Source organism: Phenylobacterium sp., from assembly GCF_019636135.1.
In the GTDB taxonomy this organism is placed as follows: Bacteria; Pseudomonadota; Alphaproteobacteria; order Caulobacterales; family Caulobacteraceae; genus Phenylobacterium.
On record NZ_JAHBYD010000003.1, the window covers coordinates 113,146 to 168,464 of the forward strand.

Annotated in this window: 55 protein-coding genes and 1 tRNA gene (2 of these 56 only partly in view); 29 read left to right on the plus strand and 27 right to left on the minus strand. The window is 72.0% G+C overall.

The genetic code is table 11. From position 1 onward, the window contains the following. From KF737_RS03020 to KF737_RS03085, 14 genes are all read left to right on the plus strand, one after another. Positions 1–1,123, plus strand: the 3' portion of a protein-coding gene (locus tag KF737_RS03020) for a Do family serine endopeptidase (RefSeq protein ID WP_296450224.1). Its footprint begins 464 nt before the window's first position; the window shows 1,123 of its 1,587 coding nt (coding positions 465–1,587); the start codon falls outside the window, past its left edge; it ends in the stop codon at positions 1,121–1,123. A 29-nt stretch (positions 1,124–1,152) separates the two neighbouring features. Then, on the plus strand, positions 1,153–1,824 hold the full coding sequence (locus KF737_RS03025) for a response regulator transcription factor (RefSeq protein ID WP_296450225.1): 672 nt from the start codon (positions 1,153–1,155) through the stop codon (positions 1,822–1,824). 148 nt (positions 1,825–1,972) lie between these two features. After that, on the plus strand, positions 1,973–3,379 hold the full coding sequence (locus KF737_RS03030; RefSeq protein ID WP_296450227.1) for a HAMP domain-containing sensor histidine kinase: 1,407 nt from the start codon (positions 1,973–1,975) through the stop codon (positions 3,377–3,379). Positions 3,380–3,421: 42 nt separating this feature from the next. Next, positions 3,422–3,652 carry a ribbon-helix-helix protein, CopG family gene (locus KF737_RS03035; protein WP_296450229.1) on the plus strand — a complete coding sequence of 77 codons (231 nt, stop codon included), beginning with the start codon at positions 3,422–3,424 and terminating at the stop codon, positions 3,650–3,652. Continuing rightward, positions 3,649–3,972 carry a type II toxin-antitoxin system RelE/ParE family toxin gene (locus KF737_RS03040; RefSeq protein WP_296450232.1) on the plus strand — a complete coding sequence of 108 codons (324 nt, stop codon included), beginning with the start codon at positions 3,649–3,651 and terminating at the stop codon, positions 3,970–3,972. Before KF737_RS03035 ends, KF737_RS03040 begins: the two co-directional genes overlap by 4 nt. Further along, on the plus strand, positions 3,969–6,860 hold the full coding sequence (locus KF737_RS03045; protein ID WP_296450234.1) for a bifunctional [glutamine synthetase] adenylyltransferase/[glutamine synthetase]-adenylyl-L-tyrosine phosphorylase: 2,892 nt from the start codon (positions 3,969–3,971) through the stop codon (positions 6,858–6,860). The genes KF737_RS03040 and KF737_RS03045 overlap by 4 nt, the downstream gene beginning before the upstream one ends. 115 nt (positions 6,861–6,975) lie before the next feature. Further along, positions 6,976–8,913: an ABC transporter ATP-binding protein gene (locus KF737_RS03050; protein WP_296450236.1), complete on the plus strand. Its 1,938-nt coding sequence runs from the start codon at positions 6,976–6,978 to the stop codon at positions 8,911–8,913. Continuing rightward, complete coding sequence (locus tag KF737_RS03055; RefSeq protein WP_296450238.1) at positions 8,910–10,697, plus strand: ABC transporter ATP-binding protein; 1,788 nt, start codon at positions 8,910–8,912, stop codon at positions 10,695–10,697. Before KF737_RS03050 ends, KF737_RS03055 begins: the two co-directional genes overlap by 4 nt. A 102-nt stretch (positions 10,698–10,799) precedes the next feature. Further along, positions 10,800–11,240: an EF-hand domain-containing protein gene (locus KF737_RS03060; RefSeq protein WP_296450240.1), complete on the plus strand. Its 441-nt coding sequence runs from the start codon at positions 10,800–10,802 to the stop codon at positions 11,238–11,240. After that, positions 11,237–11,824, plus strand: a complete 588-nt coding sequence (locus KF737_RS03065; RefSeq protein ID WP_296450517.1) for an RNA polymerase sigma factor — start codon at positions 11,237–11,239, stop codon at positions 11,822–11,824. Before KF737_RS03060 ends, KF737_RS03065 begins: the two co-directional genes overlap by 4 nt. A gap of 7 nt (positions 11,825–11,831) precedes the next feature. Then, on the plus strand, positions 11,832–12,251 hold the full coding sequence (locus tag KF737_RS03070) for a hypothetical protein (RefSeq protein WP_296450242.1): 420 nt from the start codon (positions 11,832–11,834) through the stop codon (positions 12,249–12,251). Continuing rightward, positions 12,248–12,760, plus strand: coding sequence for a periplasmic heavy metal sensor (locus KF737_RS03075; RefSeq protein ID WP_296450244.1), 513 nt, complete (start codon positions 12,248–12,250; stop codon positions 12,758–12,760). The genes KF737_RS03070 and KF737_RS03075 overlap by 4 nt, the downstream gene beginning before the upstream one ends. Before the next feature lie 221 nt (positions 12,761–12,981). Beyond that, a complete protein-coding gene (locus KF737_RS22435; protein ID WP_367273206.1) occupies positions 12,982–13,212 on the plus strand; it encodes a hypothetical protein in 231 nt (76 codons plus the stop codon). Next, positions 13,209–13,877, plus strand: a complete 669-nt coding sequence (locus KF737_RS03085; RefSeq protein ID WP_296450248.1) for a hypothetical protein — start codon at positions 13,209–13,211, stop codon at positions 13,875–13,877. The genes KF737_RS22435 and KF737_RS03085 overlap by 4 nt, the downstream gene beginning before the upstream one ends. Positions 13,878–13,885: 8 nt before the next feature. Here KF737_RS03085 and KF737_RS03090 read toward each other — a convergent pair whose 3' ends face one another. Continuing rightward, positions 13,886–15,739: an ATP-binding protein gene (locus tag KF737_RS03090; protein ID WP_296450250.1), complete on the minus strand. Its 1,854-nt coding sequence runs from the start codon at positions 15,737–15,739 to the stop codon at positions 13,886–13,888. 108 nt (positions 15,740–15,847) lie between these two features. Continuing rightward, complete coding sequence (pepN, locus tag KF737_RS03095; RefSeq protein WP_296450252.1) at positions 15,848–18,463, minus strand: aminopeptidase N; 2,616 nt, start codon at positions 18,461–18,463, stop codon at positions 15,848–15,850. A gap of 141 nt (positions 18,464–18,604) precedes the next feature. Between pepN and KF737_RS03100 the strand changes: the two genes are divergently transcribed. After that, positions 18,605–19,732: an acyl-CoA dehydrogenase family protein gene (locus tag KF737_RS03100; protein WP_296450254.1), complete on the plus strand. Its 1,128-nt coding sequence runs from the start codon at positions 18,605–18,607 to the stop codon at positions 19,730–19,732. A 205-nt stretch (positions 19,733–19,937) separates the two neighbouring features. After that, on the plus strand, positions 19,938–21,173 hold the full coding sequence (locus tag KF737_RS03105) for an acyl-CoA dehydrogenase family protein (RefSeq protein ID WP_296450256.1): 1,236 nt from the start codon (positions 19,938–19,940) through the stop codon (positions 21,171–21,173). Between the two features lie 90 nt (positions 21,174–21,263). Here the strand turns inward: KF737_RS03105 and KF737_RS03110 are convergent, their stop codons facing one another. The 6 genes from KF737_RS03110 to efp form a co-directional block, all read right to left on the minus strand. Next, entirely contained in the window at positions 21,264–22,487 is a 1,224-nt protein-coding gene (locus KF737_RS03110; RefSeq protein WP_296450259.1) for a glycosyltransferase, read from the minus strand. A 325-nt stretch (positions 22,488–22,812) separates the two neighbouring features. Further along, complete coding sequence (locus tag KF737_RS03115) at positions 22,813–24,411, minus strand: amidase (protein WP_296450261.1); 1,599 nt, start codon at positions 24,409–24,411, stop codon at positions 22,813–22,815. Between the two features lie 193 nt (positions 24,412–24,604). After that, entirely contained in the window at positions 24,605–26,563 is a 1,959-nt protein-coding gene (locus KF737_RS03120; RefSeq protein WP_296450262.1) for a serine hydrolase, read from the minus strand. Positions 26,564–26,645: 82 nt separating this feature from the next. Continuing rightward, positions 26,646–27,623 carry a hypothetical protein gene (locus tag KF737_RS03125; protein WP_296450264.1) on the minus strand — a complete coding sequence of 326 codons (978 nt, stop codon included), beginning with the start codon at positions 27,621–27,623 and terminating at the stop codon, positions 26,646–26,648. Then, entirely contained in the window at positions 27,620–30,898 is a 3,279-nt protein-coding gene (locus KF737_RS03130; protein WP_296450266.1) for a S41 family peptidase, read from the minus strand. The genes KF737_RS03125 and KF737_RS03130 overlap by 4 nt, the downstream gene beginning before the upstream one ends. Positions 30,899–31,203: 305 nt before the next feature. Continuing rightward, positions 31,204–31,770 (minus strand): elongation factor P, encoded by a 567-nt coding sequence (gene efp / locus KF737_RS03135; RefSeq protein WP_296450267.1) that lies wholly within the window; start codon positions 31,768–31,770, stop codon positions 31,204–31,206. Between the two features lie 126 nt (positions 31,771–31,896). Between efp and epmA the strand changes: the two genes are divergently transcribed. Further along, complete coding sequence (epmA, locus tag KF737_RS03140) at positions 31,897–32,910, plus strand: EF-P lysine aminoacylase EpmA (protein WP_296450269.1); 1,014 nt, start codon at positions 31,897–31,899, stop codon at positions 32,908–32,910. Between the two features lie 54 nt (positions 32,911–32,964). On the opposite strand, the gene KF737_RS03145 is transcribed toward epmA, so the two are convergent. Beyond that, complete coding sequence (locus KF737_RS03145) at positions 32,965–33,390, minus strand: surface-adhesin E family protein (protein WP_296450271.1); 426 nt, start codon at positions 33,388–33,390, stop codon at positions 32,965–32,967. A 214-nt stretch (positions 33,391–33,604) separates the two neighbouring features. Here KF737_RS03145 and KF737_RS03150 point away from each other — a divergent pair, with 214 nt between their 5' ends. Beyond that, complete coding sequence (locus tag KF737_RS03150; protein WP_296450273.1) at positions 33,605–34,630, plus strand: aspartyl/asparaginyl beta-hydroxylase domain-containing protein; 1,026 nt, start codon at positions 33,605–33,607, stop codon at positions 34,628–34,630. Here the strand turns inward: KF737_RS03150 and KF737_RS03155 are convergent, their stop codons facing one another. Next, on the minus strand, positions 34,631–35,059 hold the full coding sequence (locus KF737_RS03155) for a GIY-YIG nuclease family protein (RefSeq protein WP_296450275.1): 429 nt from the start codon (positions 35,057–35,059) through the stop codon (positions 34,631–34,633). A gap of 202 nt (positions 35,060–35,261) precedes the next feature. Here KF737_RS03155 and KF737_RS03160 point away from each other — a divergent pair, with 202 nt between their 5' ends. Then, positions 35,262–35,477 (plus strand): hypothetical protein, encoded by a 216-nt coding sequence (locus KF737_RS03160; RefSeq protein ID WP_296450277.1) that lies wholly within the window; start codon positions 35,262–35,264, stop codon positions 35,475–35,477. On the opposite strand, the gene KF737_RS03165 is transcribed toward KF737_RS03160, so the two are convergent. Then, complete coding sequence (locus tag KF737_RS03165; RefSeq protein WP_296450279.1) at positions 35,474–36,643, minus strand: serine hydrolase; 1,170 nt, start codon at positions 36,641–36,643, stop codon at positions 35,474–35,476. The genes KF737_RS03160 and KF737_RS03165 overlap by 4 nt on opposite strands. A 45-nt stretch (positions 36,644–36,688) precedes the next feature. Further along, positions 36,689–37,957 (minus strand): tetratricopeptide repeat protein, encoded by a 1,269-nt coding sequence (locus KF737_RS03170; protein ID WP_296450281.1) that lies wholly within the window; start codon positions 37,955–37,957, stop codon positions 36,689–36,691. A gap of 87 nt (positions 37,958–38,044) precedes the next feature. Here KF737_RS03170 and KF737_RS03175 point away from each other — a divergent pair, with 87 nt between their 5' ends. Then, a complete protein-coding gene (locus KF737_RS03175) occupies positions 38,045–39,163 on the plus strand; it encodes an NAD(P)/FAD-dependent oxidoreductase (RefSeq protein ID WP_296450283.1) in 1,119 nt (372 codons plus the stop codon). A 239-nt stretch (positions 39,164–39,402) separates the two neighbouring features. Here KF737_RS03175 and asnB read toward each other — a convergent pair whose 3' ends face one another. Beyond that, positions 39,403–41,202, minus strand: coding sequence for an asparagine synthase (glutamine-hydrolyzing) (gene asnB, locus KF737_RS03180; protein ID WP_296450285.1), 1,800 nt, complete (start codon positions 41,200–41,202; stop codon positions 39,403–39,405). Beyond that, positions 41,203–42,234 (minus strand): glycosyltransferase, encoded by a 1,032-nt coding sequence (locus KF737_RS03185; protein ID WP_296450287.1) that lies wholly within the window; start codon positions 42,232–42,234, stop codon positions 41,203–41,205. Between the two features lie 102 nt (positions 42,235–42,336). On the opposite strand from KF737_RS03185, the gene KF737_RS03190 reads away from it, so the two are divergent. Continuing rightward, positions 42,337–42,413, plus strand: a tRNA-Met gene (locus tag KF737_RS03190). On the opposite strand, the gene KF737_RS22440 is transcribed toward KF737_RS03190, so the two are convergent. From KF737_RS22440 to KF737_RS03245, 10 genes are all read right to left on the minus strand, one after another. After that, on the minus strand, positions 42,370–44,154 hold the full coding sequence (locus tag KF737_RS22440; protein WP_367273207.1) for a recombinase family protein: 1,785 nt from the start codon (positions 44,152–44,154) through the stop codon (positions 42,370–42,372). The genes KF737_RS03190 and KF737_RS22440 overlap by 44 nt on opposite strands. Next, entirely contained in the window at positions 44,096–44,260 is a 165-nt protein-coding gene (locus KF737_RS03205; RefSeq protein WP_296450293.1) for a hypothetical protein, read from the minus strand. Before KF737_RS03205 ends, KF737_RS22440 begins: the two co-directional genes overlap by 59 nt. Continuing rightward, on the minus strand, positions 44,257–44,943 hold the full coding sequence (locus KF737_RS03210) for a hypothetical protein (RefSeq protein WP_296450314.1): 687 nt from the start codon (positions 44,941–44,943) through the stop codon (positions 44,257–44,259). The genes KF737_RS03205 and KF737_RS03210 overlap by 4 nt, the downstream gene beginning before the upstream one ends. Beyond that, positions 44,940–45,449 (minus strand): hypothetical protein, encoded by a 510-nt coding sequence (locus KF737_RS03215; RefSeq protein WP_296450315.1) that lies wholly within the window; start codon positions 45,447–45,449, stop codon positions 44,940–44,942. Before KF737_RS03215 ends, KF737_RS03210 begins: the two co-directional genes overlap by 4 nt. A 98-nt stretch (positions 45,450–45,547) precedes the next feature. Continuing rightward, on the minus strand, positions 45,548–46,366 hold the full coding sequence (locus tag KF737_RS03220) for a hypothetical protein (protein WP_296450317.1): 819 nt from the start codon (positions 46,364–46,366) through the stop codon (positions 45,548–45,550). A 16-nt stretch (positions 46,367–46,382) separates the two neighbouring features. Continuing rightward, positions 46,383–46,733, minus strand: a complete 351-nt coding sequence (locus KF737_RS03225) for a hypothetical protein (protein ID WP_296450319.1) — start codon at positions 46,731–46,733, stop codon at positions 46,383–46,385. A 53-nt stretch (positions 46,734–46,786) separates the two neighbouring features. After that, positions 46,787–49,465, minus strand: a complete 2,679-nt coding sequence (locus tag KF737_RS03230; RefSeq protein ID WP_296450321.1) for a ParB/RepB/Spo0J family partition protein — start codon at positions 49,463–49,465, stop codon at positions 46,787–46,789. Then, a complete protein-coding gene (locus KF737_RS03235) occupies positions 49,462–49,635 on the minus strand; it encodes a hypothetical protein (RefSeq protein WP_296450323.1) in 174 nt (57 codons plus the stop codon). The genes KF737_RS03230 and KF737_RS03235 overlap by 4 nt, the downstream gene beginning before the upstream one ends. Then, positions 49,635–50,054, minus strand: coding sequence for a hypothetical protein (locus KF737_RS03240; RefSeq protein WP_296450325.1), 420 nt, complete (start codon positions 50,052–50,054; stop codon positions 49,635–49,637). Before KF737_RS03240 ends, KF737_RS03235 begins: the two co-directional genes overlap by 1 nt. Before the next feature lie 3 nt (positions 50,055–50,057). Continuing rightward, positions 50,058–50,543: a hypothetical protein gene (locus KF737_RS03245; RefSeq protein WP_296450327.1), complete on the minus strand. Its 486-nt coding sequence runs from the start codon at positions 50,541–50,543 to the stop codon at positions 50,058–50,060. A 259-nt stretch (positions 50,544–50,802) separates the two neighbouring features. On the opposite strand from KF737_RS03245, the gene KF737_RS03250 reads away from it, so the two are divergent. Further along, positions 50,803–51,378: a hypothetical protein gene (locus KF737_RS03250; RefSeq protein WP_296450329.1), complete on the plus strand. Its 576-nt coding sequence runs from the start codon at positions 50,803–50,805 to the stop codon at positions 51,376–51,378. A 134-nt stretch (positions 51,379–51,512) separates the two neighbouring features. On the opposite strand, the gene KF737_RS03255 is transcribed toward KF737_RS03250, so the two are convergent. Beyond that, positions 51,513–52,154: a helix-turn-helix transcriptional regulator gene (locus KF737_RS03255; protein ID WP_296450331.1), complete on the minus strand. Its 642-nt coding sequence runs from the start codon at positions 52,152–52,154 to the stop codon at positions 51,513–51,515. A gap of 122 nt (positions 52,155–52,276) precedes the next feature. Here KF737_RS03255 and KF737_RS03260 point away from each other — a divergent pair, with 122 nt between their 5' ends. Beyond that, on the plus strand, positions 52,277–52,612 hold the full coding sequence (locus KF737_RS03260) for a hypothetical protein (RefSeq protein ID WP_296450333.1): 336 nt from the start codon (positions 52,277–52,279) through the stop codon (positions 52,610–52,612). Here KF737_RS03260 and KF737_RS03265 read toward each other — a convergent pair. Further along, positions 52,590–52,835, minus strand: coding sequence for a hypothetical protein (locus tag KF737_RS03265; RefSeq protein WP_296450335.1), 246 nt, complete (start codon positions 52,833–52,835; stop codon positions 52,590–52,592). The two genes, KF737_RS03260 and KF737_RS03265, sit on opposite strands and share 23 nt — an antisense overlap. Before the next feature lie 255 nt (positions 52,836–53,090). Next, entirely contained in the window at positions 53,091–53,315 is a 225-nt protein-coding gene (locus KF737_RS03270) for a hypothetical protein (protein WP_296450337.1), read from the minus strand. Between the two features lie 92 nt (positions 53,316–53,407). Between KF737_RS03270 and KF737_RS03275 the strand changes: the two genes are divergently transcribed. The 6 genes in view from KF737_RS03275 to KF737_RS03300 are tightly spaced (at most 26 nt apart) and all read left to right on the plus strand, a layout consistent with a single transcriptional unit that may run on beyond the window. Continuing rightward, positions 53,408–53,830 (plus strand): hypothetical protein, encoded by a 423-nt coding sequence (locus tag KF737_RS03275; protein ID WP_296450339.1) that lies wholly within the window; start codon positions 53,408–53,410, stop codon positions 53,828–53,830. Between the two features lie 26 nt (positions 53,831–53,856). Beyond that, positions 53,857–54,432 (plus strand): hypothetical protein, encoded by a 576-nt coding sequence (locus tag KF737_RS03280; RefSeq protein WP_296450341.1) that lies wholly within the window; start codon positions 53,857–53,859, stop codon positions 54,430–54,432. Then, entirely contained in the window at positions 54,425–54,670 is a 246-nt protein-coding gene (locus KF737_RS03285; protein WP_296450342.1) for a hypothetical protein, read from the plus strand. Before KF737_RS03280 ends, KF737_RS03285 begins: the two co-directional genes overlap by 8 nt. Further along, the gene (locus KF737_RS03290) at positions 54,657–54,854 is read left to right on the plus strand and encodes a hypothetical protein (protein ID WP_296450344.1); all 198 of its coding nucleotides are present in this window, start codon (positions 54,657–54,659) and stop codon (positions 54,852–54,854) included. Before KF737_RS03285 ends, KF737_RS03290 begins: the two co-directional genes overlap by 14 nt. Next, positions 54,847–55,110 carry a hypothetical protein gene (locus KF737_RS03295; protein ID WP_296450345.1) on the plus strand — a complete coding sequence of 88 codons (264 nt, stop codon included), beginning with the start codon at positions 54,847–54,849 and terminating at the stop codon, positions 55,108–55,110. The genes KF737_RS03290 and KF737_RS03295 overlap by 8 nt, the downstream gene beginning before the upstream one ends. Continuing rightward, positions 55,103–55,319: the start of a DNA cytosine methyltransferase gene (locus KF737_RS03300; protein WP_296450347.1), read on the plus strand. The gene runs 2,393 nt beyond the window's last position; only the first 217 of its 2,610 coding nucleotides appear in the window; the start codon lies at positions 55,103–55,105; its stop codon lies beyond the right edge, outside the window. The genes KF737_RS03295 and KF737_RS03300 overlap by 8 nt, the downstream gene beginning before the upstream one ends.

The window sequence follows — 55,319 nt, forward strand, 5'->3', positions numbered from 1 at the left end:
CGAGAGCATCAAGGTCGTGCTCAAGGACGAGACCGAGCTCGACGCCGAGGTGGTGGGCCGCGACGAGGCGACCGACCTGGCGGTGATCAAGGTCAAGAACCGCCGCGGGCCGTTCCCCTATGTGAACTTCGAGAACGCCGGCAAGCCGCGCGTGGGCGACTGGGTCATCACGGTCGGCAACCCGTTCGGCCTGGGCGGTACGGCGACGGCCGGCATCGTCTCGGCCTATGGCCGCGACATCGGCGAGACCTTCGTCGACTACATCCAGATCGACGCCCCCATCAACCGGGGCAACTCGGGCGGTCCGACGTTCGACGTCTACGGCCGGGTGATCGGCGTGAACACGGCGATCTTCTCGCCCTCGGGCGGCTCGGTCGGCATCGGCTTCGCGATCCCTTCGGAAGTGGCCGAGGCGGTGACCAAGCAGCTCATCAACGGCGGCAAGATCGAGCGCGGCTACATCGGCGCCACGATCCAGAACTTCACCGCCGAGATGGCGGAGGCCCAGGGCCTGGGCGACCAGAAGGGCGCCATCGTCTCGGACCTCAGCCCCGGCGGCCCCTCGCAGCGCGCGGGCATGCAGGTGGGCGACGTGGTCGTGGCGGTGAACGGCGTGGTCGTGAAGTCGAGCTCCGACCTCACGCGCCAGGTGGCGCGGGTCCGCGCCGGCGACATGCTGCACCTCGACGTCATCCGCGACGGCAAGAAGCGCACGGTGGACATCCGGTCCGGCACGCGCCCGTCCGAGCGCGAGCTGGCGGCCAACGACAACTCGGGCCGCGGCGGCGCGACGCCGGGCGGGCCCGGCGCGACCCCGGCCCCCAAGGCGCCCGTGCTCGGCATGTCGCTGAGCCCGCTGGACGAGGGCGCGCGCAACCGCCTGAACCTGCCGGCCGAGGTGCGCGGCGCGCTGATCGACAATGTCGACCAGTCGTCGGACGCCGGCGCCAAGGGCCTGCGCCGCGGCGACGTGATCACGCTCGCCAACGGCCGTCCGATCAACGGCGCCGCCGAGTTCGCCGCCGTGGTCGACGCCGCGAGGAAGGCCGGGCGCAGCAGCGTCGTGGTGGGCGTCTATCGCGCCGGCCGCACCGCCTTCCTGCCGATCAAGATTTCGGGGTAGGCTTCCGGCTCTCAGCGGGCGGGAATCACATGCGGATACTGATCGTCGAGGACGACCTGGAGGCGGCCGAAGCCATGGCGCGCGGCCTGACCGAGGCCGGCCATGACTGTGTCCGCGCCGCCGACGGCGAAGAGGGCCTGACCGCCGCCCGCGGCGCCGAGTTCGACGTCATGGTCGTCGACCGGATGATGCCGAAGATGAACGGCGTGCAGCTCGTCGAGAGCCTGCGCCGCGAGGGCGACCGCACGCCGGTGCTGTTCCTCTCGGCGCTGGGCGAGGTCAGCGACCGCGTCGACGGCCTGCAGGCCGGCGGCGACGACTACCTCGTGAAGCCGTACGCCTTCCCCGAGCTGATCGCCCGGATCGAGGCGCTCAACCGGCGGCGCGACACCGGTTCGGTCCAGACCCTGCTGAAGGTGGGCGAACTGGAGATGGACCTGATCGCCCGCACGGTCCATCGCCAGGGCAAGGAGATCGACCTGCAGCCGCGCGAGTTCCAGCTCCTGGAATTCATGATGCGCCACGCCGGCCAGTCGGTGACCCGCACCATGCTGCTGGAGAAGGTCTGGCACTACCACTTCGACCCGCAGACCAACGTCATCGACGTCCACATCAGCCGCCTGCGCTCGAAGATCGACAAGGGCTTCGACCGGCCGATGCTGCAGACCGTGCGCGGCGCGGGCTACCGCCTGGATGCGTAACCGCGCCGAAGGCGCTGAAGACTTGAACCCCGGAAGACACGGAAAACACGGAAGACGTTCGTCCGGGAGAAGCCTGGCGGGCACGGGCCCTGTCCGTGTCTTCCGTGGTTCGAATATTGCGGCGCCCGTGCGCCGCAGCGGTGGGTAGATGGCGGTCCGCCTGCCCCGCATCTTCCGGACCACGCCGTTCCGGCTGACGCTGCTGTTCCTGGCGCTGTTCGCCAGCGCGGCCTCGGCGTTCCTGGCCTACATCTACGTGGCGACGGCGGGCGAGACGACCCGGCGCACAGACCGCGAGATCCAGCGCGAGATGCGCAGCCTGGTCGACGTCTACAACCGCGCCGGCCTGAACGCGGTGAACCAGTCGCTGATCGAGCGGGCGGCCAGCGAGAAGCCGTTCCTCTACCTGCTGCTGACCAAGGACGGGCGGCGCATCTCGGGCTCCATCGAGGAGAGCCCGGTCGAGAACTTCACCGGCGCGCCGGCCAAGGCCACCTTCCAGGTGACCGACGTCGACGCCGAGGGCCACGAGATCAAGCACCCGGCGCGCGGGCTGCAGGAGCGGCTCGGGGGCGGCGAGATCCTGTTCGTGGGCGCCGACGCCGGCGAGGACGAGGCCTACGTCAACCGCATCGTGCGCGCCTTGCAGGCGGCGGGGCTGCTGGTGGTGCTGCTGGGCCTGGCGGGCGGGGTGCTGGTCAGCCGCAACGTCTCGCGCACCATGATGAACCTGATCGAGGTGGTGGAGCGGGTGCGGAACGGCGAGCAGGGCGTGCGCGCCCGGGTCCGCGGCGCCCGCGACGAGTTCGACGAGCTGGCGCAGGGCGTGAACGACATGCTGGACCGGCTGGAGCGCTCCATGCAGGGCCACAAGCACGCCGGCGACGCCATCGCCCACGACCTGCGCTCGCCGCTCACGCGCCTGCGCGCGCGGCTGGAGGCGGCCTATATCGACGTGGAGGCCGGGAAGGGCGACCCCGAGGAGGCGCTGGCGCAGGCGCTCGCCGACACCGACGGGGTGCTGAAGACCTTCGGCGCCGTGCTCTCGATCGCGCGGTTGCAGGCGGCCGGCGAGGCGCCGAACCCGGTGCTGTTCGACCCGGCCGAACTCGCCGCCGACATGAGCGAGCTCTACGAGCCCGTCTGCGAGGACAAGGAGATCGACTTCTCCGCCGAGCTGACCAAGGAGCTGACCGTGCGCGGGAACAAGGAGTTCCTGGCCCAGGCGCTGGCCAACATCCTCGACAACGCCGTGAAGTACACGCCGAGCGGCGGGGCGATCATGCTGCGCGTGCGGCGGCGCTCGTCCGGCGAGGTGGAGTATTCCGTCACCGACACCGGCCCCGGCGTGCCCGACGAGGACCGCGAGCGCGTGATCCAGCGCTTCGTGCGCTTGGAGAACAGCCGCAACGAGCCGGGCGCGGGCCTGGGCCTCTCGCTGGTCGCCGCGGTCGCCGAGGCCCACGGCGGCCGGCTGGAGCTGTCCGAGGGGCCGGGCAAGGTCGGCGAGATGGGCCCCGGCCTGCGCGTGGCCTTCGTGCTGCCGAGGGCCTGAGGCATTCTTGCCATTTTTTGCCATCCAAGTAGAGTCGCGCCCATGAGCAGCATGAACATCTCTCTGCCGGACAGCATGAAGACCTTCGTCGACGAGCAGGTCGAGGCGCGCGGATTTGCGACGAGCAGCGAGTTCATCCGCGAGCTGATCCGTCGCGAGCAGGAACATCAGAAGTTTCGTGCGCTCATACTGGAAGGCATGGAGTCGCCCTCATCAGGGCCTCCCGACTTCGAAAGCCTGCGCGAGCGCATTCGTCGTCACGGGACGAAATGACGGCCAAGCCGATCAACGAACTCAGGCGGGCCAAGCAAGACATCCAGGACGCCGTCGATCACTATCTCGCTGGGGGTGCGACGGCAGCCGCCCACGGCTTTCTGGACGCACTTCTGGTGGTCTACGAGATGATTTCGGCGCATCCAGCCTCCGGCTCACCCAGCTACGCGGAGCGCTTCGGAGGTCCGCCAGGCCTTCGGGGTGTCCCGTTGCAGGCCTTCCCCTACGTGGTCTTCTATTTGGAAGGGCCGGATCGGGTCGACGTCGTGCGCGTGCTGCATGGACGGCGGGACCTGCCCCAACTTCTGCAAGACGCATGATGATCCTCGCCTCAGTCCTCACCCCCTGCGGTCCCGTGCTCGACGCCAAGGCGGCGGAGCGGGCGCGGGAGATCATCGCGGGCGTCACCTGGACGCCCGAGCTGGAGACGGCGTGGCCGGCGCTGGCGCCGGTGTTCGGGGCGTCGCCGTACCTGGCGAGCCTGGCGCGGCGGAACCCGGCGCGGCTGGCGTCGCTGCTGGCGGACGATCCGGACAAGCGGCTGGCCGACATCCTGGCGCGGACGGCGGCGGTGGCGGACCTGTCGCCGCGCGAGGCCGAGGCGCCGCTCAGGCTCCTGAAGCAGGAGCTGCACCTGCTGACGGCGCTGGCCGACCTGGGCGGCGCCTGGGACCTCGACCAGGTGACGGGGGCGCTGACGGGGTTCGCCGACGCCTCGGTGGCCGCGGCGCTGTGCTCGGTGGCGCGGGGCGAACTGGACGCCGGGCGGCTGACGCGGCTGGGCGAGGGCGGACAGGGCCCGCTGCCGGGCTGGTTCTGCATCGCCATGGGCAAGCAGGGCGCGTTCGAGCTGAACTACTCCAGCGACATCGACGTCTCGGTCTTCTTCGAGCCCGAGCCGCTCGAGGCGGCGCTGGCCGAGGGGCAGGAGGTGCTGGCGTTCGCGGTGCGGGTCACGCAGCGGCTGTCGGAGCTGATGCAGGCCAAGACCGCGGACGGCTACGTCTTCCGGATGGACCTGCGGCTGCGGCCCGATCCGTCCTCGACGCCGCCCGCCGTGCCGGTGCCGGCGGCGCTGGAATACTACGAGACCGTCGGCCAGAACTGGGAGCGGGCGGCCTTCATCAAGGGCCGCGCGTGCGCCGGCGACATCCCGGCGGCCGAGGCCTTCCTGAAGGAATTGCAGCCCTACATCTGGCGCAAGAACCTCGACTTCGCCGCCATCGCCGACATCCACTCGATCAAGCGCCAGATCCACGCGCACAAGGTGGACGAGCGCGTCTCGGCCAAGGGCGTCGACCTGAAGCTCGGCCGTGGCGGCATCCGCGAGATCGAGTTCTACGTCCAGACCCAGCAGTTGATCCTCGGCGGACGGCATCCCGAGCTGCGCGGCAACCGGACCCTCGACGCGCTCCAGGCCCTGGCCGCCCACGGCCACGTGACCGCTGCGGCGGCCGCTGAGCTCACCGACGCCTACCGCCTGCTGCGCGCGGTCGAGCATCGCATCCAGATGCTGGAGGACGAGCAGACCCACCGGCTGCCGGAGTCCGACGCCGATCGCAGGCGCGTGGCGGCGCTGACCGGCGAGGAGCCGTTGCGCAGCTTCGACGCCATGATCACCCGGACGCTGAAGACGGTGAACGCCCGCTACGGCGAGCTGTTCGCCGAGGAGGAGCAGCTCTCGTCCAGGTTCGGCAGCCTGGTGTTCACCGGGGTGGACGACGACCCTGAGACGCTGGCCACGCTCAAGCGGATGGGCTTCTCCAGCCCGGAGCGGGTCTCGCAGACCATCCGCGCCTGGCACCACGGCCATGTGGCGGCGACGCGCACCGAGCGGGGGCGCGAGCTGTTCACGCGGCTGGCGCCGCGGCTGCTGGAAGCGGCCAATGCGACCGGGGCGCCCGAGGCGGCGTTCAACCGCTTCTGCGACTTCTTCGGCGGGCTCTCGACGGGCGTGCAGTTGCAGTCGCTGTTCCTGGCGCAGCCGAAGCTGTTCGAGCTGGTGGTGCAGGTGCTGGCCTTCGCGCCGCGGCTGGCGGCGACGCTGGGCCGGCGTCCGGCGGCGATCGACGCGATGCTGGACCCGGACTTCTTCGCGCCGATCGAGATCGAGGCGGAGCGCGCCGACATGGCGCGCGCCGTCGCCCGCGCCGACGGCTTCGAAGGCGCGATGGACATGGTGCGCCGCATCCACCGCGAGCAGGTGTTCCGCGTCGGCGTGCAGGTGATGAGCGGGGCCGCCACCGCCGAGGTGGCCGGCCGCGCCTTCGCCGACCTGGCCGACGTCTCGCTGGGCGTGCTGGCGCCCGCCGCGCTGGGGGAGGCCGTGCGGATCGGAGGGGCGTTCCCGGGCGAGGTGGCGGTGGTGGCGCTGGGCAAGGCCGGCTCGCGCGAGATGAGCGCCACCTCCGACCTCGACCTTATGACGCTGTACCGCGCCGAGGACCCGGCGGCGATGTCCGAGATCAAGGGCTGGGACGCCTCGACCTTCTACGGGCGCTTCACCCAGCGGCTGATCGCGGCGCTGTCGTCGCCGACCGCCGAGGGACAGCTCTACGAAGTGGACATGCAACTGCGCCCGTCCGGCACCAAGGGGCCGGTGGCGGTGAGCTTCCCGGCCTTCCACCACTACTACGAAGGCGAGGCCGAGACCTGGGAACTGCTGGCGCTGACCCGGGGGCGGGTGGCGTGGGCGACCTCCGAGGCGTTCGCGGCCGACTGCCAGGCCGCGATCGAGGCGGCGTTGCGCCGCCCGCGCGACGCGCGGAAGACCGCGAGGGACGTGCGCGAGATGCGCACGCTGCTGGAGCAGGAGCGGCCGCCCAAGGGCGCATGGGACCTGAAGCTCGGGCCCGGCGGCATGGTCGACATCGAGTTCGCCGCGCAGTTCCTGCAACTGGTGCATGCCGGCGCGGGCGGGCCGCTCTCGCCCAACACCGCCACGGCGCTGGCGGCGTTCGCTGAGGCCGGGCTGGCGGACGGGGCGTCGCTGGCCGCGCTCGCCGAGGCGTGGCGGCTGCAGCAGGACCTGACGCAGCTCCTGAAGGTGGCGCTGGGCGACGATCCCAGGCCGGACGAGGAGCCGAAGGCGTTCCAGGCGCTGCTGGCGCGGGCGGGCGAGGCCAAGACCTTCAAGGCCCTGCAGGCCCGGCTGGCGGACGCGCAGAAGTCCGCGCGGACGGCCTACCTCGCGCTGGTGAGGGCCTAGCACAGCCTTCGCCCTGCGGATTCCCATTCGAGGGCGCGGCACGCTCTCCCTGGGGCTGCCCGCGAAGCTACTTGCGAATGACTCGCAACTGTGCGCCATCTAGCCAAGCTGGCCCATGAGCGTTTTCCTGCGGTTCATCGGCCACCTGGAGGCGGGGGCGGCCATGACGACCGAGGTGCAAGGCTCCAGGCTGGATGCTTCGACACGGAAGCCGGCGGCCACAGCTCCGGCTTCCGCGGCGCCGCCCGAGGCCGCGGAGGCGCAGGGCGCGGCGCCGGACTACCTGGCCAGTTTCCGCCTCATGACGCCCTACCTCGCCGGGTCGCGCGCCAGCCTGGCGACGGCGGTCGTCCTCGCGAGCGTCGCGGTCGCCTGCGAGCTGTTCCCCGTGTGGGCGGTCTACCGGATCGTCGAGGCGACGATCGCGGGTGCGCTCGACTGGCCGTTCGTCGTCGCGCACGCCGGCGGCGCGGCTGCGGCCGTGCTGGCCGGCTTCAGCCTCATGGGCGCGGCCCTCGGGCTCTCGCACCTGGTGGCCTTCGACGTCATCCATCGCCTGCGGCTGGCGGTGGCCCGGCGCATGTCGCAGCTCCCGCTGGGCTACTTCAGCGAGCGTCGCAGCGGCGAGGCCAAGACCCTCGTCATCGACGAGCCGGAACGGCTGGAGCTGATCATCGCCCACGGCCTGCCGGAAGGCGTCTCGGCGATCGCCACCTGGATCGCCGTCTCGGTCTGGCTCTTCGCGCTCGACTGGCGCATGGCGCTCGCCGCCGTCGTGATGACGCCCATCGCCTTCGCGCTGCTGATCCTCTCCATGGTGCGCGGCGCGAAGCACGCCGCCGCCTATCAGGCCGCGGGCGTGCGGATGAACGCCTCCATCGTCGAGTACCTCGCGGGCATGCCGGTGGTGAAGGTCTTCAACCGCGCCGGCGAGAGCTTTGCCGAAACCAGCGAGGCCGTGCGCGACTACGCCGCGATCGAGACCCGCTGGGCGAAGGAATCGCTGCCGCTCGCCAGCACCTTCTACGCGCTGGTGCTGGCCAACATCGTGGTGATCCTGCCGGTGGGCCTGATCCTGCTGCGGACCGGGACGCTCAGCCTGCCGACGCTGCTGCTGTTCGTGATCCTGGGCGCCACCTACAGCCAGCCGCTGCTGCGCCTGTTCAGCCAGTTCCACACCCTGGCGCACGTCAGCATGGGCTCCATGAAGGTCGCCGAGCTCCTCGCGGCCGAGCCGCAGGCCGACACCGGCCGCCGCGTCGCCCTGGAGGGCCGCGACATCGTCTTCGACAAGGTCGCCTTCGCCTACGGGGAGCACGACGTCCTGCACGACGTGAGCTTCACGGCCCGGGCCGGCGAGGTCACCGCCCTGGTGGGCCCGTCGGGGTCGGGCAAGACGACGATCGCGGGCCTGGTCGCGCGCTTCCGCGACGTGCGCCAGGGCCGGGTCACGATCGGCGGCATGGATGTGCGCGAGATCGGCCTGGACCAGTTGATGGACACCGTGGCGTTCGTCTTCCAGGACACCTTCCTGTTCTCCGACACGATCGCCGCGAACATCCGTTTCGGCGCGCCTGCCGCCACCGACGCGGAGGTGGAGGCCGCCGCGCGGGCCGCCCGCGCCCACGAGTTCATCAGCGCGCTTCCCGACGGCTACGCGACCCACCTGGGCGAACAGGGCCGCTCGCTGTCCGGCGGCGAACGGCAGCGCCTGGCCATCGCGCGCGCCATCCTGAAGGACGCCCCGATCGTGGTGCTGGACGAGGCGACGGCCTTCGCCGACCCCGACAACGAGGCGGCGATCCAGGACGCGATCGGCGCCCTGACGGCAGGCCGCACCCTCGTCGTCGTGGCGCATCGGCTGCACACCGTCGCCGCCGCCGACCAGATCCTGGTCGTGGACGGCGGCCGGATCGTCGAGCGTGGCCGCCACGATGACCTGGTGGCGACGGGCGGCCTCTACGCGCGCCTCTGGCGCGACTACAACCAGGCGCGTGCGGTCTCGCTGCGCGCCGCGGCCCGGCCCGCGCGCCGGAAGGCGGCGGCGCGATGAGTTCGGCGGCGTCCGGGACCGGCCCCGGCGAGGTCCGCTCCGATCTCGCGAGCCTGATGCGCGTCTGGGCGCTCGCCGGACCGCTGCGGGGGCGGGTGCTGCGCGGGATCGCCTTCCGGTTCGCCCAGTCGCTCAGCCTGGGCGTCGCCTTCACCGCGGTCGTATGGATCGTCACCGGCCTCGCCGACGGCCGCGCCGTGACCTGGGCCTGGATCGGACAGGTCACCGCCGTCATGGCGCTGTCGCTGATCGGCCAGTTGGCGTTCGGCTATCTGTCGGCGCGCGACAGCTGGCTTTCCAGCTACGAACTGGCCGGAGGCCTGCGGCGCTCCATCCTCGACCGGCTGCGGCGTCTGCCCATGGGCTTCCACCTCGCCCGTCACAAGGGCGACACCGTCACCGTCCTGACCTCCGACATGCAGATGCTGGAGACGTTCCTGTCCGACGCCCTGCCGCGCATCGCCCAGGCGTTCGGGCTGCCGCTGGTGGTGCTGGTCTTCCTCGTCATCCGCGACCCGGTGATCGCGCTCGCGACGGTGGCGTCGATCCTGCTGGCGCTCCCGATCTTCCTGTGGTCCAGCCGCCGCCTCGCCGTGCTCGGCATCCGCCGCCAGGACCGGCAGGCCGAGGCCGGCGCGCGCATGATCGAGTACGCCCAGGGCATCGCCGTCATCCGCGCCTTCAATCGCGTCGCCAAGGGCGAGGAGAGCTTCCGCGCCGCGCTGATGGATTTCCGCGACATCTCGGTGCGCATGGTCGTCCAGCTCACCGCCCCGCTCGTCGGCTTCGGGCTCGTCCTGATGCTGGGCGTGCCGCTGGTCATGCTGGTCGCGGGCGTGCGCTACCTGGGCGGCGAGATCGGGCAGGGCACGTTCATCACCGCGATGGTGCTCGTGTTCTCGGCCTATTCGCCGCTGCTCGCGCTCCTCGCGGTGATGGAGCTGACGCGGATGGCCGATGCATCGCTCACCCGCATCGACCGGATCATGACGGCCGAGCGGCTGCCCGAGCCGGCGACGCCGGTCGCCCCGCGGGGCTTTGCCGTCCGCTTCGAAGACGTCGGCTTCGCCTACGTCCCCGGCAAGCCGGTGCTGAGCGGCGTCAGCTTCGAAGCGCCCGAGCGGAGCATGACCGCCATCGTGGGCCCGTCCGGATCGGGCAAGACGACCCTCCTCAACCTCATCCCGCGCTTCTGGGACATCGACGCGGGGCGGATCGGCATCGGCGGCGCGGATGTCCGGGAGATCGGCGAGGAGGGCCTGAACCGCCTCGTCACCGTCGTCTTCCAGGACGTCTACCTGTTCGCCGGCACGATCCTCGACAACATCGCGTTCGGCCGGCCCGGCGCCACGGAGGCCGATGTCGAGGCCGCCGCCCGCGCGGCGCGCGCCCACGACTTCATCGCGGCCCTGCCGGATGGCTACCGCACGCGCGTCGGCGAGGGCGGAGCCACGCTGTCGGGCGGCGAGCGCCAGCGCATCTCGATCGCCCGCGCCATCCTGAAGGACGCGCCCATCGTGCTGCTCGACGAGGCGACCGCCGCGATCGACCCCACCAACGAGCTGGCGATCCAGGAGGCGCTGGCCCGGCTGGTGGCCGACAAGACCCTGATCGTGGTGGCCCACAAGCTCTCGACCATCCGCGCCGCCGACCAGATCCTGGTCGTCGACCAGGGCCGGATCGTCGAGCGCGGGGCGCACGAGGCGCTGCTCGCCCAGGGCGGGCTCTACAGCGGCCTATGGGGCCAGCGCGCCCGCGCGGCGGGATGGCGCCTCGGCGCCTGATCGTCCTCCGGCCGGGAGGATGCGGCTTTCCATCCAGCGACGGAAACTCGCGGCCGGGGCGTGGAAGGGATCAGGGCGGGGCGCCCAGCTACCCGAGGACTCATGACGCGTATTCTTCTCGCCGCGGCCGCCGCCGCTCTCCTGGCCACCGCCGCCCAGGCCCAGGCGCCGGCCGGCCGGCCGAACCTGGACGCCGACAAGGACGGCAAGGTCACCCTTGCCGAATTCAAGGCCGCGCAGGCCCAGCGGCTGGACCGCATGTTCGCCCGGCTGGACACCAACAAGGACGGCAAGATCACCCAGGCCGAGATGGACGCGGCGCGCAAGCCGGCCGGGGCGGCGGGGCGCGGCGATTCCGGCGGCGGCGCCGGCATGTTCGCGCGCCTGGACGCCGACAAGGACGGCGCGATCAGCAGGGCCGAGATGGCGGCGATGTCCGAGCAGCGGTTCAAACGGGCCGACGCGAACAACGACGGCTGGCTCTCGAAGGACGAGCTCAGCACAATGCGGCAGGGCATGCGTGGCGGCGCCGGCTCGAAATAGCGCCGCCCGCGCCGGCGAGGTCAGGCCAGAGGGCGGTGGACAAGGGCGATCCCGACGACGAACTCGTGTCGCGCGTGGCCCGGGGCGACCCGGCGGCCGCGCGGGCGCTGGTCGCGCGGAAGCTGCCGCGCCTGCTGTCCCTGGCCGGCCGGATGCTGGGCGACGGCGGCGACGCCGAGGACGTGGCGCAGGAGGCCTTCGTGCGGGTCTGGAAGCAGGCCCCCAGGTGGCGGCCCGGCGCGGCGCGGTTCGACACCTGGCTGCACCGCGTGGCGCTGAACCTCTGCTACGACCGCCTGCGCCGCCGCCGCGAACTGGCCTATGCCGAGCCGCCCGAGCGGGTGGACGAAGGGCCGGGGCCGGACCGCGGCCTCCAGGCGGCGGACACCGGACGCCGCGTGTCGGCGGCGCTCCGGGCCCTGCCGGAACGGCAGCGCGAGGCGGTGGTGCTGTGCCACTATCAGGAGCTCGGCAACATCGAGGCCGCGGCCGTGATGGGCGTGAGCGTCGAGGCGCTGGAGAGCCTGCTGGGCCGGGGCCGCCGCGCGCTTCGCGCCGCACTGATCGACCTGAAGGAGACGTGAGGACGGCATGACTCCCGACCGATTCGAGACCCTCGCCGAGGCCTGGGGCGGCGACGTCGCCCGCTGGCCCGACGCCGAACGCGAGGCCGCCGCCGCGCTGATGGCGGAACAACCGGCATGGGCCGCCCAGGCCCTGGCCCGCGCCGCCGAGCTGGACGCGGCGCTGGACGCGTGCGCGGCGCCCCGCGTTCGGGGCGTGCTGGCCGAGCGGATCGCGGCGGGCGCGCCCAGGCCGCGGGCGGCGCGCTGGGTCGGCTGGCTGGTCCCGGCCGGGATGGGCGCAGGCCTGGCCGCGGCCTGTGCGGCAGGGGTGCTGGTGGGGGCGCAGGCTTCCGCGCCGGCCGGGGCGGCGGCCTCCGACACCGACGCGCTGGTCACCGCCGTCAGCAGCGACGACTTCAGCCTCTATGTGGACGAGGACGCATGATCACCCGCACCGCATGGCTGGCGGGGGCGCTGTTCGTGTCGCTGGCGCTGAACGTCTTCGTCGGCGGCGCCTTCCTGGGCGCGCACCTGGTGGAGAAGGAGCGCCCGGGGCCGCCCGCCGGCGCGGCCCTCGGAGCGCGCAACCCGGTGGCCGCGGCGGTCGCGACGCTGTCGCCCGGGAGCCAGGCGCGGTGGCGCGAGCAGCTTCCCGAGTACGCCCAGACCTACGGCCCCAAGATGCGCGAGGCGCGCCGCACCGCGCGGCAGGCGATGCGGAGCTTCGGCGCCGAGCCCTTCGACGACGACCAGGCGATGGAAGACTTGGCGCGCGCCCGGGCGCTGGAGTTCGAGAGCCGCAACGCCATGGACCGCAAGCTGGTGACCTTCGCCGCCGCTCTGCCCCAGGCCGAACGGGCGCGGTTCGGCGAGGCGCTGTCGCGGCCGATGCTGCGGCGCGCGCCGAGGGACGAGCCGGTGGGCGGTCCGACCGGCGCGCGCAAGGAGAGGTGAAACGTCCTCGCGGCGCGCGACGGTCCTCCTCCCGTGCAGTCCATATGTTCTCTTTTTGTTCTTGACTTTCGACCGATCTGCCCGATGGTGTGTCGGGGTGGTGACCGGCGAATGACCAGAAGAGCGAACCGCGCTCCGCGCGATCACGCCCCGATCATCAGGTCGAGGGGGATAGAAGAGAACGACCCGTCAAGTTCGACGGCTGTGACGTGGAGCGGCATGTGTTGCAGGAGGCGAAGGGGCCGCGGTATGCCGCGCTTCTTCGGTCGTTGTTCGGAAACCTGGTTGCGACTGGACTTCAGAAGCAGGGCGAGCGGCAGATCAGGGTCGCGCAGGGACGCCCGATCGAGTGGTACTTCGCGGAGGAGCCTGCGCGCGAGCGGTTCGGCAACATCAGGAGCACGCGTCCGATCAAAGCGATGCATGTCCCTCCCCGAGGAGACGTCAGATGACCTTCGGACATGAAGCCGAACACTACGCACGGGATTTCGCTTGCGGATGGGGGTTGCGGGCAGAGACGGCCGTAGACGTTGCTGGCCGAGTGCTGTCGCTCTGCCGTTCGCTGGCCGAACTTCAGCCCGATCATCGGGACATATGGCCGATGTTCGCTATGCGCGCCATCAAACCTGGCCGTGATCCGGGTCCGATCGTCGATCTCCCGCCGGATGACCTGGCGCTGCTCATAGATCGCAAGGCGCGCTACGACCCGCCCCAGTTGCCGGCTCCTGTGGGTCCGGAAGGCTATGATCTGGTGATCTCGGCAAGACTCCCGCCGCCGCATCCCCGCTCGCTTGGCATATCCGTGTCGGCAGGTGTTTATGGGGAAGGTGCGCATCGAAACGAGGTGGAGGTGGACTACCATCTCGAGAACCCGATCTGGCAGGACGCCTCCACGGGCCTGAAGGTCGTCGAGGCGCTCATTGAGGCCTTCGATCCAGAGTGGGTTTGCGCAAGCGCCTTCATCCAGCCACGGGACGAGGAAGGCCAGGGCCATCATCGGCCGTGGATCGCGTGGCGCGCTCGCGGCTCCGATGTGCCGCCGTACCTGATCGAACGGGGCGGCTCGCCCTCGGAGGTCCGTCAGGCCTTCGGCGGCGAGCTTCGCCTCTGGCCCTGATCGAACGGCTATGCCGCCGCAGCCCCCGGCAACGCGCTCGGCCGGCTCTGGCGCAGGGGTAGGGCGAAGCTGGCGGTGGTGCCCTGGCCGGGGGCGCTCTTGAGGTCGAGGAGGCCGCCGTGCATCTCGACCAGGGACTTGGTGAGGGCGAGGCCGAGGCCGGTGCCCTGGGTGGTCTTGGAGTGCTGGCTCTCCACCTGCTCGAAGGGGCGCGCGAGGCGTTCCAGGTCGGCGGCGGAGATGCCGATGCCGGTGTCCTGCACGCTGACCTTCACGCGCTGGCCCAGCGGGTCGTCGCGCAGTTCGGCGGCCACGGTGACCTTGCCGCCGCGCGGCGTGAACTTGATGGCGTTGGAGAGCAGGTTCAGCAGGATCTGCTTCACCGCGCGATGGTCGGCCTCGACGTCAGGCAGGTCGACGAAGTCGAGCACCAGCGACAGGCCGGCGGACTCGGCGCGGTTGCGCACCAGGCGGATGGCGTCCTCGGCGATCTCCTCGACGCAGATGGGCTCGAAGCGCAGGTTCAGCTTGCCCGCCTCGATCTTGGCCATGTCGAGGATGTCGTTGATCAGCGCCAGCAGGTGCTGGCCCGAGCTCAGGATGTCCTTCGAGTAGTCGCGGTAGCGGGCGTCGCCCAGCGGCCCGAACAGCTCGCCCGACATGATCTCGGAGAAGCCGTTGATGGCGTTCAGCGGCGTGCGCAGCTCGTGGCTCATGTTGGCGAGGAAGTCGCTCTTGGCCTGGTTGGCGGCCTCGGCGCGGATCTTCTCGGCCTCGTACTTGCGGGCGAGCTCGGAGAGCTGCTCCTGGCTGAGCTCCAGGTTCGTGACCGCGCGGCGGAGCTCCTCCTCCTTGATCCGGCGGGCCTCCTCCTGGGTCTTCAGCACGGTGATGTCGGCGGCGGTGACGACGAGGCCGCCTTCCGAGGTGGGGCGCTCGGAGATCTGCACCCAGCGGCCGTCGGCGAGCTCGGCCTCGCGCACGCCGCGGCGGCCGCCCGGCGCGGGGTATTCCTGGCGGATGGCGAGGCGGGCCGAACGCTCGACCTGCTCGCGGCCCACGCCGGTCTTCAGGATCTCGGGCGCGAGCTGGAAGTAGCTGCGGAAGTTCTTGTTGCACATCACCAGGCGGCCGTTGCGGTCCCACAGGACGAAGGCCTCGGAGGTGCTCTCGATGGCGTCGCGCAACCGGCTCTCGGCGGATTGCGCGCGGGCCTGGGCCAGGCGCTCCTCGGTGACGTCGAGCGCCACGCCGATGATGCGGGCGAAGCCGCCCTCGGGACTCTCGCCGAAGCCGCGGCCGCGGAAGTCGATCCAGACGGGGCGGGCGCCGGCGATCGGCGGCACCCGGAAGCTGACGTCGAAGTCGCCGTAGATGGCCGCCGTCGCCAGGGCCTCGCGCATGTCGTCGCGGTGGCCCGGCGCGACGCGGTCCAGCACCTGCTGGCCCTCGACCTCGCCCGAGCGCCAGCCGAAGAGGGCGGCGGTGACCTCGGACATGAAGATCCGGTCGGCGGCGAGGTCCCATTCCCAGATACCGCAGCGGGCGGCCTCCACGGCGGTGCGGAAGCGCTGCTCGGAGTCGCTGCGCATCTGCCGGACGCGTTCGACGCGGCGCATCTCGCGGATCAGCAGGAGCGCCAGGCAGATGGCCGCGAGCAGGGGCGCGAGGAACCACGCCAGGAGTTCGGCCTGCGCGGCCGTCCCCTGGAGCAGGCGGATCACGCCCAGCCCGCCGACGGTCGCCAGGACCGCCACGGCGCCCTGGATGGTGCGCAGGTTGTAGGGGCGTTCAGGCCCGCGCGGACGGCTACGCCGCTCAGGCGTCACCCCCGCAAGACCCTGCCCCCCGCGTTCGGCCAAGGCCGCCGCTCCTCCATGTCCTCCCGCGGCCGACGACCCGACGTGCCGGCTGGGCGGGAGGCTAAGCTGATCCGGCCCCGGCGGTCACCGTGGGGCGATGTCACATCATCAGTTGAGCGCGCGGGTGGCCAATTCGTAAACGTTCTTCGACAAGCCCTCGACCGCGACGATGCGCTCCAGTTCCGCCTTCATCAGCTTACCCAATTCGGGTTTCAGCCGCTTCCAGCCGCCCAGCGGATCGACCAGCCGGGCCGCCGTCATGGGGTTGAAGCGGTCGACGGCGATGATCTGGTCGGCCAGGAAGCGATAGCCCGCGCCGCTGGGGTCGTGGAAGCGGACCGGATTGAAGCTGGCGAAGCTGGAGACGAGCGCCCTGAGGCGATTGGGGTTCTTCTCGTCGAAGGCGGGATGGGCGGTCAGCGCGAGGATGCGGCCCAGGGCCTCCTCGCCGGGGTCGCGGGCCTGCAGCGCGAACCACTTGTCGATGACCAGCGGCTCGTCCTTCCAGCGGTCGTAGAAGTCGGCGAGCGCCGCCTCGTAGGCCGGGCCGCCGATCAGCATCAGGGCGTTCAGGCCGCCGATCGTGTCGGTCATGTTCACCGCGGCGCGGTAGTGGCCGTCGGCGATGTCGGCGATATCGTTGCGCGGGTTGGCGGCCATCAGCTCCAGGCAGGCGTTGCGCAGGGCGCGGCGGCCGGCGCCGGTGGCGTCGGGCGAGAACTCGCCCAGGTCCTGCAGGCCGGTGTGGAGACGGCGCAGTTCGCCGTTGAGGTGCAGCGCGAGGCGCAGGCGCAGCGCCTCGCGGGCGTCGTGGATCGCCGCCGGGTCGACGGGCTGGCGCAGCAGCGCCAGGTCGGTCTCGGCGGGCAGGGCGAGCAGCAGGGCCTTGAACGCGTTGTCCGAGGCCTGGTCGACCAGGGCGCGGCCGACGGCCTCGGCATAGCGCTCCTCGCCCACCTCGTTGGGCTTGCCGGCGGCGCGGGCGAGGATGAGGTCGGCGGCGAGGTCCTGGCCGGCCTCCCAGCGGTTGAACAGGTCGGCGTCGGCGGCGAGCTGGACGTAGCGCTCCTTGGGCTCGGCGTCGGTCTTCATGACGACGGGGGCCGAGAAGCCGCGCAGCGCCGAGACGACCGGCAGGCTGTCGACGCCGGTCAGGGTGACGGTGAGCTCGGGCTGGTCGAGGACGATCACCGTCTCGTCCACGGCGGTCCCGTCGCGCTCGAAGGCGAGCGTGCGGCCCTCGTAGTCGATGAGGCCGACGGTGACCGGGATCGGCACCGGGCGCTTGTCGGGCTGACCGCTGGTGGGCGGGTTGTTCTGCGTGAGCTTCAGCTCCAGCGACTTGGAGTCCTCGTCGTAGCGGCCTTCCACGGCGATGCGCGGCGTGCCGGCCTGCTGGTACCAGGCGAAGAAGCCGGAGAGGTCGCGGCCCGACGTCTCGGCGAAGCACCTGATGAACTCCTCGACGGTGGTGGCGTGGCCGTCCCAGCGGTCGAAGTAGAGGTCCATGCCCTTCCGGAACGCCTCGGCCCCGATCAGGGTCTTCAGCATGCCGATGACCTCGGAGCCCTTCTCGTAGATCGTCGCCGTGTAGAAGTTCTCGATCTTCATGTAGGCGTCGGGGCGGACCGGGTGGGCGAGCGGGCCCTGGTCCTCGGCGAACTGGCGCATGCGCAGCGCCTTCACGGCCTTGATGCGGGCCACCGCCTCGCCGCGCATGTCGGCGCAGAAGCCCTGCTCGCGGAAGACCGTCAGGCCCTCCTTCAGGCAGAGCTGGAACCAGTCGCGGCAGGTGATGCGGTTGCCGGTCCAGTTGTGGAAGTACTCGTGCGCGATCACCGCCTCGATGCGCTCGTAGTCGACGTCGGTGGCGGTGGCCGGGTCGGCCAGCAGGAGCGAGGCGTTGAAGACGTTCAGCCCCTTGTTCTCCATGGCCCCGAAGTTGAAGTCGCGGACGGCGACGATCATGAAGAGGTCGAGGTCGTATTCGCGCCCGTAGGCCTCCTCGTCCCACTTCATCGAGCGCTTCAGCGCATCCATGGCGTAGGCGGCGCGGGGCGCCATGCCGGGGTCGACGTAGATCTTCAGGTCGACGGTCCGGCCGCTCATCGTCGTGAGCTTGTCTTCCAGCACGTCCAGCTCGCCGGCCACCAGGGCGAAGAGGTAGCAGGGCTTGGGGAACGGGTCGTTCCAGACGGCGAAGTGGCGGCCGCCGGGCAGCTCGCCCGTCTCGATCAGGTTCCCGTTGGCCAGCAGGCGGCGGAACCTGCGGTCGGCCTCGATGCGGACGGTGTACTTCGACAGCACGTCGGGGCGGTCGGGCCAGAAGGTGATCTTGCGGAAGCCCTCGGCCTCGCACTGGGTGCAGAAGCGGCCGCCCGACATGTAGAGGCCTTCGAGCGCCTTGTTGTTCTCGGGGTCGATCTCGACCTCGGTCTCGAGCGTGAAGGCGTCGGGCAGGTCCGGGATCGTCAGGAACTCGGCGTCGATCGTGTGCTCGCCCGCGCCCAGCACGCGGCCGTCGACCGCGACGGAGAGGGGCTTCAGCCGCTCGCCGTTGAACACCAGCGGGTCCCTGTGGTCGCCGTTGCGGCGGACGTCGAGCTTGGCCTTGACCCGCGTCGTATTGGGCTGAAGGTCGAACCTGAGCTCGACCTCGTCCACCAGGAACGCGGGCGGACGGTATTCGGAGAGCCGGATGGGCTGGGGAGTCTCTGTACGCATGGCGCCCATCTAGGCCGGGCATCCGGGCGGCGCCAAGGCCGCCGCTGACGCGAGGTCATGCTTTCCTTGGGCTCCGCGCACGCGCAATGCTGTGGGCGGATGGAAACGTGACGCGCCGGGACAACCGGCGGGATGGGGCCCATGAATTTCGATTTCTCGGAAGACCAGAAGTTCCTGAAGAACGAGGCGCGGAAGTTCCTCGAGGCGAACTGCCCGACGAGCCGCGTGCGCAAGGTCCTGGACGCCAATTCCTCGCAAGAGGGGGCCACAGCGTATGACGAGGCGCTGTGGAAGGCCGTGGCCGGGCAGGGCTGGCTGGGCGCGGCGATCCCCGAGGCGTACGGCGGCCTGGGCCTGGGCCACATCGAGCTCTGCGCCATCGCCGAGGAGCTGGGCCGGGTGGTGGCGCCGATCCCGTTCGCGTCCACGGTCTACTTCCTGGCCGAGGCGCTGATGCTGGCGGGCTCCGACGCGCAGAAGGCGGCGCTGCTGCCGAAGATCGCGGCGGGCGAGGTCATCGGCTGCGTGGCGACCTCGGAGGGGCCGGGCGTGCTCGCCGCCTCGGCGATCCAGGCCAGCGTGAGCGGCGGCAGGCTCTCCGGGATCAAGCTGCCGGTCACCGACGGCGACATCGCCACCCACGCCCTGGTGCTGGCCAAGGAGAACGGGCAGCCGGGGCTGTTCCTGGTCGACCTGTCGGCCGGCGTGACGCGCGAGAGCCTGAAGACGCTGGACCCCACGCGCGACGCGGCGAGGCTGACGTTCGACGGCGCGGCGGCCGAGCGGCTGGGCGGCGCGGGCGAGGGCCTGTCGCTGCTGGAGCAGGTGACCGACCGGGCGGCGGTGCTGCTGGCGTTCGAACAGTGCGGCGGCGCCGACCGCGCGCTGGAGATGGCCAAGGCCTACGCCCTGGAGCGCTACGCGTTCGGCCGCGTGATCGCGAGCTACCAGGCGATCAAGCACAAGCTGGCCGACATGTACGTGAAGAACGAGCTGGCGCGGTCGAACGCCTACTACGGGGCCTGGGCGCTGAACACGAACGCGCCCGAGCTGCCGGTGGCGGCCAGCGCCGCGCGGATCGCGGCCAGCGAGGCCTTCTGGTTCGCCGCCAAGGAGAACATCCAGACCCACGGCGGCATCGGCTTCACCTGGGAGGTCGACGCCCACCTCTACTACCGCCGCTCGCGGCAGCTCAGCCTGGTGGCCGGCGCGCCGCGGGTCTGGAAGGAACGGCTGGTCAGCCACCTGGAACGCAGGAACGCGGCTTAGGGCCATGCCGCGACCCGCCCACATCGATCGTCATCCCCCGGCTTGTCCGGGGGACCCATTGGGCTCGGCGACGCTGGGAAAGCGCGGTGGCGACGCTGCGCGCAACGACGGATTCACAGCCCAGTGGGTGGCCCGGACAAGCCGGGCCATGACGAACATCTAGAGGGCGTTGGGGGGCGCCGTCCCCCACGCAGGAGGTTACGGAATGGACTTCAACGACAGCCCTGAGGAAGCCGCCTACCGCGCCGAGGCGCGCAAGTGGCTCGAAGCCAATGCGCCGAAGAAGGCCGTGGGCGGCGACGACCTGGAAGGCGGGACCAAGGACACCATGCCGGCGTCCAAGGCCTGGCAGGCGAAGAAGGCCGCGGCCGGCTATGCCCAGATCACCTGGCCCAAGGCGTGGGGCGGGCCGGGCGGTACGCCGATCCAGCAGGTGATCTTCAATGCGGAGGAGGCGAAGCACCCCGTGCCGCCGAACCCGTTCGCCATCGGGCTCGGCATGTGCGTGCCGACCGTGATGGCCTTCGCCGACGAGGCCACCAAGAAGCGGTTCGTAGGCCCGGCCCTGCGCGGCGAGGAGATCTGGTGCCAGCTCTTCTCCGAGCCCTCGGGCGGCTCGGACGTGGCGGCGGCGCGGACCAAGGCGGTGAGAGCCGACGACGGCTCGGGCGACTGGATCATCTCCGGCCAGAAGGTGTGGACGACGGGAGCCCAGTTCTCGAACTTCGGCATCGTCGTCGTGCGGACCGATCCGGACGTGCCCAAGCACAAGGGCATGACGATGTTCTGGGTCGACATGGGCGATCCGGGGATCGAGGTGCGGCCGATCCACCAGATGTCGGGCGGCTCGGGCTTCAACGAGGTGTTCTTCACCAATGTGCGCGTGCCGGACAGCCAGCGGCTGGGGGCGGTGGGCGACGGCTGGAAGGTGAGCCTCGTCACCCTGATGAATGAGCGGCTGGCGGTGGGCGGGTCGTCCGGCGCGGGCTGGGCCGAGTTCATGGAGGCGGCGCGGGGGCTGACGGGCCTGGACGGCGGGCCGGCGCTGAAGGACCAGGCGCTGCGCGAGAAGATCGCCGACTGGTATGTCCAGGCCGAGGGGCTGAAGCACACGCGCAACCGCACCATGACCGCGCTCAGCCGCGGCCAGACGCCGGGGCCGGAGAGCTCGATCGGCAAGGTGGTGGCCGCGACCCAGATGCAGGACCTCGCCAACACCGCGGTCGAGATGCTGGATCAGTTCGGGATCATCAACGACCCGGCGCTCAGCCCCCTGAAGGGCGGCTTCCACGCCTCGCTGATGAGCGCGCCGGGCCTGCGGATCGCCGGCGGCACCGACGAGATCCTGAAGAACATCATCGCCGAACGCGTCCTGGGCCTCCCCGGCGACATCCGCGTCGACAAGGACGTGGCCTTCAAGGATCTGCCGACGGGACGGTGAGGGAAATGGGAAGGTAGGGACACACACCTTTTCCCGGTGACGCCGGCGTCACGTCGCGAGCCGTGGACGGGAAAAGGTGTGTGTCCCTGTTCAGGCCGTCAGCGCCAGGGGTTGGCGGTCGGCGCGGAGTTGGGCGTAGAGGCGGGCCAGGGCTTCGAAGGTGGCGTCCCAGCCGTGGCGGGTCTCGGCGCGGCGGCGGGCGGCCTGGGAGATGGCGGCGACGTCGCGCGAGAACAGGGCGTCGATGGCCTCGGCGAGGCCGGCGGGCTCCACGTTCCGGGCGGGCTGGCCCACGCTGGGGTCGATGAGTTCGCCGACGCCGCCGCGGCGCGAGCCGATCACGGGCAGGCCGGCCGCCATGGCCTCCAGCACGAAGAGGCCGAAGATCTCGTTCTCGTTGGCGTGCAGGGCGGCGTCGCAGGAGGCGAGCAGGGCCGCGAGGCGCTGCGGGTCGCGCTCGAAGTCTAGGCTGATGACATGGGGCGACCAGGCGACGTCCTTGCCGGCGCCGACCAGCAGCAGCTTGTAGGGAGCGCCCAGGCGCTCCACCGCGGCCACCATGGAGTCGATGTTCTTCTCGCGCGCCGGGCGGCCGGCGAAGACGAGGAGGCGGGTGTCCGACGGAAGGCCCAGGCGCCGCAGGAGCTTCGCCCGGTCGCCGCGGGCCGGGTCGAACAGGGCGGTGTCGACGCCGAGCTGCTGGATCGACATGCGCTGCACCCCGGCGTCGGCGAGCCGGGCGGCCATGTGGCGGCTGGGGGCCACCACATGGTCGAAGCGCTGATAGGCCTGGGCCCAGAAGTTGAACGCCGGCGCCTCGGCCCACTCGCCGAAATGCAGCGCCGCCAGGGCCGCCGCATCGGTGTGGCAGAACCCGACGACGGGAACGCCCAGGGCCTCGCCCGTCTCCAGGGCCGCGTGGCCGGGGACGAAGACGTCGCCCGCCTCGATCACGTCGGGCTCCAGCAGGCGCAGCACGGTCTCCCACTTGGTGAGGCTGGCGGGCATCCGGTAGCCGTCGCCGAAGGGCAGGCGGGTGGCCGCGACGGTGACGAGGCCGTCGCCCTCGGCCTGGGTGCGCGCGCCCGGGACCACCAGGCTGTGGCGCACGTCGGGGCGGCGGCGCGCGAGCCAGGCGCGCTTGGCCATGAGATAGCGTTTCACGCCGCCCGACCGGGGCGCGTACATCATGGTCGTGTCGATCAGGTGGAAGCCGACGCCCGGGCCATGGGCCTGCGGCTCGTGGGGCGGCGCCCCCGCCTCGGGGTCGAGGCGGACGAGGTTGGCGTACCTTGGCGCGGTGGCGTCGAACACGCGGACCGGTCTCCCTGGGAAATCGCTGGCGGCTTGAAGGCGGCCCGGCGGCCGCACGACCTTGGCCCTGAGGGCCCTAACGGTCGAAAGGCGGACGGGTCTCTTCGGATGTCTGGCCAGGGGGAGGGCCTTTCGATCGAAGCGGAGCCGCGAGCGGCATGGCCGTCATGTCAGCCTCCACGGCGGCGCTTTCAAGGCCTTTGCGTCTCGCCTGCGCAATCGATCCCATGAAGCCCTCCGGATACTGGCGCCCTGGCCCGGCGTGTAACCCGCGGGCGCGGCGGAGGTTGCCTGCGCCCGCCCCTGACCGAGGCCCTGCTCCGAGTCATTGGGGATCGTAGGCGCGGCCGATCTCGGGGCGGGCGGCGACGTTGGGGAGGAACTCGGGCTCGCGGCGGGCCCTGGCGGCCTGTTCGAAGGCGTAGCCGAGCCCCAGCAGCTTCGCCTCGGACCAGGCGGGGCCGAGGAACGAGATGCCGATCGGCAGGCCCGAGGCGGCGCCGGCCGGGACGGTCAGGTGCGGATAGCCGGAGACCGCGGGCAGGCGCGAGGGCGAGCCGAAGAAGCCGCCGCCGCCGTTCACGGGGTCGACAATGGCGGCCGGGCCGCCGCTGGGGGCGACGATGGCGACCAGATCGTTCTCGCCCAGCATCCTGTCGAGCGCCTCGCGGGCCAGTTTCGTGGCGGTGGCGCGCTTCTCGCGATAGGCCGGGTCCGTGATCGGGGGCCGGGTCGCCGAGATGTCGAAGATCTCCTGGGCGAAGAGCGGCATCTCGCGCTCGGCGTTGGCGCGGTTGAAGGCGATGAGGTCGGCCAGGGTGCGGGTCTTCACGGCGGGCGGCGTGGTGGCGAGATAGGCGTCGATGGCGGCCTTGAACTCGGTGCGCAGGGTGTCGCTTTCGAGCTCGCCGATCCTGCTCATGGTCGCGTCGTCGGGGCCTTTGAGCTCCACGAGGATCGCCCCCTGGGCCGTCAGGGTCTTCAGCGCCTCGGCGAAGACCACGTCGGTCTGCGGCGAGCGGCCCTTCCACGGGAACCAGACGCCGATGCGGGCGCCCTTGAGCGCGTCGCGGTCGAGGGCCTTCAGGTAGTCGGCCTTCCTGGCGTCGGCCTCCCTCGTGGCCGGGTCGTCCGGGTCGGAGCCAGCGATCACCGAGAGCAGGGCGGCGGCGTCGGCGACCGTGCGGGTCATCGGGCCGGCGGTGTCCTGCTCGGGCGAGATCGGCACGATCAGGCTGCGCGAGACCAGGCCCACGGTGGGCTTGAGGCCGACGACGCCGTTCATGGCCGCCGGGCAGGTGACCGAGCCGTCGGTCTCCGTGCCGAGGGCGAGGCCCGCGAAGCCGGCCGCCATGGCCGCGCCCGAGCCCGAGGAGGAGCCGCAGGCCGTGCGGTCCAGCGAATAGGGATTGCGCACCAGCCCGCCCACGCCGCTCCAGCCGCTGATCGAGCGCAGCGAGCGGAAGTTGGCCCACTCCGAGAGGTTGGTCTTGCCGAGGACGACGGCGCCGGCGTCGGTGAGGCGCCTGACGATGGGGGCGTCGCGGCCCGTGGCGTTGTCGGCGAGCGCCAGGGAGCCGGCGGTGGTGGCGCCGCTGGCCGCGTGCTCGATGTTGTCCTTCAGCAGGATGGTGACGCCGTGCAGCGGTCCGCGGACCTTGCCGGCCCTGCGCTCGGCGTCGAGCTTCTTCGCGTCGGCCAGCGCCTGCTTGTTGAGGGCGAGGACGGCGTTCAGCTTCGGCCCGGCGCTGTCGTAGCGGGCGATGCGGTCCAGGTAGGCCTTGACGAGCTGCTCGGCGGTGACGCGGCCGTCGGTCATCGCCGCCTGCTGCTCGCCGGCCGAGGCGTAGGGGCTGATGGGCTGCGCCTGCGCGGCGCCGGCGACGATCCCGGCCATGACGATGGCTCCCGCGACCCGCTTCATGCCAACTCCCCGAACGCCTGAAAGGCGTTGTAGCGCGTCGGCGCGGCCTGTGCAGTCCCAGCGCCCCCTCCACCCTTCGGGTCCCCCCGTACACGGGGGAGGTTCGCGGCGTCGCTCCCCGCGTACCTCCCCTGCGAAGCGGGGGAGGGGGACCACGAAGTGGTGGAGGGGGCGCTGGGCCGTGCCGGAGTCGTCAGGCCCAGGGGGCGAGGAAGCCCCAGCGGAGGAGGAGGGCGGCGAGCGCGAGCCCGAGGAGGGCGGTGAGCGTGGTGGCGGTCTTGCGGCGCCAGGCCCAGCCGGCTTCGCGCCAGGCCATGGCGACAGGGGCGAGGCTGACGACGGTGAGGACCGAGGCGGCCAGGGCCATGGCGGACGACGCCACGAGCGTCGGGCTCGGCCAGTCGAAGACGATCGTCGCGGGGTCGGCGGCGCCCTGCATGAAGGTCGCGAAGGCGAGGAGGGCGCCCAGCCACAGCGCGGCCTGGAGGACCTGGGCGCGACCGGCCCAGCGCTGCCAGCGGCCGGCCGGGGCCTGGCGGGAGCGGAAGCCGAGGCCGATGAGGGTGAGCACGCTGGCGAGCGCGGTGAGGCCGCCCAGCAGCACGAGCGGGCCGGGCGAATCGAGCGGGCCGACGCGTTCCAGATAGGCGGCCCCGAGCGGCGCGCCGACCGCGCGGCCGTCCTTCATGTCGAACTGGAGCGGGGCGCCGTCGGACACCGAGACGAAACCGCCCTTCGCCGGGTCGCCCACCGGCGCGTAGGCGTTGGCGCCCATCAGGCCGCCCAGCAGGAGGTAGCCCTGCGGCGTCACCGTCGCGTCGGTCCCGAAGGCGATGCGGTGGACGAAGCCTTCCAGGCCGCTCATGGCGCGGCGGCTCTGCAGGTAGCGGCCGTCGTAGGCGCCGGCGTGCCGGGCGAGGCGGGGATCGGGCGCGGGCGGGAAGGGATCGCGCGCCGCGTAGAAGCGGCCGACGACGCCCGGGGTGAGGTCGGCCTGGAGGCGAGCGCCGGTGTCGGTGTTGGTCGAGATGAAGACGCCCAGCTTCAGGGCCGGGACCACGGTCATGTGCGAGAAGAACGACATGGTCGCGCCGTCGTGGCCGTAGCCGACGTAGCCGCCCGGCAGCGCCTGGTCGAAGAAGCCATGGCGCAGGGCGCGGCCGGCCGGGGCGGGCGTGTCGGCGGTCCGGAACGCCTGGGCGGCGACGGGGCCGTAGATGCGCGCGCCCTCCAGCTCGCCCTCGTTCAGCAGCATCAGCATGTAGCGCGCCATGTCGGCGGCGGTGGACGACGCCGAGCCGGCCGGCGCCGCCTGGCCGAGGTATTCGTAGGGCCGCTGCTCCAGCGTCGTCCCATTCCAGTGGAAGGCGCGGGAAACGTCGGGGACGAGGGCCGCCGGCATCGGGGGCGGCAAGCCCGCCTGCGGCGCGCGGGGCTCGCGGAAGGTGGTGTGGGCCATGCCGAGCGGCTCGAAGATCGTCCCCTCGACCAGCTCTTCGAACGGGCGGCCCGACGCGTGCGCCACCGCCGAGCCCGCCAGCGCGGCGCCGTAGTTGGAGTAGCTGATCAGCGCGCCCGGCGCGCGGACCTGCCTGGGGCGCTCCTCGGCGAGCCAGGTGTCGAGCGGGCGCAGCTTCGCGGGGTCGTGGATGAAGAGGACGCCGAAGACGTGATCCTCGAACCCCGGCGCGTGGTTCATCAGGTCGGCGACGCGGATGGGCTTGCCGAAGGCGCCGTTCCCGGTGCGCAGCGAGGGCGGCAGGTAGGTGTCGACCGGGGCGTCGAGGCGCATCGCGCCAGCCTCGACCTGCCGCATGATCGAGATCCAGGTGAAGGTCTTGGAGATGGAGCCGATGCGGAAGAGCGTGCGGTCGGGATCGACCGCCTGGGCCGGCTTCAGGCTGGCGACGCCGTAGCCCTTCTTGAAGACCACCTTGCCGTCCTGGACGACCGAGACGGTGACGCCGGCGATGTGGTCGCGCTGGACTGCGCGCTCGACCATGCCGTCCACGTAGGCGGCGAGTTCGGCCGGCGGGATGGACTGGCCGGCCGCCAGCGGCGCGGGGGCCGGCTGGGCCGTCGCGGCGCCGGCGACGAGGAGCGCGGCCGAGGCCGCAAGCGCTTGCGCGACCGCGCGGAACCGACCTTGCATATCGTCCTCCCCCGAAGATGCGGCGGCGCATCATCGGACGCGCCGGCGCCGGCGGCCAGTGGCGTTCGACGCCCGGCCCGGTTCAGGCCGGGGACCGGGCCCGGCGCGCGGCCGCGGGCGGCGCGTCCCAGGCGTCGAGGGCGCCGAGCTGACGGAGCCGGGCGAACAGGCGCTGGACGCTGGTGAGATTCTCGTCGGCGAGCTGGGCGATGGCGGCGCGGGCCTGCGGCGTCGCGGTGGCGATGAGGCCGGCCTCGTGGCGGGCGCAGAGGCCCATGGCCTCGAGGCCGATGGCGTGACGGCGCGTGGTCTCGGCCGAGAAGCGCAGCGCCTGGGCGAGGCGGCCGGTGCGGACGGGCCGCGCGCGGGCGATCGGATCGGCGGCCCAGGCGGCCAGTTGCGCATCGTCCATGCCCTCGGTGTTCAGGCGCGTCATCTGCATGAGGAGCAGCGCGCCGACCGGATCGGCGGTGAGGCCGAGCAGGCCGTCGACGCCGCGCATCATGTATTCGGCGACGGCGCGGTTGGTGATGCGGATCGGCTGGGCGTCGCCGGGTCGGGCCGGGTCGGGCGCGGGCGGTTCCGGCAAGGCCCCGAGCGCGCGCAGGTCGTCGTAGAAGCGGCGCAGGCGCTCGTGGCGGCCGAGGACGGTGGCCATGAAGCGGGGCTCGCCGAGGATGGTGGCGGGGACGTAGACGCCCTTGGGGGTCACCGTCAGGTCGCCTGTGCCGGCCATGCGCGTGATCCGCCGGCGCGCCGTCTCGAACGGCAGGCGCAGCGACTGGGCCACGGCGTTGATGCTGACCGGGCGGCGCAGTTCGTCGGGCGAGGCGGTCTCGATCGTGGCGTAGGCGTGGGCGAGGCCCGGGTCACGGTTCAGCGGCTCGAGGTTGGCGACCAGGACGGCGCCGAAGAGCAGGGCGTCGACCACGTCGCGCTGGCGGCCGATGTCCACAAGGTCGAGGAAGAATATCAGGCTCAGCGGCGCGACCCGCCACGCCAGCCGCGCCCGCGCCTGGGCGTCGGCGCCTGGCGGCGGGGCGGGCGGGTCGACCGTCACGGGCGCCTGGGCCCCAGGCCCTTCAGCAGATCGGCGACCGCGGCGTCGAGCTGGCTGTCCGTGCCGGCGATCGTCTCGCCCAGGGCGCGTTCGACGGCGATGTCGACCGGGCGCGGATTCAGCTCCATGTCCTTGCCGTCGGCGCCCTGGATGCGGATCGAGGGCGTGCGCAGCGCCGAGCCGTCGATCAGCGTCCGGCCGCCGGTGTAGATGATCCAGCCCGAGGTGGGCGTGCCGACCACCTTGCCGAGGCCCAGGTGGCGATAGCCCTCGGTGAAGTCCTCGGCGTCGGAGAGCGAGCTCTCGTTGGTGATGAGGATGGTGGGCAGGCCCAGCGCGCGCTGGCCCAGGTTCTGGCGGCTGGGCACGCCGAAGAGGCCCCGCGGCGTCATGGTCAGGAAGTTCTTCCGCGAGAAGACGTCCAGCACGTAGCCGTTGATGAAGCCGCCGTTGTTGTTGCGCACGTCGATGACCACGCCTTCGCGCGCCTGGTTCTGGGCGTCGAGGTCGATGTAGAGCTGGTCGAGGCTGTCCGAGCTCATGTCGATGATGTGGACGTAGCCCAGCCGGCCGTCGCTGGCCTTCTCGACATAGGCCCGGCGGTCCTTGACCCAGTGACGGTAGAGCAGGCCGCGGGCGACGGCGGGCGTCGTGGGGCGGACCACGACCTCGCGGGCCTTGCCGAAGGTGGCGACGGTCAGGACGGTGCGCTTGCCGATGCGGTCGAGCAGCAGGCTGTCGAGGTTGACGCCGGCGGCCAGGGGGCGGCCGTCGACGGCGGCGAGCACGTCGCCAGGCCGGATCGTGCCCTCGATGCCGGCGGGGCCGAGCCCGATCACCTCGCGCACGACGAGGCCGCGGCCGGCCTCGTAGGCCTCGCGGTCGAACCTGAGGCCGAGGTCGCCCACGCGGTCGGCGGGGGCGCTGCCGAAGCCGTCGGCGGGACGGCTGACGCCGGAGTGCGAGGCGTTGAGCTCGCCGATCATCAGGTTGATCACGCGGCGCAGCTCGTCCGGGGTCTGGGCGCCTTGCGCGAAGGGCTCGAAGCGGGCGCGCAGCGCGGCCCAGTCCTGGCCGTGGAAGGTCTCGTCGTAGAAGACGCGGTTCAGGGTCGACCAGGCCTCGTCGAACACCACCTGCTTCTCGGCGTCGAAGCGGACGACCATCTCGCCGGTGACGTCGATGACCCGGGGCCGCGGGGTCTCGGTGGTGGTGACGCTGACCCGGCCGTTGTCGAGATAGTAGACCTGCTTCGAGTCGGGGCTGAAGCTGTAGTCGCGCTTGGCGCGCCGGCCGCTGGTGATCTGCACGGGCGCCGGCGTCTCGCGGGCCAGTTCGTCCAGCGAATACGAGAAGAGCTGCTGCTGGTCGCCGATGCGGGCGCGGTAGACCAGCGTCTTGCCGTCCGGGCTGATCACCGGCTCCTCGGCCGAGACGCCCAGCGGGATGAAGGTGGCCCGCTCGCGGATGCCTTCGAAGACGATGCGCACCGGCTCCACCTTCGGCTTCGGCGGGGCCGGCTTGTCGGCGGCCTCCCGGGGCTCCTCGGCCGTCTTCGCCGGCTCGTCGGCGGCGGCGGGCTTCACGTCGTCCCTGGGCGGCGTCTCGGCGGGCTGGCCGGGCGTGCCGGGCGGCGCGACCCTGAAGAGGTCGCGGAAGGCGTCCTCGCGGTACTTCGGGATGCGCGGGATCAGGTCGACGCGGACCATCTTCACCGGCTCGCTGCGCTGGCTGGTGTCGAACACGATGTACTTGCCGTCGGCCGACCAGGCGATCTGGTCGCCGGTATTGCCGTTGGCGAGGAAGCTGACGGGCCGCGCCTCGCCGCCCGCGGCCGGCACGACCCAGACGTTGCGGAACGAGCGGCGGTCGGTGACGGCGAACGCGATCCAGCGGCCGTCGGGCGACCAGGACGGGCGCGTACCGTCGCTGCGGTCGAGGGGGCCGGAGAAGAGGAGGCGGTCGGGGCCGCCGGGCGTCAGCACGCGCAGCTCGCGGGGGCCGTGGAAATAGGCGATCTGCCGGCCGTCGGGCGACCAGGCCGGGCCGGCGTCATAGTCGGTCGCCTCGGTGATGGCCCGCGTCTTCTGGGTGGCGAAGTCGTACTCCATCACCCGGCTGGCGCGGCCGTCGTCGGAGACGAACGCCAGGCGGCGGCTGTCGGGCGACCAGGCGAGGTCGCTCTCGGGGCCGACGGTCTCGGTGAGCCGCTGGCCCGGGCCGCCGTCCTTGGTGGAGGTGGCGAAGACCTCGCCGTGGGCGATGACCGCCAGCTTCTTGCCGTCGGGGGCGACGGAGAGGCTGCGGAAGCTCGACTCGACGATGCGGCGCTCGCCGCCGCCGGCGGGGGCGCCACGGAGCGTGATCGGCACGCGGGCCGCCTGGCCCGTCGCGGTGTCCAGCTTCCAGATCTCGAACTCGCGCTCGAAGACGATGGCGCGGCCGTCGTAGCCGATGGACGGGAACAGCACCCGGCCCGAGGTGAAGGCGGTGACCTTCTGCGGCCTCGCGCCGGGCTCGAGGCCGAGGCGCCAGAGGTTCTCCGAGCCCGCCTCGTCGCTCATGAAGAAGAGGCTCCTGCCGTCCGCCGCCCACATCGGCCACAGGCGCTTGGACGAGGCGCCCAGCAGCCTGCGGTAGGGCGCGCCCGCGGCCACCGGCTTCAGCCACAGCTCGGCCTCGTCGATGTGGGAGTGGCCGTTGCGCCACCACTGGGTCGACGAGATGCCCTTGGCCATCAGGGCGATGGACTGGCCGTCGGGCGACGGCGCGGCGTTGAATTCGTTGACGTAGCGCTCGCGGCTGACCTCCAGCGGCGTCCCGCCCGTCGCGGCCACGCGGTAGACGTCGTTGAGGCGCGCCACGTCGTTCGCGCCGGACGAGAAGTAGAGCCACCGGCCATCGCGCGACCAGCCGTCGAGCTGCTCGTTGGTGTCGGAGAAGGTGAGGCGGCGCAGCTTCCCCGTCGCCAGCGTCAGGACGTAGACGTTGGCCGCGCCGCCGCGGTTCGAGGTGAAGGCGATCTCGCGGCCGTCCGGCGAGTAGAGCGGCCGGCCCTCGGTGGCCGGATCGGTGACCAGCAGGCTGGCGGTCCCGCCGGCGGCCGGCGCGGTCCAGATGTCGCCGCCGGAGACGAAGGCGATCTCGGCGCCGTCGGGCGAGAGCGAGGGCTCGGCGAGCGTGGGCCGCGGCGCGGCGTGGGCGAAGGCGGCGGAGGCCAGGGCGACGGCGAACGCGCAGAAGGCCGCGGCTCGGCCGGAACGACGGGTGGACATCCACGCTCCCGTTAAGCTTGAGCGTCCCTGTGTAAGGGCCGCGCACGCCTCGCGCTAGAGCACGGAAGACACACGGCGAATCCGCGCAACGAACGGCGCCGGCGCGGCGTCGGGACGGGATGCCCGGTGCGCGTGACGGAGTTTCGGGCGGCTCTGCGCCTCTTCCTCGTGAAGCCGGCGTTCAAGCTTCGGGCGCCGCCGACGACCATGCCGGCGGCCACCGAAGGGGAGGAGCCGGGCGGAAACCGTGTCAACCGCCCGGCTTCTCACCGCACCATCAACGGAGTTTGAACGTCATGGCGCCGTCAGTCCTTGGCGCGTTCCTGGTACGAGCCGTCTTCCGTCAGGATCACGATCTTGGTGCCCGGGCCGATGTAGGGCGGGATCATGGTGCGCAGGCCGTTCGACAGCACCGCCGGCTTGTACGAGGACGAGGCGGTCTGGCCCTTCACCGACGGCTCGGTCTCGACCACCTCGAAGGTGGCCAGACGGGGCAGCTCGATGGCGATCGGCACGCCCTCGTGCGTCGAGAGCTTCACCGTGCAGCCGTCCGTGAGGTAGGGCGCGCTGTCGCCGATGATGTCCTCGGAGGCCACGAGCTGGTCGTAGTTCTCCGGGTTCATGAAGTGGAACCCTTCGCCGTCCTGGTAGAGGAAGGTGTAGTCGCGGTCGTCGACGATGGCGCGCTCGACCGTCTCGGTGGTGCGGTAGCGTTCGCTGATCTTCACCCCGTCCGAGATGCGGCGCATGTTGAGCTGGGTCACCGGCGTGCCCTTGCCGGGGTGGATGTTCTCGGCGCTGAGCACGACGTAGAGCTTGCCTTCGAGATCGACGACGGCGCCCTTGCGCAGCGAGCTGGCGGAAACCTTCACGAGCAGTCCTTATGCTGGCGTCGCGGACGCTTGCGCGATTCCGCGGATGAAATTGGTGTCGCGCCCCTATAGCGATGTGCGCCGAAATCTCCACCCCCACACTGACGCAGCCTCCTTGAGCATCCGGTGAGCCCTCCGACCGAAAGCCCCTGGTGGGACCCCGGCAAGCACGCAGACCGGGCGCCGTTCCTGGCCGCGCGCGGGCGGATCACGCGGGCGGTGCGGGCCTGGTTCGAGGGCGAGGGCCTGACGGAGGTCGAGACGGCCGCGCTGCAGGTCTCGCCGGGCAACGAGGCGCACCTGCACGCCTTCGCCACCGAGGCCGTCGGGCCGGCGGGCGAGCGGGCGCCGCTCTACCTGCACACCTCGCCGGAGTTCGCCTGCAAGACGCTGCTGGCGGCGGGCGAGACGGCGATCTTCACGCTGGCCAAGGTCTGGCGGAACCGCGAGCGGGGGCCGCTGCACCACCCCGAGTTCACGATGCTGGAGTGGTATCGCGCCGGCGCGGACTACGAGCGGCTCATGGACGACTGCGCGGCCCTGATGCGCGTGGCGGCGCAGGCGGCAGGGGCCAGGGCGCTGACCTGGCGGGGCCGTGAAGCCGACCCGTTCGCCGAGCCCGAGCGGGTGACGGTGGCCGAGGCGTTCGACCGCCACGCCGGCATCGACCTCTTCGGCGACCTCCCGGCGCAGGCGAAGGCGGCGGGCATCCGCACGGCCGGGGACGACACCTGGGCCGATGTCTTCAGCCGCATCATCGTCGAGAAGGTGGAGCCCAACCTGGGTCACGGGCGGCCGACGATCCTCTGCGAGTATCCGGTGTCGGAGGCGGCGCTGGCGCGGCCGAAGCCGGACGACCCGCGGGTGGCCGAGCGGTTCGAGCTCTATGCCTGCGGCGTGGAGCTGGCCAACTGCTTCGGCGAACTGACCGACCCGGTCGAGCAGCGTGTACGGTTCGAAGCCGAGATGGCCGAGAAGCAGCGGCTCTACGGCGAGCGCTATCCCATCGACGAGGACTTCCTGGCCGCCCTGGCGCTCATGCCGCCGGCCAGCGGCGGCGCGCTGGGCCTCGACCGGCTGGTGATGCTGGCCACAGGCGCGAGCCGCATCGAGCAGGTGCTCTGGACGCCGGTCGCATGAGCCTCATCGTGCGCCGTGCGGCCGAGGATGCGCCCGCGTGGCCGGCCCTGACCCTCAGGTGTCGGCGAGGGCCTTGCAGGCGTAGGCCATGCGGATGGCGCCCACCGAGTCCGGCTGGGGCGCGGCCCAGGGCGTGACCATGAACTTCGGCGAGCGCCACGACCGGCCCTTCAGGCCCGGGGCGTCGTGGTAGATCTCCTCGACCACGCGGGACAGGCGCTTCCGGCAGTCGAACTCGCCCAGGCTCTCCACCGAGCGGAAGGTGAAGCCGTCGCGCTCGCGCGGCGCGTCGGCGTCGTAGGCGGTCCAGACCTTCCGCACGCCCGCGCCGTCCAGCGACGAGTGCGGGCGCATGTAGACGAAGGTGTCCTCGCTGGCCGTGACCAGCGTCCAGCCGACGCGCTCCATCGCCTGCGGCTGGGCCGTGGCGGCGGTGGCGGCGGCGAGCAGGGCGGCGGCGATCGGAAGGGTCCTCGGCATCGGCCGGAGCAACGCCCGAACCGCGGCGCGAGTCCACCCCGAACAGGCGCCGGACTGCGACCGGCGGTCGCCCGGATGAGTCGGTTCAGCCTTGTTCGTCGCGGGCGTTGCGCCGTTCGTCGCGAAACGCGCCGTTTGGCGCCGAACTGACTTCGGAATAGGCGCCCACGGGTCGCGCCTTCGCGCCCGGTTCCTTCCCCCGGGTTCGCGTCGCGTGCTTCAGACGGATGATCTCAACAGCCTCGAACGGCTGACCGCCACGGTCGAGATCGGCCCGTTCCGCTCGTTGCTGGAAGCGGCGCTCCGCCATGAGCGCGAGGGCGAGGCCCGCGCGGCGGCGGCGACGTGGCGCACGGCGCTGCAGATGATCCCGCGCTTCCTGTCGCCCGCCGCGCGCCCCTTGCTGGAGCACGCCAAGGCGGCGGTCGACGCCAACGACGTGGCGCTGGAGGGGTTCCTGGCCGAGCGGCTGGCCGAGGTCCGCGCCCGCCACGGCAACGCCCGCCTCGACCGCTTCGACAAGAGCCGCGACATCCTGCTGCGCAAGCGCCGCGTGTTCCGGCCGCAGCCCAGCTTCATGTACGTGCCCGAGCTGCCGGCCATCGAGTTCCACGACCGGGGCGGGTTCCCGTGGCTGGACCGGATCGAGGCGGCGACCGCCGACATCCGCGCCGAACTGGTGCAGGTGCTGGCCGACGGGCCCTCGGTGCTGGAGCCCTATGTCGCGGTCGACGGGACGCCGCAGGACCGCTGGCGCGAGCTCAACCGGTCGCGGCGCTGGGGCGTCTACTACCTCTGGCGCGCGGGCGCGCCCGTCGAGGAGAACCTCGCCCGCTGTCCGAAGACGGCGGCGGCGCTGGCGGACTGGCCCAGGTGCGACCTGCTCGGGACCGGCCCGACGGCCGTCTTCTCGATCCTCGACGCCAGGACGCGGATCCCGCCGCACGTGGGGGTGAACAACGCGCGCCTGATCGTACACCTGCCGCTGATCGTGCCGCCGGGCTGCGGCTTCCGGGTGGGCGCCGAGACGCGCTCGTGGGCGCCGGGCGAGGCGTTCGTGTTCGACGACACCATCGAGCACGAGGCCTGGAACGACAGCGACCAGCCGCGCGCGGTCCTGATCCTCGACTGCTGGAACCCCTACCTCAGCGAGGCCGAGCGCGAGATGGTCAGCGCGCTGACCGCCGGCGTCGGCGACTTCTACGGCGAACTCCCGGAATACGCCCGCGGGATGGCGTAGCTACATCGAGCGCTCGCGCGGCTGAAGGTGCGAGAGCGGCCCCTCCTCCATGAAGAAGCCCGGGAACAGGTCGATCCAGTCGGGATTCTCGCGTTCGATCAGGTTGATCTTCCACTCGCGGCGATACTTCTTCAGGGACTTCTCGCGCCGGATCGCCGCCTCGATGCCGTCGTGGGGCTCGAACCAGACGAGGCGTTTCACGCCATAGCGTTTTGTGAAGCCACCGATCAGGCCCTCGCGGTGCTCATGGACGCGCCGCAGCAACTCGCCGGTGACGCCGATGTAGAGCGTCCCGTGCTTTCGGCTCGCCATGATGTAGACGGCGTTGAAGCCTGATCCCCACCCCCGGAACGTCATGGCCGGCCTTGTGCCGGCCACCCATGAACTCAGGGCCTGGGCATTGGAACGCGGCGGCGCGGCCGCGAGCAATCACATTCTCCGGTGCGTATGGGTGGCCGGCACAAGGCCGGCCATGACGTTCAGATTAAGGGGATGAAAAGGGGGCGCGGTCCTGCACGCGTTCTGCATCGTCGCTGAACCGAAGATAAACGGACCTCTCAGGCGGGGCTCAGCCGCGTTCGGGCATCCTCACCCACGATCCGCGCCGAATGCGGAGACATGAGGTGACGTCATGGCGGTTTCCGCCATCCATTGGGAGCTTCTCGACCACCGGGCGGACAAGCCGGTGGAGATCGGGGACGCGGTGTCCATCGAAGCCGGCGGCATGCCGATCTGGCGCGTGGTCGGCCTCTCGGGCCGCAAGGCCTGGCTCGACGACGAGCGCGGCCTGACCCGACTCCTGAAGTCGCTCGACGACTTCCGCTGGCGGGCCCCGAAGGCCGCCTAGTTCGCCTTCGCCGCCGCGCGGATCGCCTCGTAGAAGGCCGTGCGGGCGGCGGAGAGGTCGCGGCCGGTGGCGCGGGGCCAGGCGGAGTTGGCCACGATCACCAGCCGCTCCTCCGGAACGATCATGATGCCCTGGCCGAAGATGCCGCGGGCCTCGTAGCCGCCCTGCGGACGGATCCACCAGAAGTAGCCGTAGCCGCCCGTGCCGTTCTCGATCTGCTTGGTGGTGGCCTCGGTGCTCCAGCCGGGCGGCAGGATCTGCTTCCTGCCCGCCTTGCCGCCGTCGAGGATGAACTGGCCCACGCGGCCGTAGTCGCGCAGGGTCATCGACATGCAGCAGCCGCCGCGCTCGTGGCCGGCCATGTCGGTGACCCAGACGCCGTCGCGCTCCATGCCGTAGGGCTTCCAGATCTTCTCGGAGGCGTACTCCGACAGGCTCTTGCCGACGGCGTTGGAGACCAGCACGCCCACGAGGTCGGTCTCGCCGGTGTTGTAGTTGAACACGGTCCCCGGCGCGTTTTCGCGCGGCAGCTTGCGCATGTAGCTGACGATCGGGTTGACCTTCGGGTCCTCGATCGTCGTGCCGGCGGTGGCCACGTCAGACTTCGGGTCGGTGTAGTCCTCGTTCCACTTCACGCCCGAGCTCATCATCAGGAGCTGGCGCACGGTGACGCCGTCGTAGCCCGAGCCCTTCAGCTCCGGGATGTAGTCGGTGACGGCGCTGTTCAGGCCCTTGATCTTGCCGTCGGCGATGGCGGCGCCCACCAGGGTCGAGGTGACCGACTTGGCGACCGAGAACGACGTCCAGCGGTCCTCGGGCTTGCGCCCCATGGCGTAGCGCTCCAGCAGCACCTTGCCGTCCTTCAGCACCAGCACCCCGGAGACGTCGAAGGCGGCCATGTAGTCGGCCGTCGTCCAGGTCTTGCCCTCGTAGGGATAGGCGACGTCGATGGCCTTCGCCGCCGCGGGCAGCGGATGGACCTTGCGTCCGCGCTTGATGACCTGGACCTCGAACAGGTCCTCCATCGTGCGGTAGCCCTTGCTCTGCAGCTCCGGCGACCAGGTCAGGATCATCGGCGTGTCGGGCGACTTCGGCTTCTGCGCCGCCGCCGGATGCGCCGCCGCGAGCGCGAGCGCCAGAAGGGCCGGACCGATGAACCTGCGCATATGACGCCTCCCGATTTTGCGGCGAGGCTAGTGCGCCCGGGCCGCTTACGGAAGCGCCGCCTTGCGTTCGGCGACGAGGGCGTGGGCCAGCGCCGTGTCGCCGGCGCGGGCCGCCGCGTCGATCAGGGTCAGGTCCAGCACGTCGCGCTGGGCGTGGCTGCCGCCGAAGCGGTGGGCGATGCTGCGCACGTCGCGCAGCAGGTCGGCGGCGTGGCGGTGTCGGCCGCGGCCGTAGGCCAGGAACGCCTGGGCGACCGGCAGGCCCACGTCGCGGGTCGCCGCGGCGTTGTCGCCTGTTCCGCCCGTCGCGGCGGTGAGCGCGGCCACCGCGGCCTCGGCCTCGGCGTCGCGGCCGGCGCCGACCAGGGTCATCACCGCGTGGGCGTCCTCGAAGGCGTTGCGGCCGAATTCGTGCCCCGACCAGCCGTCGGCCAGCGTCGCCCAGCGGTCGCCGACGTCCACGTCGCGCAGCCTGAGCCGCCAGAGCAGGGCCGCCGCGTCGGCCATGTCGAACGCCAGGTCCGACGCCTCGCCCCGGATCGGCCCGTCGTAGAGCTCCAGCACCGCGTCGGTCTCGCCGAGGCCCAGGTGGAAGAGGGCCGTGTGCCACCAGTTGTGGACCAGGAAGAAGCTGTCGGCGGTCCACACGGCCGCGTCGTCGCGCATGAACCGCACGCCTTCCGCGCGGCGATCCTGCATCTCCAGCACATGCGCCACGGCATGGCGGGCCCAGTTGTTGCGCGGCTCCAGCGCGACGGCTTCGCGGCCGGCGGCCTCGGCCCGGCCGTAGTGGGCGGTTTCCTCCAGGCCGAAGGCGTGCAGGCCCAGGATCGCGTGGTAGCCCGGCATGTCCGGCGTCCAGGCGCCGCGCACGCGGCCGATGCGGTCGCGCAGCATGCGCGCGTCGCCCAGCAGGAAGTCCATCGTCTGGCCGACCTGCAGCGCCAGCACGTCGCGCGGCCAGGCGAGGGCCACGTCCTCCAGCGCCCGGGCCGCGGCGCGGACCTCGCCGGCGAGGATGTGCCCCACGGCGGCGGCGTGGCCGGCCTCGCGGCCGTTCATCGGCAGGTCGCGCAGGGCCGCATGGGCCGCCGCCCCCATCCGCCGCAGCGCCGCGTTGCCGCCGACCAGCGTCATGTAGCCGATGAGCACGTGGGCCATGACGAAGCGCGGGCTATCGGCCACTGCCGCCTTCAGCTCCGGAAAGGGCTGCCCGGCGTAGCAGTGGAAGGCGGCCACGGCGCGCAGGTAGCGCTCGGCCGCCGCGGGGCTCGCACCGCTGTACTCCAGGCCGTGGTGATCCTTGAGGGGCATCCGCCGCAGCAAGCCACGGAAGCGGCGGGGAGCCAACCCGCCGCCACCGGCCTTTTTCTGCGGGGCGACGACGGGTAACAGGGGCGCATGGCCGAGTTCGATTTCGATGCGGTGGTCGTGGGGGCGGGCGCCGTGGGGCTGGCCTGCGGCTATGCGCTGGCGAAGCGCGGCCAGGTCGTGGCGGTGCTGGAGCGGGACCAGGCGATCGGCCAGGGCGTCTCCTCGCGCAATTCCGAGGTGATCCACGGCGGGCTCTACTATCCGACCGGTTCGCTGAAGGCGCGGCTGTGCGTCGAGGGCCGCCGCCTGCTCTACGCCTTCTGCGACGCGCACCACGTGGCGTACGACCGCTGCGGCAAGCTGGTCGTGGCCCAGACGGCCGACGAGTTGCCGCGCCTGGACGCCATCCTCGAGCAGGCGCTGACCAACGACGTCGAGGGCATGGAGCGGCTCAGCAAGGCCCAGGCGCTCGCCCTGGAACCGGAACTGGCCTGCGAGGGGGCGCTGCTGTCGCCGCAGAGCGGGGTGTTCGAGAGCCACGCCTACATGCTGGCGCTGCAGGGCGAGATCGAGGCGGCGGGCGGGGCGGTGGTGCTGGCCACGCCGTTCGAGGGCGCGACGCCGCTGGAGCCGGGCGGGTTCGAGGTGCGCGCCGGCGGCGCGGAGCCCACGACGCTGACCTGCCGGCGGCTGGTGACCGCGCCGGGGCTCTCGGCCCAGGGCGTGGCGGCGGCCATCGCGGGCTTCCCGGCCAACCTCATCCCGCCGGCGCACTACGGGAAGGGCATGTATTTCCGCCTGACCGGCAAGGCGCCGTTCCAGCGGCTGATCTACCCGCCGCCGATTCCCGGCGCGCTCGGCACCCACTACCGGCGCGACATGGGCGGCCAGGGCGTGTTCGGGCCCGACCTCACCTACGTCGACGCGCCGGACTACACGGTCGATCCGGCCGCGGCGCCGGCCTTCTACCGCTACATCCGCAGGTTCTGGCCGGGCTTGCCGGACGGCGCGCTCTCGCCCGACTACGCCGGTGTCCGCCCCAAGATCCACGGCCCCGGCGAGCCCCAGCCCGACTTCCGCCTCGACGCCGAGGGCGTCCACGGCCTGGAGGGGCTGGTGGCGCTGTTCGGCATCGAAAGCCCCGGCCTCACCTCGTCGCTGGCCATCGGCGAGGAGGTGGCGGAGAGGCTGGGAGTGGGACGCTAACCCTCCCTTTGTCATCCCGGTTTCGCCGCAAGGCGAAGACCGGGACCCAACCGTCGGGTGCGTCGATGGTTAGGGGCGGCCCCGGCGGTCGGGCCATGCTGGCCAGCTCAGAGCACCGGAAGGTTGGGTCCCGGTCTTCGCCTTGCGGCGAAACCGGGATGACAAGGGTGTAGAGCGGTTTTTGAATATCTCCCCGGGGAGGGTTCCAGCTCGCGCTGGCGTCCGACGCCGGTCTCCCGTCAGCTCCCCAGGACAGTGCGCAGCGCGTCGTCCGGCGCGGCGCCTTCCAGGTGGATGAGCGACCAGACGGCGAAGAACAGCAGCGGCCAGCGCCCGCCGGCCGCGCCCATGCGCGCCGCGGCGTCGGGGACGAGGCGGCGGACGGCCTCGACCTTGGGCAGGTTGGCGGCGAGGTCGGCGGCGCGGGGTGCGATCCAGGCCTCGACGGGCACGGTGAACCCCTGCTTCCTCGCCCAGGGCTCTGCGGCCGGGCAGGCGCGCTCCAGCCACTTGCGCAGGATCCACTTGCCGTAGCCGCCACGGACCTTGAGCCGGTCGGGCAGGGGCCAGGCGAAGGCGGCGACGGCGGGGTCGAGGAAGGGCGTGCGGCCCTCCAGGCCGTGCGCCATCAGGCAGCGGTCGAGTTTCAGCAGGAGGTCGTTGGGGAGCCAGGTGACCACGTCGGCCCACTGCGCCTCCTGCAGGGGCGTCAGGCCGCGTGGCGGCCGCGCCGTGTCGCGCCACGCCGCCAGCACCTCGGGCGAGGCGCCGCGCGGCTCGGCGGGCCGGCCGCCGAGGAGCCTGGGCCGCAGCGCCCGGCGATAGCGCCCATAGCCCCCGAACAGCTCGTCGCCGCCCTCGCCGGTGAGCACGACGGTGAGCGCGCCCCTGGCCGCCTCGGCGAGCTTGTACGTGGGCAGGGTCGCGTAGTCGGCGGTGGGGTCGTCCAGCGCCCAGGCCACCTGCGGCAGGATCCGCCAGAAGTCCGCCTCGCCGAAGCTGGTCTCGCGCCAGTCGAGGTCCAGCGCACGCGCCACCTGCTCGGCCTGCGCCCGTTCGTCGGCGGCGCCGGGCGCGTCGAACCCGCAGGTGTAGGCGGTGACGGGCCGCTCGTTGAGCCGCGCCATGAGCGTCGCGATCGCCGCGGAGTCGACGCCGCCGGACAGGAACAGGCCGTAGGGGACGTCCGAGCGCTGATGCACCCGCACGCTGTCCTCGAGCACGGCGTCGAGCCGGGCGACCACCGCATCATCCCTCCCCTTCAGGGGAGGGACAGACGGCGCAGCCGTCAGGGTGGGGAAATCGGGCTCATCCCCGACGTCGGCGCCCTGGCCTGCGCTTCCCCACCCTGCTCGCCGTTGACGAGCTGTCCCTCCCCTGAAGGGGAGGGATGGGAAGCGGTGGCTGCTGACGATGCGGCCGTCGCGGACTTCGACGACCTCGCCCGGGGCCAGGCGGCGCAGGCCCCGGAACGCGGTGCGCTCGCGCAGCACGTAGTTGAGGTCGAGCAGTTCGCGGGCGGCGCCGTCGTCCAGCACCCGCTGCATCAGGCCCGCGGCGAAGAACGCGCGAGGCTCGGAGGCGAAGGCCAGGCCGCCAGCGTGCTCCATCAGGTAGAGCGGCTTGATGCCGAAGGGGTCGCGGGCCAGGAACGTGCGGCCGTCGGGGCCGATCAGGCACAGCGCGTACATGCCGCGCAGGCGGGTCAGGGCGTCCGGGCCTTCGCGGGCGTAGAGGTGCAGCAATGGTTCGAAGTCCGAGCCGGTCGCCAGCGACGGCGCGAGGCCGTGGTCGCGGGCCAGCTCGACGTAGTTGTAGATCTCGCCGTTGCCGACGACCGTGCCGCCGGCGGCGTGCAGCGGCTGCCAGCCGCCCTCCAGGTCGATGATCGAGAGCCGGGCGTGGGCCAGCGCCGCGTCGGCCAGGGTCTCGGTCCGCACGCCGTCCGGGCCGCGGTGGGTCAGCGCGCCGATCATCGGGCCGATGACGCTGGCGGCGGCGTCCGGCGCGCCGCCCAGTTGCCCCGCGATGCCGCACATTCAGGCGGCTCCGAACTCGGCGAAGAGCGCCTTCCAGCGCGCGACGACGGCCGCCTCGGCGAACTCCCCGTCCACCCGCCGTGCGCCCGCCTCGGCGAGGCGCCGGCGCAGCGCCGGGTCGGCCAGCAGCCGGCGCGCGGCGGCCGCCAGGGCGTCGGCGTCGTCGATGGGGACCAGCACCCCGTCCTTGCCGTCCTGGATCAGCGCCTTCGGCCCCTGGCTCTCGGCCGCCACCACGGGCAGCCGGTGCGCCCAGGCCTGGATCACCACATTGCCCAGCGGCTCGTAGCGCGAGGGGAAGACGCAGACGTCGGCCGTCCGGTAGAGCGCCGAGGCGTCGGTCCGCCAGCCCAGGAAGCGCACCCGCGACGCCACGCCCAGCGCCTCGGCCATCCCCTTCAGCTTCGCCTCCAGCGGGCCCACGCCGGCGATCCACAGGTAGGCGCCGGGGAGCTGCGCCAGCGCCTGCAGGCTGATGTCGTGCGCCTTGGCGTCGTGCAGGCGGCCCATGGCCAGCAGCAGCGGCGCGTCCGGCGGCGTGTCCAGGCTCGCACGGTCCACGGGCGCGGCGTCGGCGGCGGGGACACGGGCGAAGTTGGGGATGCAGGTGACGCGGCCGGCGGGCCAGCCCTGGCCCACGACCCACTCGGCGATGTCCTCGGTGTTGGCCACCAGGTGGTCGAAGTTCCTGTAGTATTTGAGATTGTAGTAGCCGCCGAGGCGGCCGATCCGCGCCCACGGCCCGCGGGGCGTATGGCGCGCGGCGCGGTTCATCCAGGCCAGCGCCACCTTGGTCTTGTTGAGCGCCGCGAACCCCGCCGCCGCCGGGCGGGTCAGGATGTCGATGGGGCCGCCGAAACGGAGGGTCTTCACGGGCACGCCGGCCTTCCTCAGCCGCGCCTCGCGGTCCGCGTTCCTGCGGATGACCGCCGCTTCGGGCACGCCCGCCCGGTGCAGCGCCTTCACGAGGTCGACGAAATAGGTCTCCGCGCCGCCTTCGCCGGCCGTTCCCAGGAGGTGCAGGACGCTCATCGCAGGCGCGACCCTAGCGCCTCATTCGCCCACGCCCAAGCGCTTGAAGTGCAGCCGTCCCGCCCCTATAACCCGCGCCTCTCGTGGTGGGGCATCGCTCGTGGCTGGGTAGCTCAGCTGGTTAGAGCGGTGGATTCATAACCCACAGGTCGGCGGTTCGAGCCCGCCCCCAGCTACCACATTATTCAGATGCCCCACCGCGAGAGCGAAAGAGGGGGCCCCGGAGGGGGCCCCCGAACCGCTGTCGCTGCGGAGGAAGGCGGCCAGCGTGCCTCTGAGGTTGATCATGACCTCCTCGCCCGCGAGGCCGTCGAAGGCGCGGACGTCGATGCGGGCGATCATCTTGCGCAGGTTGGCGATCGTCTCGGCCGAGGCGGCGTCGCCGGCGTTGGCGCGCACGCCGTGCGCATCGAGGTGCGCCTGGATGGCCGCGATCCGCCGGGCATAGGCCTCGGCGAGGCCGGGATGCAGCCGGATCGGCGGCGGCTCGCCGACCTCGGCCCGGGCCAGCGCGGCGGCCACCTGGTCGCGCTCTGCCTCGCGCTCGGCGAGGCGGGTGCGCAGCCGCGGGCTGCCGCCGCTGTCCTCGACTTCGTCCAGTATGCGCGCGATCCGCCGCTCCAGCTCGGCGAGCTGGCGCGCGAGGGGCGCCGTGCGCGCCGCGTGCGCAGCCTGCCGCGCGGCCCAGGCCTCGTGATAGGTCCGGATATAGGCGCGGACCGCCTCGGGATGCAGGAGCCGGTCCCGCAGTCCGGCGAGCACGCGGCGTTCGACGTGGGCGCGCTCGACGCTGCGGTCGTTGCCGCAGGCCGTGGGTCCATGCGCGCGCCGGGCGGCGCAGATGAGCCGGCCGCGGCCGTTGAAGGTGGTCATGGCCGCCCCGCATTCAGCGCAGCGGATCAGGCCCGAGAACAGGCGCGGCGGCGCGGTCCGCCGATGCAGCGGGGCGGCCGCTCCGGCCGCCTCGAGGCGGGCCTGGACGGCGCTCCAGGCGTCGTCGCCGACGATCCGCAGGTGCGGAACCGGCGTGCGCTTCCATTCTGCCGGCGGGCGCGGACGCGAGAGGCGTCGGCCGGTCGAGCGGTCCTTGGACATGGCGACCCGGTTCCAGACCTTCTCGCCGGCGTAGAGCGCCTGGCGCAGGACGCCGTTGCCCCGCTGGCGCGAGCCGGTGATGGTCGAGGGGGCCCAGCGACCGCCGGAGGGCGAGGGGACGCCGCGGGCGTTCAGCTCGGCGCAGATGGCGCGCAGGCTCTCGCCAGCGGCGTAGCGGTCGAAGATCTCGCGCACGATCACGGCCTCGGCCGGCACGATGTTGATCGCGCCGCCCGGCTGCGAGCGATAGGCGTAGACCCGTGCGCCGGTGGCGAGCCCGGCCTCGGCGTTGTCGCGCATGCCGCGCCGCGTCTTCGCTGACAGGTTGCGGAGGAAATCCTGCGCCCCGAAACCCTTCCAGGCGACATCCATCAACTCCAGCTTGCGGCCGTCGGCGACAGTCCAGAGCTGGCGGCCGGCGTCCTCGTAGCGGTTCCAGAGATGAGCGAAGTCCTCAAGGTTCCGGGCGAGCCGGTCGGCGTCCTCGGCGAGCAGTATGTCGAAGTCGCCGGCGATCCCGGCCGCGAGGGCCTGCAGCATGCCCGGCCGGTTCGCCCGCGCGGCGCCCGAGATGGCCTCGTCGACAAAGACGGCGACCACCACCCAGCCCAACCGCTCGGCGAACTCCCGGCAGAGTTGGAGCTGCTGCGGGATGGAGCGCGCCTTCTGGACGTCGTCCGAAAAGCGGGCGTAGAGGGCGACGCGGACCGGATCGGCCGATGACCCCATGTCCCCAGCGGGGCGGTGAAGCTCATGCGACGCGCGGTCAGAAGTCGTCATCGGTCCAGAGGCTCGCTTCGGCTGGGCCGGCAAGGGCGACGTCATAGTCAGCGCCCGCGTCGGCGCGGGCAAGGGCCTCGACGAAGGCCAACAGGTCGGGCGGCAACGGGTCGGGCGGCGGCGCGGGCTGGGGCTGGCGTCTTGCGCTCATGCCGGCCTCGCGGCGGCCACGCGCTGCAGGCGCAGCTCGGCGGCCGAGAGGCGCATCAAGGCGGCGGCCGTCTTCGCGGCGCGCCTCTCAGCCTCGATCTCCACGGCGGCGTCGTAGCATGCGCCCCACGCATCCTGGGCGCGCTTGCCCCTGCGGGGGTATTCGCCGGCCCTGCGATCCGCCGCGAATTGGATGTCTCTCTGGATCCAGTCGTAGCGCGTCTCCGCCAGGGCGACCTGCTCCTGGGCCCGGCCGATGGCGCGGCGGCGGCGCCAGCGACGGCGGCGACCGAAGTTGCGGATCAGGATGTCGAACAGCCACGCCTGCACATGGCCCGCGGCCGCCGGGGAGACATGGTAGAACAAGATGTGATGGCCGCTCTGCGTGTGCGGCCGGCGGCGCTGGCGGAGGGTCCAGAGCACCCGCGCCACGGCGGTCCGAAGCGCCACTTCGCGCGAGGGGAAGAACGGCCCGCGAAGATAGGATCCGGGCGGATTCGCGAGCCAGCGGCCGTCATTGAGCGGCACGACCCAGAGCATCCAGTCCCGGTCGGCGTAGCGGCGAAGCTGGTAGTGGTTGTTCTCGCCGCAGGACCAGAAGTAGCCGTTGTACGCTGGGGCGCCGTCGGCGCGCTTCAGGGGGCCGTGGTCGGTGAGGTCGATTTCCCTGCGGCGCGCGCTCATGCGTCGGCCCGCGGGCGCATCCCCCAGCCGATCGCGTGCGCCAGGGCGAGGTGGTCGCGGGGCGGGCCGAGCCGGTCATCCAGGTCGGCGGGCGGGGTCCAGTTGAACAGGCCTTGCCGGCCGGCGCAGGGGATCGGCCGCCGCAGGGTGCGGATGTCGGCGAGGCGCCATGCGAAGCGCAGGCCGGAGAAGACGCCTGCGGCGCGTTCCGCGCGCGTCAGGCGGCTCGTGTCGAGGTCGGCGCAGGGCGTGCAGTCGAACAGCGTCGCGACGGCCACCATGGCGCTGCGCGCGACCTGGTCGGCCCAGTGGGGGCCGAGGCCGGAGAGGCAGAGGTCGTCGGGCGCGCCGGCCAAGTCGATCGTGGCGGCCGCATGGATGGCCACTGGCCCGCGATGGTCAGTCGGCCGATGCATCGTCAGGATGGTCTTCAGGCCGCGCGCCGTCAGCGCCGCGTAGGGTTGCCAGAGCGAGACGGCCTTGAGGGTGCGCCCTTCGGCGAACATGTCGCGCGCGAAGGGCTCCGGTGAAGTCGCTGAGCCACCCCTGGCCCCCGGCGCAGCGAGACCGGAGGCCACGAGCTCGCCGGGGGCCAGGGAGACCATCACGCGGCCACCGACTTGCGGATGGCGTCCATCCGGTCCTTGACGACCGCGATCTCCAGGGCCTCGGGCTGACGCCCGATCCTCATGGCCCCGTCGAGGATGACGGTCGTGGCGGTCCACAGCTCCCGCTGAAGCGTCGGGTAGCTGGGGAACCACCAAGCCTCCGCCGCCTCCGCCGCCGCCTCCGCCGCCGCCGCCGCCGCCGCCGCCGCCTCCGCCTCCGCCGCCGCCGCCTCCGCCGCCGCCGCCTCCGCCGCCGCCGCCTCCGCCGCCTCCGCCTCCGCCGCCGCCTCCGCCGCCTCCGCCGCCCAGCGCTTGTTGCGGGCGACGTAGTGGGCCTTGAGCGCCGCGACGCGGCGATCCTGCGCCTCGATACGAATTTCGCGCGCGACCGCCAGGGTCGCGGCGAGGTCCAGGGTCGCCGTGGCGGCCAGCCGGTCCGCGAGGTCCGTCATCCCGCGATGGCGCAGGGTGATCGGCAGGATGTTGCGGACCATGCCGAGGGCGATGTGGACGGCCCGGGCCTTCTCCACGTCCAGCGTATCGTGCGTTCCGGCCAGCCGGGTCACGAACGGCATCAGCAGCGGGTTGCGCAGGCTGTCGGGCATGCGGTCGTTCAGGCTCAGCGCGTAGGCGGCGAGGACCGGCGAGAAGCACGGCGGGCAGTCGCGCCAGCTCTTGACAGCCTTGTATTCGAACCCCGCCGCGACGATGGCGGCCTCGTTGATGCAGGTCCCGCCTTCCGGGCCGGGGAAGGTGTGCGAGCCCTTCTTCAGGCTCCAGTTCAGGATGCTGGCGTCGAAGTCCTTGATCTCCATGGGGAGGTTCCTTCTCTCAGGGTGCAGGGAGGTTCGCGTCGCCGCTCGGCGCGGGTTCGTCGATGAACCCGCCGCCCAGGTCGGTGCGCTCGTTGAAGTGGCGGCAAGGGTCCGCCCGCCAGATCATGCCGTCGTAGACATGCTGGCGGTTGTTGATCCAACCTTCGTAGTCGTGGCCCTGGCGGATCATCTCCGTGCAGCGCGGACACTGCATCGCGCGAGCGGCGCGCGTGACGGCCTTGTGGCCGCAGGAGAGGTCGACGATACGCTCGGGCGGCCGCAGCCGCTCGCGATGGCAGGCCGTGGCTAGCCAATCGGTCGCCAGAATTTCCGAACGGTCAGGCTTGAAGCCGTACTTCCTCGCCATGTCCGCAAGCACGGGGTCTGCTTCGGATGGACGGATCGAGGGGCCTGTCCAAATCACGACCGAACCTTGACGATGTCGGCGAGGCTCAGCGTCTTCCTGGGGCCGTTGGTCCCGTCCTTGCGGAGGGTCTGCGCCTCCAGCCCCTCGGCGGCCTGACCGAGCAGCCGATACCGCGTGCCCGTCTGGCCTTCGACGACGTCGCCGACGCGAAGCGTCAGCAGGGCGGCCGAGCCGAGGCCGCCGTCTCGGTCCTTGAACGCGGCGAAGTCGTCGAAGGCGGCGGCGGTCAGCGCCATCGGGTTGTCGTGGCCGCGGAGCTTGTGGCTGAGGTGGGCCGCGTAGAGGAGGGCGTTGCTGAACGCCCCGCATCGCGCGGCGCTGGCCAGGTTCCAGGCGAGGTCTTCGGGCGGCCCCGCGGCCTGCTTCTCGGGCGGCTCCGACGTGGGGCCCCGGTCGCGTGCCAGGAAGGCGACGGCGTCGTCCACGAAGGCGTTGATGGTGTTCACCCACTCGGGTTGCGGCGTGCCGGCCTCGTCGGCGGGCAGGAAGCGCTTCGCCGCGTCGCGGGCGCGGTCGACCATCTCGACGTAGCGGGCGACCTCCTCGCGCTTCGGGGTCTTGGCCTGGGACGGCAGGCGGTCCACGAATTCGGCGAGCTGCCGCGCCGCGCCATCGACGGCGATCAGCGCCAGGACGGCGGGCGGGATCGCGCCCTCGTACATCGGCTCGGCCGGGGCCGCGCCGGAGACCGCCTCGCGGACGGCTCCATCCTCTCCCGCGGGAGAGGCGTGACCGGCGGCGGCCCCGACGGGAGTGGAAGCCCCCTCCGTCGCCTGCGGCGACACCTCCCCCTCGGGGGGAGGAACGGGGTTCAGCCAGGGGGTGTGGTAGGTGCGGCCGCTCGGCGTCGAGCCGGCCAGCCTGACCTGCTGATCCTCGAGGACCGGGAAGGTCATCTGGGCGCGGCCCAGAACGACGATCGCGCGGGCGTTGGAGAGCAGCCAGTCGAGGCCGCGCCTCGTCAGGCAGGCCAGCGTGCGCTCGCCCTGCGCCATCATCGCGATCATGCGGTGATCGCGGATCAGGAGGCCGGTGCGCTTGTCGTCCTGCCAGCCGGCGAGGACCGGGACGGCCCAGGTCTCGGGCCCGCGCTCGATGCCCTCGACGCCGATGCGGTGCGCCAGCTCGACCAGCACGATGGCCAGCATGGCGGGGAGGGCGGGGGCCTCGGGTTCGGCCTTCGGCGCCGGGACGGGCTGGGGCGCGGGAGGAACCGAAAGGGCCGGGGGAGGCGGCGACGAGCCTCCCCCGGCAAGCCGACGAAGGTAATCGGGGATGTCTTCGTCGGGAGCTCCGTCGGGAACCTCGTCGGCCTGCCGGGGCGCCTCGCCCTCGGGCTCGCCGAACAGCGCGCCGGCCTGGGCGCCGTCACCGTCCGGGAAATCCTCCGGCCCTTCCACCGGGCCCTCCGCGGGCTCGCCCTCCGAAGCCCTCGGCGCAGGAGGGTTGAGCTGGTCGGTGACGAACCGGCCGGGCGGCCGGGCCGCGGCGTGCAGTTCGCCGCCCAGGACGTCGGCGCGGGCCTTGAAGAGGGCGGCGGCGCGATCCGCGCCGAAGCCGACCTGGCGCAGCCACGTCTGGATGTCGAGCGTCAGGGCCACGCGCGCGACCATGTCGGTGGCGCGATGGCCGGACTGGTAGCCCGCGCGGTCGAACCTCAGCTCGACCAGCCCGCGCTCGCTCAGCGTGCCGAGCGGCCCGCCGGTCGGGGCCGCGTAGAGCGTCGCCGCGACACTCCCGGTCGTGGGGAGGACGCCGTCCGGCGTGGCCGCGTGGACCAGCTCCAGCAGCGTCAGCGCCAGCTTCGGCGTCAGGTCGAGCGCCGGCTTCTCCTTCTTGTCCCCCACCATGCCGCGAGCCTGCACATAGGTCAGGCAGTCGGGGTTCTTCTTCGTGTGCTCGGCGTCGAGCCACTCGGGCAGGTAGGCGCGGGCCTGGTCGGCGGCGGGCAGCTCGCGGGCGATCTTGGCGTAGTCCTGCACCTTGCGCGCCGAATACTTGCGGCCGAACAGGCGCTCGAGCTGCGGCCCCGACCGGGCGAAGGGCGGGTTCATCAGCTTGAGGAAGTAGCGGGCGAGGTCCATCCAGTGCAGGTCGTCGCGCTGGATGTTCTCGATGCCGGCCAGCTCGACGGCCTCGACCTCGTCGACCTCGCGCACGAGGCAGGGGACGCGGAAGTCGGCGGGGACCCAGCCGCGCTCGACGGCGAGCCGCGCGCCGCGGCGGCGGCGCTCGCCCATGTAGACCTGATAGCGGCCGCCGACCTCGCGCACCGTGATCGGCTGCTGCACGCCCTTGTCCGCGATCGACTGGGCCATGTCCTCGATCGAGGCGGGGTCGAACCAGGTGCGCGGGTTGCCGGCCCACGGGTCGATCAGGTCGAAGGGGATGTAGGCGCCGCCGTCGCCGGCGGTGGCGGCCGTCGCGTCCTCGGCCCAGAAGGCCATGGTGGCCAGCGCGTGCTCGCCCGCGGCGGTGAGGGCGACGTCGGTGGAGCGCTCCCCGGTCTTCCCGACCAGCCCGTTCTCGATCAGGCTCCCCAGCTTGCGCTGGACGTGGTTTGGCACGATCCCGGCGCGCTCGGCCAGTTCCGACGGCCCGTCGACCGGCCCGGCCTTGATCGCTTCGAGCAGGGAGACGTTGAGGGCGGCGAGGGACAGGGCTTCGTTCACGGGCGAACTCCGAGGGCGAGGGCCGCCGCGGCCGCCAGGGCGGCCAGCGCGAGGGCGGCGAGGATGAGGGGGAGGGCGGGCCGCGCACGGCGTGCGGGAACCCAGCGCAGGCCTTCGAGGCGCGCGCCGTCCAGCTCGGCGCGCTCCTCCTGATAGGTCGAGCGGAACATCAGGCGGCCGTGGCCCTGGCGCGGGCGGCCTCGCGCGCCTTGCGGGCGGCGCGGGCCTGGGCGCGGTCCCGGCGATACTGGAAGTCGCCGAGCCATGCGGCCTGGACGGGCGTCAGGCGGCGCCTGTCCTGATCCTCGACCGGGACCGGCGGCAGGCCCTCGCGACGGCAGAACGCCGCGTAGAGTTCGTTCAGGCCGTCGGGCGTCTCCCACGACTGCCACGCCGTGACGATGACGGGATGGCCCACGACCCACTCGGGCGCCGCGCCGCCGCCGCCGAAGTACATGGCGCCCTCGTCGAGGCGGGCGCGGATGTCGGCGATCTCGTCGTCGCCGAACTCGTTGTCCGTGAGGAAAGAGGCGAGGGTGGTCGGGAACGGCTCGTCGCCGTCGATGCTGATGAGGAGCGGCTGGGCCATGGCTCAGAGCCCCCAGGCGTCGATCAGGCCGGCGGCCAGCGCCGAGAGGGCGACGACGCCCCAGAAGGTCGCCGCGTTCAGGGCGGCGGCGCGGATGTCGGTGAACGGCCGCGCCTCCCGCGCAAGGCCGGGCCGCCGCCGCATCCGCGCATCGCGGGCCGTGGCGGCGGGAAAGAGCGGGGCGCGCGCACGGCGTGCGCGTTCGAGGGCGAGGTCGACGGCGCGGTTGGACACGGCCGCCGCGGTCGCCATGGCCCGGAAATCCGCCTGCGCCTCGACCTGGGCGGCCAGCTCCTCGACCGAGGCGGCGCGCCAGAAGTCGTCCAGGTCGACGCCGAAGGTGGCCTCCAGGTCGCAGACGACGACGGCGCACAGCATCGCGTCGCGGGCCTCCGTCAGCTTCTCACCGATGCCGATCGGCCCGGTGTGCCGGACGATGACGTCCAGCGCCCGGGCGCGGATGGAGGCCTGCGCCGCAACTGCTGCCATGACATTCCCCTTCGCTCAGCGTCCGCGCCGGGAGGGGGGTGGCCGGGCCGGGGGTGGCCCGACCGCTCCATCCGTTGGGGGTGAAGTGCTGAACGAGCCCCCGTCCCGACGCGGAACGGTTGAAATAAACGCTTCTTTGTTGAATGTGTCAACGCAACGGAAACAAACGAGCGTTGAGGGGGGGTGGCGCGGGCGATCTCGACGTCGCGTCGTCGGTGCGCAAAGCTTTACCGTTCGCAGTCGACCGGGAGCATTTGATTTGACGGCGGCAATCTTCGTGGCGTTGGTGATGCTGGCGCAAGCATCTGGGCGACGGCCGATCATCGTCGAGCCGGCGGAGGAGCCCGTGACCGCGGGTCCAGTCCGCGGTGGAGTGAAGACGTTTGATCCGTCAGAATACCTGAAGTACGCCGCAGGTGGCGGCAACTCGATCCGTGGCGACGCCTTCCTGCGTACCCGCGGCGGTGACGTCAGGACCTGTGCTGGCGAGAGCGTGCAACTGGTGCCGCTGACCTACTACACACTCGACTGGCTGGATCATGTCTACGGCTCAGCGGCCTCGGCCTACGTGCCTATCGCCAGCGTTGTGGAGCGTGCGAAGACTTACCCGCTCCACGCCGGTGCGTCAGCGTTCATAAGGACCGCGCGTTGCAATGTCAGGGGCGAGTTCGAGTTCAGCGGCTTGGCGGATGGTGGCTACGCCGTGATTACGCGAGTGCGATGGGAAGTGTTGGGCTTGAGCGCGGCCCGGGGCGGGGGAGAGCAGGGTGGAGAGTTGATGAACACCGTGTTTGTTAGTCGGGGCGAGGCCGCTCGGGTCACGCTGACCCAGTAGTCCGCCTCCCCACAGCATCGCCTGCGTTCCTCAGCTCTAGGCTGCATCGCCGGCTGACGCTGGCGGCTTTACCGGCCACTCAAGCCCCTTCGTCGGGAAGACCAGCGTCTGGCGCCCCGCCCGGTAGTGGATGCCTAGTCGCCCCTGAACACGACGGGAAACACGCCGCGGACGTCGCTCACGCTGTAGGTCACGACCCGCTCTTCGGGGTACAACTCCTTGACGTAGTACCGCGACCCGTCCGACTTCTCGTAAAGCAGCACCTCGAAGCCCCCCGATTTCAGTTCGATCACGCAGCCCTTCCCGCGCCGCGGTGACCTCGCTCTGTCGAACAGCACCAGTTCGCCGCTCTCCGCCCAGGGGCTCACCCTGTCGCTTGCGACCTCAAGCGCGTCGATCGTGCGTCCGAGAACCTGGCGCAGATCCAGCCTGCGAGTCGGTCGGCTGTCCTGGGCGTCGGGCCGGCCATGCAGGTTAAAGATGAACGGCGTTGCGGCTTCGGCGAACCCCAATGTCTGACCCGATGGCGTCTGGAGGATGCGGGCCCTTTCGGCTTCGAAGTCGTGTTCGGTCGCACCGATCGCGCTGAGCGCCTTCTCGATTTTGTCCGCGCTAAACTTCCGATCGCCCTTCTCGTAGTTGTGCCAGCCAGCGCCCGTCATCCCGAGGGCGCGCCCGACTGTGGCCAGCGTGACGTCCGCGCGATTGCGCAAGTTGTAGAGGGCTTGGCCGTTCAACTGCTGTTCGGCTTTTTTGGGGGCGTGGGTCAGCGGCATCCCCAAAGGGGACGCGGAGCGGGCGTTGATCGCAATAAGCTGCAACGCCGACTTCTCCGTTAAGACAACGTTGACATAAACAACAAATCAACCACGCATTCAACAGCGACCCAGGCAGAGGGATGGTCGCTGTGGCGGAAGCGCCAGAAGAAATCGGTCGGAACGAGTTCGACGAGTGGTGCTGGAAGCGCGGCCTGGAGTTGCGCGACGTTGTGGATGGCCTCGCGCACGTCGCGGCGACCCTTTCCTGCGAAAGCGACCGCCGCCTGCGCGTTCCCTCCATCGAGACAGTCCGGCTGATCCGCCTGCCGTTCAGTGACAGCCGGCGGCGCGTCCCTGGAGTCGAGGTGATGGAATTGATCCATCGCTTCACTGAGGGGGCGATTGTGGCCGCCCACTTCTATCCCCGCGACATGCGTGGCTTGCCGGAACCTGTCAGCGCCGAGGGGCAGGTGTGAAGACTTCCTGCAACAGAGCGGCGTGTTCGCAGGCGCAGATCAGGCTCTCCGACAGGCCGTCCAGCGCCTCCGCGACGCCGTCGGGTGTAGCTTGTGCGGCTACCCGCATTCCCTCCACCGCCGCGAGCGTCTCCCGTAGCGCCGCCACCACCCGCGCGCGCCCCTCGGGCGTCGCGGCTTCGGCGCGTGCGTGCCGGATCAGTTCGTCCGTCCAGGTTTCCATCTGTTCCCCCCAAGGTAAACCCGCCCCCATCCTGCGATCTAAGGTCGCAAGCAGCACCGTTGGGAAGCGCGGCCAAGAGCCGCGCGCGTTTTCCCCGAGTTGGGTGGGCCGAGGCGAGACGGCCGCTGCGTTAGGCTGGGCCTTCGGTGGGATGACTGCGCCGGGGGCGCGGCCGTGAGCCGGCGCGTCCGTCAGGCCCGTGGGGCGGCCGCGCTGCTGTCGGACCTCGCGCAGGAGGTCGGCGAGGCCGCGCGGCTAGCGCAGGCGCTTCAATTGCTGGGCCAGGAGGTCGGCGCCGCGCTGGACGGCCGCCCGGACCTGGTGCTCGAGCTCTTCCGCGTCCGTGTCGATGTGGCGTCCGCAGCCTCCGCAGTCGAGGCCGTGCTCTCGCTTGAGCCGACCGATGCTGCGCGCCGTCTCGTGGCCGCACTGCGGGCAGGGAATATCCAGCTCGGTCGCGTCGAGGCCGAAGTCCGCCATCTGCTTTCTCCTGGGGTTGTGGCGATGTCAGGAGACGACGAGTCCCCCCGTCCGGACAACGGGCGGGGGGATGAGCGGACGGGGGTGCGGCCGTGAGGGGCGGGCGTCCGCACTTCGCCCCGCGCGGCGCGGTCGTGGCGGCCCGGGCGGTGAGCGGGGCCGAGGTGATCGGGCTCGTGGACCTGGCGGAGCGGCTGGCGCGCGCGGCGCTGGACGAGGGCCGGTCGGACGACGGCGGCGAGGCGGCCGCGCTGGACCTGATGCGCCTGCGCGACCGGGTGAAGGGGCTGGCCGGCGAGAGCTTCCCGTCGCCGGCCGAGCCGGCGCGCTACCAGTTCGCGGCCTTCCTCTGGGCGGTGCGGGCCTTCGCCCACCCGGCCAACGGGCCCGAGACGCGCACGGCGTGCGCGCCGGCCATGCGCGAGACGGCGCGCGGCGTCGACCGCTTCCTGGCCCTGCACCAGACGATGCGCGCGCAGGGGACGTGGGCGCGCCAGTCCGGAGGGACCGACTGATGTCCATCGGAGGGGGAGGCCTGTCCATGACGACGATGCCGGGCGGGGTGACCGCCGACCTGGCGGCGCATGCGGTGCTGGCCGCCGTCATCTCGCTGGGGGAGGAACCGGCCGCGTGGCTGGACGGTCCGCCCACGGGCCGCCGGCGCGCGCTGCTGGCCGCCGCCTCGGGGCTGAACGTGGCCGGGCTGATGTCGGTGCGGCGCGCGGCGGTGATGCTGGGCGTCAACGAGGGGTCGGTCTGCAAGCTGCGGGCGCGCGGCGACGCGGGCTGGGACCGGGCGGAGGCCTTGGCGGCGGACGCCGCCGCCTGGGCGCTGCGGGTCGGGATCGAGACGCCCCGCCGCGCGCCCGCGCCCGCCGGGATCGTCGTGCCCGAGGCGGTGACGGCGGAGAGCCCGCTGCGCGAGCGGCTGCTGTTCGCGCTGGCGGACGGGGCGTGCAGCAGCATGGGGCTCGCCACGCTGGCGGGCGCCAAGGAGCTGGACGTCTGCCGCGCGCTGTCGGCGCTGGAACATGAGGGCGTCGTCGAGGCCGGGCCGATGCCCGAAGAGGGCAGGCGCCACCAGCGCTGGCGCCTGCGGGGCCGCGCCGATGCATAGGCCGCCGCATCCCGGCGCGTCCGCCCGCCGCTACGTCCCGTCCATGCCGATGGTGCGCGAGCTGGCCCTCGCGCGGCTCGGCGAGGCCGCGCTGGACGACCTCGCGCGGGAAGCCTGCGTCCGTCGCGGCCTGCTGGCGCGCGACGACACCCTGACCGTCCGCGGCGCGGCGCTGCTGAGCGCCGCGACGGCGCAGTTCCGCAGGTTCGAGAGGGGGCCGTTCGTTGTCCGTCCGTAGGCTTCCGCTGCGCCCGGGCGCGGCGCTGACCGTCATCGACGTCTCGGGCTGGACCGGCGCGAAGAAGCCGCCGTTCGCCGTGGGGACGACCGTCACCTTCGAGCGCTTCGTGGGCGACAGCGTGAAGCTGCAGGGCGTCCACGGTCTCTTCAAGCCGCGCCGCTTCGAGGTGGCCTGTGGCTGACCCGTTGCTCAACCACTGGCCACAGGCCGTCCGTCCGCTGGCCGGAGACGATCTCGATCCGCGCAGCGTGTTCGGCGATCCGCTGCCGACGATCGTCTGGACGAGCCCGGCCTGTCCGGGCCATTCCCGCCCGCTGCCGCGCCCGCTGTCGCAGCGGACGCTCGACCGCATCGACCGCGCCTTGCGCAAGTCGATGGGCTGCTACCGCGTCCTTGTCGGCTCGAACCCGCGCCTGGAGCGCGTGACCAATGGCTGAGCTGGTCGAGCGGTCCCAGGTCGCGCGGCTGCGCGAGAAGTCGAAGGCGTTCGAAGCGCTGCGGCGCAAGGCGCGGCGGGCCAGCGAGAAGCCGCGCTCGGTCGTGGGCTTCGCGGGCGGCGGCGGGTCGAGCGTGGCGTGGAAGATGGCGACGGGCTGGGACCCGGACGTCGCCATGAACCACTGGATGACGGCGGTGTGCGCCCACC

What these genes read in the sequence shown, in the direction of transcription:
- KF737_RS03060 (WP_296450240.1), top strand. Translation starts at nt 10,800, where the DNA reads ATGACGCGTATTCTTCTCGCCGCGGCCGCCGCCGCTCTCCTGGCCACC.
- KF737_RS03130 (WP_296450266.1), bottom strand. Translation starts at nt 30,898, where the DNA reads ATGTCCACCCGTCGTTCCGGCCGAGCCGCGGCCTTCTGCGCGTTCGCC.
- KF737_RS03025 (WP_296450225.1), top strand. Translation starts at nt 1,153, where the DNA reads ATGCGGATACTGATCGTCGAGGACGACCTGGAGGCGGCCGAAGCCATG.
- KF737_RS03240 (WP_296450325.1), bottom strand. Translation starts at nt 50,054, where the DNA reads ATGGCCCAGCCGCTCCTCATCAGCATCGACGGCGACGAGCCGTTCCCG.
- KF737_RS03210 (WP_296450314.1), bottom strand. Translation starts at nt 44,943, where the DNA reads ATGAGCGCGCGCCGCAGGGAAATCGACCTCACCGACCACGGCCCCCTG.
- KF737_RS03260 (WP_296450333.1), top strand. Translation starts at nt 52,277, where the DNA reads ATGGTCGCTGTGGCGGAAGCGCCAGAAGAAATCGGTCGGAACGAGTTC.
- KF737_RS03070 (WP_296450242.1), top strand. Translation starts at nt 11,832, where the DNA reads ATGACTCCCGACCGATTCGAGACCCTCGCCGAGGCCTGGGGCGGCGAC.
- KF737_RS03215 (WP_296450315.1), bottom strand. Translation starts at nt 45,449, where the DNA reads ATGTTCGCCGAAGGGCGCACCCTCAAGGCCGTCTCGCTCTGGCAACCC.
- KF737_RS22440 (WP_367273207.1), bottom strand. Translation starts at nt 44,154, where the DNA reads ATGACGTCGCCCTTGCCGGCCCAGCCGAAGCGAGCCTCTGGACCGATG.
- KF737_RS03105 (WP_296450256.1), top strand. Translation starts at nt 19,938, where the DNA reads ATGGACTTCAACGACAGCCCTGAGGAAGCCGCCTACCGCGCCGAGGCG.
- KF737_RS03035 (WP_296450229.1), top strand. Translation starts at nt 3,422, where the DNA reads ATGAGCAGCATGAACATCTCTCTGCCGGACAGCATGAAGACCTTCGTC.
- KF737_RS03115 (WP_296450261.1), bottom strand. Translation starts at nt 24,411, where the DNA reads ATGAAGCGGGTCGCGGGAGCCATCGTCATGGCCGGGATCGTCGCCGGC.
- KF737_RS03030 (WP_296450227.1), top strand. Translation starts at nt 1,973, where the DNA reads ATGGCGGTCCGCCTGCCCCGCATCTTCCGGACCACGCCGTTCCGGCTG.
- KF737_RS03085 (WP_296450248.1), top strand. Translation starts at nt 13,209, where the DNA reads ATGACCTTCGGACATGAAGCCGAACACTACGCACGGGATTTCGCTTGC.
- KF737_RS03145 (WP_296450271.1), bottom strand. Translation starts at nt 33,390, where the DNA reads ATGCCGAGGACCCTTCCGATCGCCGCCGCCCTGCTCGCCGCCGCCACC.
- KF737_RS03175 (WP_296450283.1), top strand. Translation starts at nt 38,045, where the DNA reads ATGGCCGAGTTCGATTTCGATGCGGTGGTCGTGGGGGCGGGCGCCGTG.
- KF737_RS03285 (WP_296450342.1), top strand. Translation starts at nt 54,425, where the DNA reads ATGCATAGGCCGCCGCATCCCGGCGCGTCCGCCCGCCGCTACGTCCCG.
- KF737_RS03270 (WP_296450337.1), bottom strand. Translation starts at nt 53,315, where the DNA reads ATGGCGGACTTCGGCCTCGACGCGACCGAGCTGGATATTCCCTGCCCG.
- KF737_RS03100 (WP_296450254.1), top strand. Translation starts at nt 18,605, where the DNA reads ATGAATTTCGATTTCTCGGAAGACCAGAAGTTCCTGAAGAACGAGGCG.
- KF737_RS03245 (WP_296450327.1), bottom strand. Translation starts at nt 50,543, where the DNA reads ATGGCAGCAGTTGCGGCGCAGGCCTCCATCCGCGCCCGGGCGCTGGAC.
- KF737_RS03120 (WP_296450262.1), bottom strand. Translation starts at nt 26,563, where the DNA reads ATGCAAGGTCGGTTCCGCGCGGTCGCGCAAGCGCTTGCGGCCTCGGCC.
- KF737_RS03160 (WP_296450277.1), top strand. Translation starts at nt 35,262, where the DNA reads ATGGCGGTTTCCGCCATCCATTGGGAGCTTCTCGACCACCGGGCGGAC.
- KF737_RS03165 (WP_296450279.1), bottom strand. Translation starts at nt 36,643, where the DNA reads ATGCGCAGGTTCATCGGTCCGGCCCTTCTGGCGCTCGCGCTCGCGGCG.
- KF737_RS03050 (WP_296450236.1), top strand. Translation starts at nt 6,976, where the DNA reads ATGAGCGTTTTCCTGCGGTTCATCGGCCACCTGGAGGCGGGGGCGGCC.
- KF737_RS03185 (WP_296450287.1), bottom strand. Translation starts at nt 42,234, where the DNA reads ATGAGCGTCCTGCACCTCCTGGGAACGGCCGGCGAAGGCGGCGCGGAG.
- KF737_RS03255 (WP_296450331.1), bottom strand. Translation starts at nt 52,154, where the DNA reads ATGCCGCTGACCCACGCCCCCAAAAAAGCCGAACAGCAGTTGAACGGC.
- KF737_RS03220 (WP_296450317.1), bottom strand. Translation starts at nt 46,366, where the DNA reads ATGGAGATCAAGGACTTCGACGCCAGCATCCTGAACTGGAGCCTGAAG.
- KF737_RS03235 (WP_296450323.1), bottom strand. Translation starts at nt 49,635, where the DNA reads ATGTTCCGCTCGACCTATCAGGAGGAGCGCGCCGAGCTGGACGGCGCG.
- KF737_RS03040 (WP_296450232.1), top strand. Translation starts at nt 3,649, where the DNA reads ATGACGGCCAAGCCGATCAACGAACTCAGGCGGGCCAAGCAAGACATC.
- KF737_RS03265 (WP_296450335.1), bottom strand. Translation starts at nt 52,835, where the DNA reads ATGGAAACCTGGACGGACGAACTGATCCGGCACGCACGCGCCGAAGCC.
- asnB (WP_296450285.1), bottom strand. Translation starts at nt 41,202, where the DNA reads ATGTGCGGCATCGCGGGGCAACTGGGCGGCGCGCCGGACGCCGCCGCC.
- pepN (WP_296450252.1), bottom strand. Translation starts at nt 18,463, where the DNA reads ATGCGTACAGAGACTCCCCAGCCCATCCGGCTCTCCGAATACCGTCCG.
- KF737_RS03205 (WP_296450293.1), bottom strand. Translation starts at nt 44,260, where the DNA reads ATGAGCGCAAGACGCCAGCCCCAGCCCGCGCCGCCGCCCGACCCGTTG.
- KF737_RS03055 (WP_296450238.1), top strand. Translation starts at nt 8,910, where the DNA reads ATGAGTTCGGCGGCGTCCGGGACCGGCCCCGGCGAGGTCCGCTCCGAT.
- KF737_RS03075 (WP_296450244.1), top strand. Translation starts at nt 12,248, where the DNA reads ATGATCACCCGCACCGCATGGCTGGCGGGGGCGCTGTTCGTGTCGCTG.
- KF737_RS03045 (WP_296450234.1), top strand. Translation starts at nt 3,969, where the DNA reads ATGATGATCCTCGCCTCAGTCCTCACCCCCTGCGGTCCCGTGCTCGAC.
- KF737_RS03170 (WP_296450281.1), bottom strand. Translation starts at nt 37,957, where the DNA reads ATGCCCCTCAAGGATCACCACGGCCTGGAGTACAGCGGTGCGAGCCCC.
- KF737_RS03280 (WP_296450341.1), top strand. Translation starts at nt 53,857, where the DNA reads ATGACGACGATGCCGGGCGGGGTGACCGCCGACCTGGCGGCGCATGCG.
- KF737_RS03225 (WP_296450319.1), bottom strand. Translation starts at nt 46,733, where the DNA reads ATGGCGAGGAAGTACGGCTTCAAGCCTGACCGTTCGGAAATTCTGGCG.